At 68.6% G+C, this 55,092-nt stretch carries 56 protein-coding genes, 1 tRNA gene, 1 other RNA gene and 1 riboswitch (2 of these 59 running past the window's edge); of the genes, 41 read left to right on the top strand and 17 right to left on the bottom strand.

Annotated features, from left to right (window positions below):
• The 5 genes from lnt to ACJMKZ_RS15510 form a co-directional block, all read left to right on the top strand.
• A protein-coding gene (lnt, locus tag ACJMKZ_RS15530) for an apolipoprotein N-acyltransferase (RefSeq protein ID WP_405234112.1) crosses the window boundary here: on the top strand, positions 1-613 show its final stretch. The gene continues 881 nt to the left of window position 1, outside the view; only the last 613 of its 1,494 coding nucleotides appear in the window; its start codon lies off the left edge, out of view; its stop codon occupies positions 611-613.
• Positions 614-685: 72 nt separating this feature from the next.
• Positions 686-3,139, top strand: a complete 2,454-nt coding sequence (gene leuS, locus ACJMKZ_RS15525) for a leucine--tRNA ligase (RefSeq protein ID WP_405234111.1) — start codon at positions 686-688, stop codon at positions 3,137-3,139.
• Positions 3,126-3,638: an LPS-assembly lipoprotein LptE gene (locus ACJMKZ_RS15520; RefSeq protein WP_405234110.1), complete on the top strand. Its 513-nt coding sequence runs from the start codon at positions 3,126-3,128 to the stop codon at positions 3,636-3,638. Before leuS ends, ACJMKZ_RS15520 begins: the two co-directional genes overlap by 14 nt.
• Positions 3,639-3,640: 2 nt before the next feature.
• Positions 3,641-4,132 (top strand): hypothetical protein, encoded by a 492-nt coding sequence (locus ACJMKZ_RS15515; protein WP_405234109.1) that lies wholly within the window; start codon positions 3,641-3,643, stop codon positions 4,130-4,132.
• 111 nt (positions 4,133-4,243) lie between these two features.
• Positions 4,244-4,930 (top strand): hypothetical protein, encoded by a 687-nt coding sequence (locus tag ACJMKZ_RS15510; RefSeq protein ID WP_405234108.1) that lies wholly within the window; start codon positions 4,244-4,246, stop codon positions 4,928-4,930.
• A gap of 9 nt (positions 4,931-4,939) precedes the next feature.
• Here ACJMKZ_RS15510 and ACJMKZ_RS15505 read toward each other — a convergent pair whose 3' ends face one another.
• On the bottom strand, positions 4,940-7,036 hold the full coding sequence (locus ACJMKZ_RS15505; RefSeq protein WP_405234107.1) for a dipeptidyl-peptidase 5: 2,097 nt from the start codon (positions 7,034-7,036) through the stop codon (positions 4,940-4,942).
• A 4-nt stretch (positions 7,037-7,040) separates the two neighbouring features.
• The gene (hisI, locus tag ACJMKZ_RS15500) at positions 7,041-7,529 is read right to left on the bottom strand and encodes a phosphoribosyl-AMP cyclohydrolase (RefSeq protein ID WP_405234105.1); all 489 of its coding nucleotides are present in this window, start codon (positions 7,527-7,529) and stop codon (positions 7,041-7,043) included.
• Positions 7,530-7,679: 150 nt separating this feature from the next.
• Between hisI and cysS the strand changes: the two genes are divergently transcribed.
• From cysS to ACJMKZ_RS15480, 4 genes are read left to right on the top strand one after another with little or no spacing between them, the layout of a single operon-like run.
• Entirely contained in the window at positions 7,680-9,059 is a 1,380-nt protein-coding gene (gene cysS, locus ACJMKZ_RS15495; protein ID WP_405234104.1) for a cysteine--tRNA ligase, read from the top strand.
• A 5-nt stretch (positions 9,060-9,064) separates the two neighbouring features.
• A complete protein-coding gene (locus ACJMKZ_RS15490) occupies positions 9,065-9,493 on the top strand; it encodes a SufE family protein (protein ID WP_405234103.1) in 429 nt (142 codons plus the stop codon).
• Complete coding sequence (gene yidD / locus ACJMKZ_RS15485) at positions 9,493-9,756, top strand: membrane protein insertion efficiency factor YidD (protein ID WP_405234102.1); 264 nt, start codon at positions 9,493-9,495, stop codon at positions 9,754-9,756. Before ACJMKZ_RS15490 ends, yidD begins: the two co-directional genes overlap by 1 nt.
• The gene (locus tag ACJMKZ_RS15480) at positions 9,753-10,826 is read left to right on the top strand and encodes a hypothetical protein (RefSeq protein WP_405234101.1); all 1,074 of its coding nucleotides are present in this window, start codon (positions 9,753-9,755) and stop codon (positions 10,824-10,826) included. The genes yidD and ACJMKZ_RS15480 overlap by 4 nt, the downstream gene beginning before the upstream one ends.
• Before the next feature lie 30 nt (positions 10,827-10,856).
• Here the strand turns inward: ACJMKZ_RS15480 and ACJMKZ_RS15475 are convergent, their stop codons facing one another.
• A complete protein-coding gene (locus ACJMKZ_RS15475; protein WP_405234100.1) occupies positions 10,857-11,264 on the bottom strand; it encodes a MerC domain-containing protein in 408 nt (135 codons plus the stop codon).
• A 185-nt stretch (positions 11,265-11,449) separates the two neighbouring features.
• On the opposite strand from ACJMKZ_RS15475, the gene ACJMKZ_RS15470 reads away from it, so the two are divergent.
• The 11 genes from ACJMKZ_RS15470 (at position 11,450) to ACJMKZ_RS15420 (ending at position 22,564) form a co-directional block, all read left to right on the top strand.
• Positions 11,450-11,710, top strand: a complete 261-nt coding sequence (locus tag ACJMKZ_RS15470; RefSeq protein ID WP_405234099.1) for a Trm112 family protein — start codon at positions 11,450-11,452, stop codon at positions 11,708-11,710.
• Positions 11,711-11,783: 73 nt separating this feature from the next.
• Positions 11,784-12,809 (top strand): DNA polymerase III subunit delta, encoded by a 1,026-nt coding sequence (holA, locus tag ACJMKZ_RS15465; protein ID WP_405234098.1) that lies wholly within the window; start codon positions 11,784-11,786, stop codon positions 12,807-12,809.
• Between the two features lie 34 nt (positions 12,810-12,843).
• Entirely contained in the window at positions 12,844-13,506 is a 663-nt protein-coding gene (gene nadD / locus ACJMKZ_RS15460) for a nicotinate-nucleotide adenylyltransferase (RefSeq protein ID WP_405234097.1), read from the top strand.
• A gap of 40 nt (positions 13,507-13,546) precedes the next feature.
• Positions 13,547-13,903 (top strand): ribosome silencing factor, encoded by a 357-nt coding sequence (rsfS, locus tag ACJMKZ_RS15455; protein WP_405234096.1) that lies wholly within the window; start codon positions 13,547-13,549, stop codon positions 13,901-13,903.
• Positions 13,904-13,912: 9 nt separating this feature from the next.
• Positions 13,913-14,383, top strand: coding sequence for a 23S rRNA (pseudouridine(1915)-N(3))-methyltransferase RlmH (rlmH, locus tag ACJMKZ_RS15450; protein WP_405234095.1), 471 nt, complete (start codon positions 13,913-13,915; stop codon positions 14,381-14,383).
• An 18-nt stretch (positions 14,384-14,401) separates the two neighbouring features.
• Positions 14,402-15,034: a Maf family protein gene (locus tag ACJMKZ_RS15445; protein ID WP_405234094.1), complete on the top strand. Its 633-nt coding sequence runs from the start codon at positions 14,402-14,404 to the stop codon at positions 15,032-15,034.
• Entirely contained in the window at positions 15,027-16,526 is a 1,500-nt protein-coding gene (gene rng / locus ACJMKZ_RS15440) for a ribonuclease G (protein ID WP_405234093.1), read from the top strand. The genes ACJMKZ_RS15445 and rng overlap by 8 nt, the downstream gene beginning before the upstream one ends.
• Before the next feature lie 10 nt (positions 16,527-16,536).
• Positions 16,537-20,382 carry a YhdP family protein gene (locus tag ACJMKZ_RS15435; protein WP_405234092.1) on the top strand — a complete coding sequence of 1,282 codons (3,846 nt, stop codon included), beginning with the start codon at positions 16,537-16,539 and terminating at the stop codon, positions 20,380-20,382.
• 82 nt (positions 20,383-20,464) lie between these two features.
• Positions 20,465-21,910: a metalloprotease TldD gene (gene tldD, locus ACJMKZ_RS15430; protein WP_405234091.1), complete on the top strand. Its 1,446-nt coding sequence runs from the start codon at positions 20,465-20,467 to the stop codon at positions 21,908-21,910.
• A 117-nt stretch (positions 21,911-22,027) separates the two neighbouring features.
• Entirely contained in the window at positions 22,028-22,198 is a 171-nt protein-coding gene (locus tag ACJMKZ_RS15425; protein ID WP_405234090.1) for a hypothetical protein, read from the top strand.
• Positions 22,199-22,339: 141 nt separating this feature from the next.
• Positions 22,340-22,564, top strand: a complete 225-nt coding sequence (locus ACJMKZ_RS15420) for a hypothetical protein (RefSeq protein WP_405234089.1) — start codon at positions 22,340-22,342, stop codon at positions 22,562-22,564.
• 3 nt (positions 22,565-22,567) lie between these two features.
• Here the strand turns inward: ACJMKZ_RS15420 and ACJMKZ_RS15415 are convergent, their stop codons facing one another.
• The 3 genes from ACJMKZ_RS15415 to purE form a co-directional block, all read right to left on the bottom strand.
• Positions 22,568-23,872 (bottom strand): AAA family ATPase, encoded by a 1,305-nt coding sequence (locus tag ACJMKZ_RS15415; RefSeq protein WP_405234088.1) that lies wholly within the window; start codon positions 23,870-23,872, stop codon positions 22,568-22,570.
• 69 nt (positions 23,873-23,941) lie between these two features.
• Entirely contained in the window at positions 23,942-25,048 is a 1,107-nt protein-coding gene (locus tag ACJMKZ_RS15410; RefSeq protein ID WP_405234087.1) for a 5-(carboxyamino)imidazole ribonucleotide synthase, read from the bottom strand.
• Between the two features lie 5 nt (positions 25,049-25,053).
• Positions 25,054-25,560, bottom strand: a complete 507-nt coding sequence (purE, locus tag ACJMKZ_RS15405; RefSeq protein WP_405234086.1) for a 5-(carboxyamino)imidazole ribonucleotide mutase — start codon at positions 25,558-25,560, stop codon at positions 25,054-25,056.
• A gap of 174 nt (positions 25,561-25,734) precedes the next feature.
• Here purE and pmbA point away from each other — a divergent pair, with 174 nt between their 5' ends.
• A complete protein-coding gene (gene pmbA, locus ACJMKZ_RS15400) occupies positions 25,735-27,081 on the top strand; it encodes a metalloprotease PmbA (protein ID WP_405234085.1) in 1,347 nt (448 codons plus the stop codon).
• 36 nt (positions 27,082-27,117) lie between these two features.
• Here pmbA and ACJMKZ_RS15395 read toward each other — a convergent pair whose 3' ends face one another.
• Positions 27,118-28,452, bottom strand: coding sequence for a YhjD/YihY/BrkB family envelope integrity protein (locus ACJMKZ_RS15395; protein WP_405234084.1), 1,335 nt, complete (start codon positions 28,450-28,452; stop codon positions 27,118-27,120).
• Positions 28,453-28,540: 88 nt separating this feature from the next.
• On the opposite strand from ACJMKZ_RS15395, the gene ACJMKZ_RS15390 reads away from it, so the two are divergent.
• Entirely contained in the window at positions 28,541-29,404 is an 864-nt protein-coding gene (locus ACJMKZ_RS15390) for a cobalamin-binding protein (protein WP_405234083.1), read from the top strand.
• Here ACJMKZ_RS15390 and ACJMKZ_RS15385 read toward each other — a convergent pair.
• Entirely contained in the window at positions 29,401-30,318 is a 918-nt protein-coding gene (locus tag ACJMKZ_RS15385) for a phosphoribosylaminoimidazolesuccinocarboxamide synthase (protein ID WP_405234082.1), read from the bottom strand. The two genes, ACJMKZ_RS15390 and ACJMKZ_RS15385, sit on opposite strands and share 4 nt — an antisense overlap.
• 133 nt (positions 30,319-30,451) lie before the next feature.
• On the opposite strand from ACJMKZ_RS15385, the gene djlA reads away from it, so the two are divergent.
• Together djlA and rpe are read left to right on the top strand one after the other, a co-directional pair.
• Complete coding sequence (gene djlA, locus ACJMKZ_RS15380) at positions 30,452-31,237, top strand: co-chaperone DjlA (protein WP_405234081.1); 786 nt, start codon at positions 30,452-30,454, stop codon at positions 31,235-31,237.
• Positions 31,238-31,307: 70 nt separating this feature from the next.
• Complete coding sequence (rpe, locus tag ACJMKZ_RS15375) at positions 31,308-31,985, top strand: ribulose-phosphate 3-epimerase (RefSeq protein WP_405234178.1); 678 nt, start codon at positions 31,308-31,310, stop codon at positions 31,983-31,985.
• Between the two features lie 18 nt (positions 31,986-32,003).
• On the opposite strand, the gene crp is transcribed toward rpe, so the two are convergent.
• Positions 32,004-32,651 carry a cAMP-activated global transcriptional regulator CRP gene (gene crp, locus ACJMKZ_RS15370; protein ID WP_405223615.1) on the bottom strand — a complete coding sequence of 216 codons (648 nt, stop codon included), beginning with the start codon at positions 32,649-32,651 and terminating at the stop codon, positions 32,004-32,006.
• Between the two features lie 78 nt (positions 32,652-32,729).
• The gene (gene coq7 / locus ACJMKZ_RS15365) at positions 32,730-33,371 is read right to left on the bottom strand and encodes a 2-polyprenyl-3-methyl-6-methoxy-1,4-benzoquinone monooxygenase (protein WP_405234080.1); all 642 of its coding nucleotides are present in this window, start codon (positions 33,369-33,371) and stop codon (positions 32,730-32,732) included.
• Between the two features lie 173 nt (positions 33,372-33,544).
• Between coq7 and ACJMKZ_RS15360 the strand changes: the two genes are divergently transcribed.
• The 4 genes from ACJMKZ_RS15360 (at position 33,545) to ACJMKZ_RS15345 (ending at position 35,383) form a co-directional block, all read left to right on the top strand.
• Complete coding sequence (locus ACJMKZ_RS15360) at positions 33,545-34,258, top strand: DUF481 domain-containing protein (protein WP_405234079.1); 714 nt, start codon at positions 33,545-33,547, stop codon at positions 34,256-34,258.
• A 183-nt stretch (positions 34,259-34,441) separates the two neighbouring features.
• Positions 34,442-34,870 (top strand): 50S ribosomal protein L13, encoded by a 429-nt coding sequence (gene rplM, locus ACJMKZ_RS15355; RefSeq protein WP_405234078.1) that lies wholly within the window; start codon positions 34,442-34,444, stop codon positions 34,868-34,870.
• Between the two features lie 23 nt (positions 34,871-34,893).
• Positions 34,894-35,286 carry a 30S ribosomal protein S9 gene (rpsI, locus tag ACJMKZ_RS15350; protein ID WP_405234077.1) on the top strand — a complete coding sequence of 131 codons (393 nt, stop codon included), beginning with the start codon at positions 34,894-34,896 and terminating at the stop codon, positions 35,284-35,286.
• A gap of 23 nt (positions 35,287-35,309) precedes the next feature.
• Positions 35,310-35,383, top strand: a tRNA-Gln gene (locus ACJMKZ_RS15345).
• 226 nt (positions 35,384-35,609) lie between these two features.
• On the opposite strand, the gene rpiA is transcribed toward ACJMKZ_RS15345, so the two are convergent.
• The 6 genes from rpiA to ACJMKZ_RS15315 form a co-directional block, all read right to left on the bottom strand.
• Positions 35,610-36,269, bottom strand: a complete 660-nt coding sequence (gene rpiA, locus ACJMKZ_RS15340) for a ribose-5-phosphate isomerase RpiA (RefSeq protein WP_405234076.1) — start codon at positions 36,267-36,269, stop codon at positions 35,610-35,612.
• 230 nt (positions 36,270-36,499) lie between these two features.
• The gene (locus ACJMKZ_RS15335; protein WP_405234074.1) at positions 36,500-36,982 is read right to left on the bottom strand and encodes a hypothetical protein; all 483 of its coding nucleotides are present in this window, start codon (positions 36,980-36,982) and stop codon (positions 36,500-36,502) included.
• A 170-nt stretch (positions 36,983-37,152) separates the two neighbouring features.
• Positions 37,153-37,740, bottom strand: coding sequence for a 5-formyltetrahydrofolate cyclo-ligase (locus ACJMKZ_RS15330; RefSeq protein ID WP_405234073.1), 588 nt, complete (start codon positions 37,738-37,740; stop codon positions 37,153-37,155).
• A gap of 28 nt (positions 37,741-37,768) precedes the next feature.
• Positions 37,769-37,955: non-coding RNA, 6S RNA (gene ssrS / locus ACJMKZ_RS15325), on the bottom strand.
• A 37-nt stretch (positions 37,956-37,992) separates the two neighbouring features.
• On the bottom strand, positions 37,993-38,307 hold the full coding sequence (locus ACJMKZ_RS15320) for a cell division protein ZapA (RefSeq protein WP_405234072.1): 315 nt from the start codon (positions 38,305-38,307) through the stop codon (positions 37,993-37,995).
• 38 nt (positions 38,308-38,345) lie between these two features.
• Entirely contained in the window at positions 38,346-38,576 is a 231-nt protein-coding gene (locus ACJMKZ_RS15315) for a TIGR02449 family protein (RefSeq protein ID WP_405223599.1), read from the bottom strand.
• Positions 38,577-38,729: 153 nt separating this feature from the next.
• On the opposite strand from ACJMKZ_RS15315, the gene ACJMKZ_RS15310 reads away from it, so the two are divergent.
• From ACJMKZ_RS15310 to ACJMKZ_RS15285, 6 genes are all read left to right on the top strand, one after another.
• Complete coding sequence (locus tag ACJMKZ_RS15310) at positions 38,730-39,317, top strand: UPF0149 family protein (protein WP_405234071.1); 588 nt, start codon at positions 38,730-38,732, stop codon at positions 39,315-39,317.
• Positions 39,318-39,396: 79 nt separating this feature from the next.
• Positions 39,397-40,701 carry a Xaa-Pro aminopeptidase gene (pepP, locus tag ACJMKZ_RS15305; protein WP_405234070.1) on the top strand — a complete coding sequence of 435 codons (1,305 nt, stop codon included), beginning with the start codon at positions 39,397-39,399 and terminating at the stop codon, positions 40,699-40,701.
• Positions 40,702-40,705: 4 nt separating this feature from the next.
• Positions 40,706-41,935: a 2-octaprenyl-6-methoxyphenyl hydroxylase gene (gene ubiH, locus ACJMKZ_RS15300; RefSeq protein WP_405234069.1), complete on the top strand. Its 1,230-nt coding sequence runs from the start codon at positions 40,706-40,708 to the stop codon at positions 41,933-41,935.
• Positions 41,932-43,143: a UbiH/UbiF/VisC/COQ6 family ubiquinone biosynthesis hydroxylase gene (locus ACJMKZ_RS15295; RefSeq protein ID WP_405234068.1), complete on the top strand. Its 1,212-nt coding sequence runs from the start codon at positions 41,932-41,934 to the stop codon at positions 43,141-43,143. The genes ubiH and ACJMKZ_RS15295 overlap by 4 nt, the downstream gene beginning before the upstream one ends.
• Before the next feature lie 16 nt (positions 43,144-43,159).
• Positions 43,160-44,680, top strand: coding sequence for a UUP1 family membrane protein (locus ACJMKZ_RS15290; protein ID WP_405234067.1), 1,521 nt, complete (start codon positions 43,160-43,162; stop codon positions 44,678-44,680).
• The gene (locus ACJMKZ_RS15285; protein WP_405234066.1) at positions 44,677-45,651 is read left to right on the top strand and encodes an alpha-L-glutamate ligase-like protein; all 975 of its coding nucleotides are present in this window, start codon (positions 44,677-44,679) and stop codon (positions 45,649-45,651) included. Before ACJMKZ_RS15290 ends, ACJMKZ_RS15285 begins: the two co-directional genes overlap by 4 nt.
• Positions 45,652-45,713: 62 nt before the next feature.
• Here ACJMKZ_RS15285 and phhA read toward each other — a convergent pair whose 3' ends face one another.
• Positions 45,714-46,517, bottom strand: a complete 804-nt coding sequence (gene phhA, locus ACJMKZ_RS15280; RefSeq protein ID WP_405234065.1) for a phenylalanine 4-monooxygenase — start codon at positions 46,515-46,517, stop codon at positions 45,714-45,716.
• 132 nt (positions 46,518-46,649) lie between these two features.
• On the opposite strand from phhA, the gene ACJMKZ_RS15275 reads away from it, so the two are divergent.
• The 7 genes from ACJMKZ_RS15275 to ACJMKZ_RS15245 all read left to right on the top strand — a co-directional run.
• On the top strand, positions 46,650-47,102 hold the full coding sequence (locus ACJMKZ_RS15275; protein WP_405234064.1) for an Lrp/AsnC family transcriptional regulator: 453 nt from the start codon (positions 46,650-46,652) through the stop codon (positions 47,100-47,102).
• A gap of 56 nt (positions 47,103-47,158) precedes the next feature.
• Positions 47,159-47,249, top strand: a riboswitch (glycine riboswitch).
• Between the two features lie 145 nt (positions 47,250-47,394).
• Positions 47,395-48,480: a glycine cleavage system aminomethyltransferase GcvT gene (gene gcvT, locus ACJMKZ_RS15270; RefSeq protein ID WP_405234063.1), complete on the top strand. Its 1,086-nt coding sequence runs from the start codon at positions 47,395-47,397 to the stop codon at positions 48,478-48,480.
• Between the two features lie 55 nt (positions 48,481-48,535).
• Positions 48,536-48,931 (top strand): glycine cleavage system protein GcvH, encoded by a 396-nt coding sequence (gcvH, locus tag ACJMKZ_RS15265; RefSeq protein ID WP_405234062.1) that lies wholly within the window; start codon positions 48,536-48,538, stop codon positions 48,929-48,931.
• A 15-nt stretch (positions 48,932-48,946) separates the two neighbouring features.
• Positions 48,947-50,329, top strand: a complete 1,383-nt coding sequence (gene gcvPA / locus ACJMKZ_RS15260) for an aminomethyl-transferring glycine dehydrogenase subunit GcvPA (RefSeq protein WP_405234061.1) — start codon at positions 48,947-48,949, stop codon at positions 50,327-50,329.
• 3 nt (positions 50,330-50,332) lie between these two features.
• On the top strand, positions 50,333-50,842 hold the full coding sequence (gene tpx, locus ACJMKZ_RS15255) for a thiol peroxidase (RefSeq protein ID WP_405234060.1): 510 nt from the start codon (positions 50,333-50,335) through the stop codon (positions 50,840-50,842).
• 19 nt (positions 50,843-50,861) lie between these two features.
• Positions 50,862-52,337: an aminomethyl-transferring glycine dehydrogenase subunit GcvPB gene (gcvPB, locus tag ACJMKZ_RS15250; RefSeq protein ID WP_405234059.1), complete on the top strand. Its 1,476-nt coding sequence runs from the start codon at positions 50,862-50,864 to the stop codon at positions 52,335-52,337.
• A 121-nt stretch (positions 52,338-52,458) separates the two neighbouring features.
• On the top strand, positions 52,459-55,092 hold the 5' portion of the coding sequence (locus tag ACJMKZ_RS15245; RefSeq protein ID WP_405234058.1) for a trypsin-like peptidase domain-containing protein. It continues 171 nt past the right edge of the window; 2,634 of the gene's 2,805 nt are visible here — the first part of the coding sequence; it begins with the start codon at positions 52,459-52,461; its stop codon lies beyond the right edge, outside the window.

Genomic DNA, 55,092 nt, shown 5'->3' with positions numbered 1-55,092 from the left:
GCTCGGCATCATGGACTATGACGAGCAGCTGGGCGGCTACAGCAACAGCGTCCTGTTGCTGGGGCCCGGCGAAGGGATATACCGCAAGCGCCACCTGGTGCCTTTCGGCGAATACTTCCCGGTGCCCGACTTCATCCGTGAGTGGATGCGGCTGATGAGCCTGCCTTACACCGACACGGCGGCCGGGCCGGAGCGCCCGGAACTGCTGCAGGCGGCCGGCGAGAAGGTGGCCCTGACCATCTGCTACGAGGACGCCTTCGGCGCCGAGCAGCTCTATGCGCTGCCCGAGGCGACGCTGCTGGTGAACGTGAGCAACGACGCGTGGTTCGGCGATTCCATCGCGCCCCATCAGCACCTCCAGATCGCCCGACTGCGCAGCCTGGAGGCCGGCCGCTGGCAGCTGCGCGCCACCAACACGGGCATCACCGCGTTCATCGACCCGCGCGGCCGCATCCACTCGCGCTCGCCCCAGTTCGAGACGGCGGTGCTGCGGGCGCGGGTGCAGCCCCGCACCGGGCTCACGCCTTATGCCGCCGCGGGCAACTGGCCGGTGGTGGGCCTGTGCCTCGCGCTGCTCGCCGCGGCCGCGTGGCCTGCGCTGCGGCGCCGCTGACGGCGGTACCGGCCGCCGGATGCCTCATGTATCCTTGCCGGTCCTGAACGGGTTGGCTGAAGACGGCAGACGATGGACAGCAATTACAGGCCGGAGGCGATAGAGCCGGCCGCCCAGCGCTACTGGGAAGAGCAGCGGTGTTTCGAGGTGGACGAGGATCCCGGCCGGGAGAAGTTCTACTGCCTCACCATGTTCCCGTATCCCAGCGGACGCCTGCACATGGGCCACGTCCGCGTCTTCACCATCTCAGACGTGATTGCCCGCTACCAGCGCATGCAGGGGCGCCACGTGCTGCAGCCGATGGGCTGGGACGCCTTCGGCATGCCCGCCGAGAACGCGGCCATCAAGAACGAGGTGCCGCCGGCGGATTGGACCTACCGGAACATCGACTACATGCGCGGTCAGATGAAGCGGCTCGGCTACGCCTACGACTGGCGCCGCGAGATCACCACCTGCCGGCCCGAGTACTACCGCTGGGAGCAGTGGCTGTTCACGAAACTGTTCGAGAAGGGCCTGGTGTACCGCAGGAACTCGGTGGTGAACTGGGATCCGGTGGATCAGACCGTGCTCGCCAACGAACAGGTCATCGACGGCCGGGGCTGGCGTTCCGGCGCGCTGGTGGAGCGCCGGGAGATCCCCCAGTGGTTCATGAAGATCACCGCCTACGCCGACGAACTGCTGGAGTCGCTGGACGAACTGGATGGCTGGCCGGAGCCGGTGAAGGTGATGCAGCGCAACTGGATCGGGCGGTCCGAGGGCGTGGAGATCGCCTTCCGCGTACCGGGCGAGGAGACGCCACTGACGGTCTACACCACCCGCCCGGATACGCTGATGGGCGTCACCTACATGGCGGTGGCGGCGGAGCACCCGCTCGCGGTGAAGGCCGCCGAGGGTGAAGCGAAGCTGCAGGCATTCCTGGCCGAATGCCGCTCCACCCATGCCGCCGAGGCGGCCATGGAGACCATGGAGAAAAAGGGCATGCCGCTCGGCATCTCCGCCATCCATCCCTTCACCGGCGAGGAAGTGCCGCTGTGGGTCGCGAACTTCGTGCTGATGGGCTACGGCACCGGTGCGGTGATGGCCGTGCCCGCCCACGACCAGCGCGACTGGGATTTCGCCCGCAAGCACGGGCTGCCTATCCGCCAGGTGATCCGCCCGGCCGACGGCTCGGAGGCGGATATGGATGAGGGCGCCTTCACCGAATACGGCATCGTGATGAACTCCGGCGACTATGACGGCATGGACTTCCGTCAGGCCTTCGACGCCATTGCGGACCGGCTCGAGGCCGAGGGCATCGGCCGACGCACGGTGAATTACCGGCTGCGGGACTGGGGCGTCTCCCGCCAGCGTTACTGGGGCACGCCGATACCGATCATCTACTGCGGTGAGTGCGGCGCCGTGCCCGTGCCGGAACAGGATCTGCCGGTGGTGCTGCCGGAGGACGTGACCATCACCGGCGCGGGCTCGCCGCTGAAGGACATGCCGGAGTTCGTCGAGGCCGAGTGCCCGAAGTGCGGGGCTGCCGCCCGCCGGGAGACGGACACCTTCGACACCTTCGTGGAGTCCTCCTGGTATTTCTCCCGCTACACCTGTCCGGACGCAGACTCCATGCTGGACCAGCGCGAGGCCTACTGGATGCCGGTGGACCAGTACACCGGCGGCATCGAGCACGCCATCCTGCATCTGCTCTACGCGCGTTTCTTCCAGAAGCTGATGCGCGACTGCGGCCTGTCCGGCGCCGACGAGCCGTTCACCAATCTGCTCACCCAGGGGATGGTGCTCAAGGACGGCGTGAAGATGTCGAAGTCGGCCGGCAACACCGTGGACCCCCAGGAACTGCTGGAGCGCTACGGCGCCGACACCGTGCGGCTGTTCATGATGTTCACCGCCCCGCCCGACCAGGCGCTGGAGTGGTCGGACTCCGGCGTGGCCGGCGCCAACCGCTTCCTGAAGCGGCTGTGGAAAACGGTGTACGAGCACCTCCATGCCGGCCCGGTCGAGGCCGGCGGCGATGCTGGCGATGAGGCCTGCGAGGCGGCGACCGCGCTGCGCCGCAAGCTGCACGAGACCATCGCGAAGGTGAGCGACGACATCGGCCGGCGCTACACCTTCAACACCGCGGTGGCGGCCGTGATGGAGTTGCTGAACGCCATCAACCGTACCGAGGGCGACGAACCGGCGCTGCGGACGGTGCGCCAGGAGGCGCTGGAAGCCATCGTGCTGATGCTCTCGCCCATCGTGCCCCACGTCACCCACGATCTCTGGCAGGCGCTCGGCCACGAATCGGCGCTGGTGGACCAGCCCTGGCCCGCGGTGGACGAGTCCGCGCTGACCCAGGACACCATCGAGGTGGTAGTGCAGGTCAACGGACGTCTGCGTGCGCGCGTCAGCGTGCCAGCGGATGCCGACAAGGACGCCGTCGTCGAGCGCGCGATGGCGGACGAGAACGTACGCCGCCACACCGAGGGCAAGACCGTACGCAAGACCATCTACGTGCCGGGCAAGCTGGTCAATGTGGTGGTCTGAGCGGCTCCTCGCCCGGTTGCGCGCCCGGTTGCCGGCGCTGCTGCCAATCCTCGTGCTGGCCGGCTGCGGCTTCCAGCTGCAGGGCAGCGAGAGCCTGCCACCGGAGATCGCGCGCACCTATATCAGCTCGGCCGATCGCTACACCGCCTTCCACCGCGCGCTGGGAACCGCCCTGGAGGCGCGTGGCGTGGAGGTGACGGACGACCCGGCCAAGGCATCCGCGGTGCTCGACATCTCCCGGGACGAGACCGGTCAGCGGGTCCTGTCGGTGTCCGCACGCAACGTCCCGCGGGAGTTCGAGATCTACTACACCGTGGAGTATTCGGTGCGGACGTCCGAGGGCACGGTGCTCGAGCCCCAGCGCATCACGCTCACCCAGGACTACACCTGGGAGGAGACGCAGGTGCTCGGCAAGCGGCGCGAAGAGGAGATGCTGCGTGACGCCCTGATCCGCGACCTCGTGCGTCAGGTGGTGCGCCAGCTCGCCAGCATCGACTGAACATGCTCCGCTGTGCCGACTTCGCGGACGCGGCCATCCGCGCCCTGTTCGCGCCCTACCGACTCCGCGCCGAGCGTGTAGCGGATGGCAGCGCCATACCGGGCAGCTACTGGGGCGAACCGGAGGCCGGGCTCGTGGGTCGCACGCTCTGCTACCGGGGCGACACCCCGGTGCACTCGCTGCTACACGAGGGGGCGCACTACGTCTGCCTGTCGCCTGCGCGCCGCGCCGGCCTGCACACGGATGCCGGCGGCGACGACCTCGAGGAATGCGCGGTCTGCTATCTCCAGGTGCTGCTCGCGGATGCGCTGCCCGGCGTCGACCGCGACCGCCTGTTCGCCGACATGGACGCCTGGGGCTACAGCTTCCGACTCGGCAGCGCGGGTGCCTGGTTCCGCCAGGACGCCGCGGATGCGCTGGCCTGGCTGCGGCGCGAAGGCCTGGTGGACGGACGCGGACGGCCACGGGCGGTGCTGCGCGGGGCTGCGGCCTGAGGGCGGGCCAGAGATGACCCAGGCGCGCCAAGAGCGGCCCGACGGAAGAATCCTGGCTGCGGGGGAGCGTGTCTCCTATAGTGGTCGGCCCGTCACGGCAGGGCCTGCACCATGACCGTATTCCTGCGCTACGCGGCCTACGCCCTCGCCACGGGCGGCCTGGTGGGTCTGCTCGTCCTGCTCGAGGTCGAGTTCCCGGGCAGCCTCGGCCTGCAGGTATTCCGTGGTCCGTCCGATGCGCTCGGCACCAGCGAGTACTCCCTGGTCGAGTCCCTGCAGCTCGTGCTGATCGTGGTCAGCGGGCTCGTCTTCGGGGCCGTCGCCTGGTGGCACCGCGGCCAGCGGCCGGTCGCGATCGGTTTTGCCGCCCTGGCGCTGGCCTGCCTGGTGCGCGAACTCGACTACTTTCTGGATCTCTGGTTCGCCGACAATCTCTGGCAGGTGCTGCTCGCCGTCGTGGTGGCGCTCGGCGGTGCCTATCTGCTGCGCCACCGGCGCCGCTACGCCGTCGGCTGGGCGCGGCTGTGGCCGTCGCCGGCGGCCACGCTCCTGTTCGCCGGCGCGGTGGTGCTGTTCCTGTTCTCCAACCTGATCGGACACGAGGCCTTCTGGCGCGTGCTGCAGGGCGATGACTACCGGCGCATCGCCAAGCTGGCGATGGAGGAGATGACGGAACTGGCCGGCTACGCGCTGTGCTTCAGCGGGGCCATCGAGTACTACCTGGAGGCGCGTCAGCTGGAGGGCGCCGGCCCGGCGGCTGCCGGCGATCGTCTCTCGCGGCTGCTGGGAAGGCCCTGAACGGCGCTCTCAGCGGGCGAGATAGCGCTCGAGCCAGTCCAGCACCTGCCGGTGCCACTGCACGCTGTTCGCGGGCTTCAGCACCCAGTGGTTTTCGTCCGGGTACCACAGCAGGCGGCTCTCGACGCCCTGGCGCTGCAGTGCCGCGAACGTGGCCAGCGCCTGCGTGCCGGGTACCCGGTAATCCAGGGCGCCGTGGACCACGAGCATGGGGGTGCGCCAGTTCGTCACGTAGTGCACCGGGTTGTGGTTCTCGTACGTGGTGGGACCGGCGTAATACGGGCCGCCGAATTCGTGTTCGGGGAACCAGAGTTCCTCGGTGCTGAAATACATCATGCGCAGGTCGAACAGCCCGTCGTGATTCACCAGGCAGCGGAACCGCTCCGGCCAGTTGCCCGCGATCCAGTTGATCATGTAGCCGCCGTAGGAGGCACCCAGCGCGCACGCGCGCCGGCCGTCCAGCCAGGGGTAGGCGGTCACTGCCGCCTCCAGGCCGCGCTGCAGGTCGGTGAGGGGCTTGCCGCCCCAGTCGCCGTTGATGGAATCGGTGAACGCCTGACCGTAGCCGGTGGAGCCGTGGAAATCGATGAATACGGCACCGTAGCCCGCCGCGGCATAGACCTGCGGATTCCAGCGGTAGTGGAACTGGTCCGCGAAGCTGCCCTGGGGGCCCCCGTGGATCAGGAAGGCGATCGGATATTGCGCGTCGGGGTCGCGGTCGACCGGTTCCATCACATAGCCGTACACCGTCTCCTCGTTCCAGCCCGGGAAGCTGAACTGCTCGAACTCCGCCATGCGGATATCGGCGAGGTGTTCGTCGTTGACGGCCGTGATCCTCTCCAGCGCCAGGGTCTCCAGGTCGAGCCGGTGCAGGTCGGCCGGTGCGCGAAGGGAATGCTTCACGAACACGACGGATTCCGGCCCGACGCTGATGCTGCCCGCCGTGCCGGCCGCGGTCAGCGGCAGCACGCTGCCGCTCTCGATGTCGATGCGGAACAGCAGCCGCCGGCCCCGGTCCTGGGCCACCGCGTAGATTTCCCGTCCGTCCGTCGAGAACGCGATCTCACTCGGCGAGCGGTCCCACTCCGGCGCCACCTGACGGGTGCGGCCGGAAGCCGTGTCCCGCATCATGATGCGCCGGCGGTCCGACTCGTAGCCCGCCGTCGCCATCGACAGCCAGGCCAGGCGTTCGCCGTCCGGCGAGAACACCGGATGGCCGTCCCGGCCCGGGTTCTCCTCGGTCAGGTTCTGCACCCGGCCGCCGCCGGCGGCGACGGCGTAGAGGTCATAGTCCGTCGACCAGGCCTCCTGGCGGCCTTCGGGTTTGGCCGTGAACACCAGGCCCCGGCCGTCGGGGGAGAAGACATAGTCGGCGACGCCGCCGAAGGGCCGGGACGGGATTTCCGCCAGCAGCCCCGCCGACGCCAGCCGGGGCGGCGCGTCGCCGGCCAGGCCGTCCTCGCCGAGGGCCGCCGTGAACAGACGCGAGACCGTGCCGTCCTCCCAGCGGTCCCAGTGGCGGACCATGAGCCGGTCGTAGACGCGGCCGGTCTCCGGGCTCTCGGCGCGCGCGGCCAGTCGCTCCGCCGTGCACGCGAGGTCCGCCTCGCAGTCCGGCAGGACGGCGGCGGTAAAGGCGAGCGCGGCGCCGTCGGGGGACAGGCGGAAGGTCGATACCGGCACGGCATAGTCGGTGACCTGTAGCGGTTCGCCGAAATCGAGCGGCATCATCCAGACTTGCCGGGAGCCGCTGCGGGCGGACAGGAAATACAGCCGCTCGCCGTCCGGACTCCACTCCGGTGACGTGTCGTTCTCCGGGTCATTGGTGAGCCGTCGTGGCGCGGCGCCTGCGTGCAGCGGCAGCAGCCAGACATCCGTACGCCCGCGGTCGGCCTCCCGGTCGGTCTCCCGCAGCGTGTAGGCCACGGCGCTGCGATCCGGTGCCACCGCCGGTTCCGACAGACGTTTCAATTCGACCAGGTCGTCGGCGGTGAGCCCCCTCGAGCCGGCTGCCGCGGCCGGACCGCCGGTCAGCATGGCGGCCACGGTGGCCATGCCGATGAGGCCGATGAGGCAGGCGGGGCGGCGTGTAGCGGAGAAGGCCACGGCCTCAGAGCACGGTCGGGTTCGGCGCGTCGCCGTAGACCGCTTCGGGGTCGAACACCTTCTCGGTCTCGGTGAACTCGAGCTCCATCCGGCCGCCGACGGCGTCCGACCCCAGCGGGACCTTGCGGTAGAAGCAGGAGCGGTAACCGACGTGGCAGCTGGCGCCACTGCCGGCGACGTCGACGCGCAGCCAGACGCAGTCCTGGTCGTCGTCGATCAGCATCTCGCGCACGTGCTGCACGAGTCCGCTGGTGGCGCCCTTGTGCCACATCACCTGGCGGCTGCGGCTGAAGTAGTGCGCCTCGGCGGTCTCGATGGTGCGCGCGAGTGCCTCGGCATTCATATAGCCCTGCATCAGCAACTCGCCGGTTTCGTAATCGGTGGTCACCACCGGGATCAGCCCGTGCTCGTCGAAGCGGGGCGCGAGTTCGTTACCTTCCTCCACCTGCTCGACGCTGCGGCGGGTCTCGAACCTGACAGTGGGTTCGGCCATGTGTGCTCCTGGGCGATGGGTCGAAAACCCGCCATTATAGGCGATCGACAGCCGGTCCAGTATTGCTATCATGGTCCGCTGACTCGGAATCTTCCGTTGTTTTCTGCCGACAAGGTTTTCCTGGAGAATCTCAGAGAATCTCGCAGCGCCATGACGATACAACTCCACGACACCATGCGAGGGGAGAAAGTCCCCTTCGAGCCCCGCGATCCGGAGCGTGTGACCATGTACGTCTGCGGGCCCACCGTGTACAACTTCGCGCACATCGGCAATGCACGCCCGGCGGTCGTGTTCGACGTGCTGGCGCGCCTGCTGCGCCGTCGCTACCGGCTGATCTACGCCCGCAACATCACCGACGTGGACGACAAGATCAACCAGGCCGCGAAGGACACGGGCCAGCCGATCTCCGCCATCACCGAGCGCTTTGCGGACGCCTATCACGAGGACATGGCGGCCCTCGGCGTGCTGCCGCCGGACATCGAGCCCCGGGCCACCGCGCACATCCCGCAGATGATCGCGATGATCCGGTCGCTGATGGACGCGGGCTATGCCTACGAGGCGGAGGGACACGTGCTCTTCGACGTGGACGCGTACGAGCAATACGGCGCGCTGTCCCGGCGCAACCTGCGCGAGATGATCGCCGGCGCCCGGGTGGAAGTGGCGCCGTACAAGAGGGCGGCTGCGGATTTCGTGCTCTGGAAACCCTCCGGCGAGGATCTGCCCGGCTGGGACAGCCCGTGGGGCCGGGGCCGGCCTGGCTGGCATCTGGAATGCTCAGCGATGTCCGAGACCCATCTCGGCGAGACGATCGACATCCACGGCGGCGGCCAGGACCTGATGTTCCCCCATCACGAGAACGAGATCGCCCAGAGCACCTGTGCCCACGGCGGCCGGCAGTTCGCGTGCTACTGGGTGCACAACGGTTTCCTGAACGTCGAGCACGAGAAGATGTCCAAGTCTCTCGGGAACGTGCTGCTGGTGCGCGATCTGCTGGAGCGCTGGCCGGGCGAGGCGGTGCGGGTGGCGCTGCTGTCCGCGCATTACCGCCAGCCGCTGGACTGGACGGAGGAGCTGATCACCGAGTCCCGCCGCAAACTCGACCGCCTGTACGGCGCCCTGCGCGCTGCGGCGCCGACCGCGGAAGAGGTGGCCGCCGCCGAACCGGCGGCTGACTTTCTCGAGGCGTTGGAGGACGACCTGAATACGCCCCGGGCCATGGCGGCGCTGTTCGACATGGCCCGGCGGGTGAACAAGGCCGGGGACGAGGCCGGGCGCCGCCGCCTCGGCGCCGTGCTGGCCGCGAGCGGAGACGTGATGGGCCTGCTGCAGGAGGACCCGGAGGCCTGGTTCGCCGGCGGCGGCGACGAGCTGCCCGATGCGGAGGCGATCGAGGCACTGCTCGAGCAGCGCCAGACGGCCCGCAAGGCCCGGGACTTCGCGGAGGCGGACCGCATCCGCGACGAGCTGGAGGCGCGGGGCATCGTGATCGAGGACGGACCGGACGGCACGCGCTGGCGTGTGGCGAGCTGAGGGCTATGAGCGAGATCGAACAGGCGGAGCAGGAACTCATCGAGGAATTCGGTTTCTTCGATAACTGGATGGACCGCTACCAGTACCTGATCGAACTGGGCCGGCGGCTACCCGATTTCCCGTCCCACGAGATGACGGAGGAGAACAAGCTGCAGGGCTGCCAGTCGCAGGTGTGGCTGGTGTCCTCGTCGGAGGACGGCCGCATGCATTACCGGGCCACCAGCGACGCCGCCATCGTCAAGGGGCTCATCGCGGTGGTGCTGCGGGTCTACGACGACCGCCCGCCCGAAGACATCGTGGCGGCGGAGCCGTCTTTCATCGCGGCGCTGGGTTTCGACGAGCACCTCAGCCCCACCCGCAGCAACGGGCTGATGGCCATGCTGAAGTCCATCCGCGCGCGGGCGGCGGCGGAGTGCGCCGGCACGACGGCCTGATGGGCGCCCGGCTCCTGCGCGGCCTGCTCCTCGGCCTGATCCGCGGCTACCAGCTCCTGGTTTCCCCGTTCCTGGGCGCGAACTGCCGCTACCAGCCGACCTGTTCCGAATACGCCCGCGAGGCCATCGCCCGCCACGGCGCGCTGAAGGGCGGCGCGCTCGCGCTGCGCCGCATCGGCCGCTGTCATCCCTGGGGCGGCAGCGGCTACGACCCGGTGCCGGAGCCTGAGGACGCCGCCGGCGAACCCCAGCCGCGCCGATGACGGCGCGGGAGTTTTTCCGCGAACTCGTCTACCCCGTCTCCCACGGCGGCCTCGCCGTCGCCGTCGTCTGCTTCGCGGCGCTGGCACTGCTGGCGGTCAAGGCAGGCATGTTCGGCCTCTGGCTGGCGGTGCTGCTGAGCTTCGGCGGGGCCAAATACCTGGTGGCCGTGCTGCGGGCCAGGGCACTGGGCGAGGAGCCGCCGGTGGCGGAGGTCGATCTGTTCAATCCGGCCACGCGGCTGTGGATGCTCGGCGCCTGGGCGGCCATCACGATCGCGAGTTTCGGGGCGCTTCTGCTGCATGGTGCAGGTCACGGCGCGGCGGCGAAGTTCCTCCTCTATGCGGCCGCCTTCGTCTTCCCTGCGGCGGCATTGCGGCTCGCGGTGACCCAGTCGCCGCTGGAGATGCTGCGCCCGCTCGCGCTGGCCGACACGATCCGGAAGACGGGTGCCGCCTACGGCTGGATATTCGCCGCGGCTGCCGTAGCCGCGCTGGTGAACGGACTCGCCGCACGGTTGCCGGTGCCGCTACGATTCCTCGCGGCCGCCTACGAGTTGGTGCTCCTGTTCAGCCTGAGCGGCGCGGTGTTCTACTCCCGTCGCGATGCGCTCGATCTTCCGGTGCGGTGCGCGCCGGAGATCGACGCAGCCCGGCGCCGGCAGGCCGCGGCGCGCGAGCGCAGGGCCGTGCTGGACCACGCGTACGCCCACGTCAGCCGCGGCAATGGCCCGGCCGGCGTGGCGTACGTCCGCCATTGGCTGGAGCGCAACGGCGACGACCTGGAGGCCTGGCGATGGTTCTTCGAGGCGTTAGGCGAGTGGGAGTCGCCCCGCGCCCGGATAAACTTCGGCCGCGACTATATCGCCCGTCTGGGGCGCGCCGGCGCCTGGGAGGAGGCTCTGACCGTGCTGGGCGGCTGCCTCGCTCTCGACGGCAGCTTCCGCCCGCGCGACGACGACAGGAGGCCGCTGCTGGCCGCCGCAGAGCGCCACGGCCGGGCCGGGCTGGCGGCCGCGCTACGGGGCGAGGCGTACCCGGGGTCGGCGCAGGGCCCCTGGCCGAGTGCCTAGCTGCTGCTCGCTACTCGCCTGGCCACTCGCTCAGCTGTGCCGCGGCGCGGGCCGGCCGCACCACAACGCGTTCATCACGTGGGCCAGTCCGAGGACCACGGCGCCCGTCATGGTCAGGGCGGTGTCCGCCGCCGGGCCGTAGACGTGGTGCCCCAGTGTGGCGCCCAGCACGAGCAGGGTGAGCCCGGCGCCGCCCAGCCAGAGCACCGGGTTGCGGCGGTGCTCGCGGTAGCCTCTGGGCAGGGCGATGGCGCTCAGGGGTATCACGAGCGCCAGCATCGCGACGTGGGTCCAGCCGCCGTCGAACCCGAGCCCGACCACGGCCGGCGCCGCCACCGTCGCCAGTGACAGGGCGAGACAATGCAACAGGCAGAGCCCGGACAGCCCGACCGCCAGGCGATCGAGGCGCCGCCGATGTCGTGAGGGGGTGTTTTCCACGGGAACCTGGGGTTACGCTAGCGGGATGATCCGGCGCGTGCCGGTATTGAAAGATATAACATTACGTTTCTGGCGGCAATGGCGGCAGCCGAACCGCGGTCACTGCGACGCGACAGGCCCTCGGCAAGACCCTTGATAAGATCCTTGACGACATCACCTGCGGAAACCTGACGGAAGAACGTCCCGTGAAGCGAAAACTGCTGGAAATCCTCTGCTGCCCCGTGACCCACAAGTCCCTGCACCCGGCGACGCCGGACATGCTCGAACGCCTGAACGCGGCCGTTTCCGAGGGGCGTCTGCTGCGCCACGACGGCAGTCCGGTGGAACGGCGTCTGGAGGAAGCGCTGGTGACGGAGGACGACCGGATCGCCTATCCGGTCGAGGACGGTATCCCGGTGCTGCTGGAAGACGAGGCCATCGCGCTCGCCCAGCTGTCAACGCCCTGACCGGGTCGCCGCGGTTCCCTGCCCGCGCGCCGCGCATGTATGATCGGCGCAATCCCGAGCCCGAAATTCCAGAGTGAAAATCAGCGCCGACCAGCTCAAGGCCCACCTGCAAGAACGAATCCTGCCGCTTTACTTCGTGACCGGCGACGAGCCCCTGCTCGCGGCCGAGGCCCTGGACGCGATCCGCGCCCGGGCCCGGGAGCAGGGCTATGCCGAGCGCGAGGTCCTGACGGCCGAGCGCGGCTTCGACTGGAACCGGGTGCTGGCGGGCGGCGCCAGCCTGTCGCTGTTCGCCGAGAAGCGGATCCTGGAGCTGCACCTGCCCACCGGCAAGCCGGGCGATGCCGGGTCGCGGACCCTGGTCGAACTCACGCAATCCCTGCCGCCGGACACGCTGGTGCTGGTGTCCGCGCCCAAGCTCGAACGCTCGCAGCTGTCCTCCAAGTGGGTGAAGGCCCTGGACGGGGCGGGCGCGGTCGTGCAGGTCTGGCCCGTGGACGCACGCGCGCTGCCCGGCTGGATCGCCGTGCGGATGCGGGAGCTGGGCCTCGAGCCCACCCGCGATGCGGTGCGGCTGCTGGCCGACCGGGTCGAGGGCAATCTGCTCGCCGCCGCCCAGGAACTCGAAAAACTGCGCCTGGTGCATGGCGAGGGGCCGGTGGACGCGGATCAGGTCGAGGCCGCCGTCGCGGACAGCGCCCGCTTCAACATCTTCAAGCTGAGCGATGCCGCCGTCGCCGGTCACGCGGATCGGGCGTTGCGCATCCTCGGCTCGCTGCGCGCCGAAGGCGTCGAGCCGGTGCTGGTTTTGTGGGCGCTCACGCGGGAACTGCGCACCGCCGCGCTGGTTCGCGACGACCTCGAAGCGGGCGTCGCGCTGGCGCGCAGCCTGAAGCAGCGGGGCGTCTGGTCCAGCCGGGAGGACCTGCTGCGCGCCTGCGTGGGGCGGCACAGCCCGGCGAGCCTGCATGCGCTGATGCGCCGGGCGGCCCTCGCCGATCAGGTGGTCAAGGGGCGCGCGCCGGGACAACCCTGGCAGGAACTCGTGGCGCTGACGGCGGGCCTGGCGCGCGGGCCCCGGGTCCGGCGGGCTGCGTGAGGAGCCGGGCTACAGGCGGGGAGGGCGAGCGCCGATGAACCCCATGGGCGTATTCGGCGGGACCTTCGATCCCATCCACTACGGCCACCTGCGGACGGCCTTCGAGCTGCTGCAGGAACTGCGGCTGTCGGAGCTCAGGTTCATGCCCTGCGGCACGCCGCCGCATCGCGGCGAGCCCATCGCGGATGCCGCCCTGCGCGTGCGCATGGTGGAACTGGCGACGGAGGCCCAGCACGGCTTCGTCGTCGACGACAGGGAACTGCAGCGCGAAGGGCCGTCCTATTCGGTCGACACCCTGGCAGCCCTGCGTGCGGAATATCCCACCCGCTCGCTCTGTCTCATCGTCGGCATGGATGCGTTCCTGAGTCTGCCCCGCTGGTACCACTGGCGCGAGATTCTGCAGCTCGCCCACATCATCGTGGCCCACCGGCCCGGCTGGCGCGCGCCCGACATGGGACCGCTCGGCGAGCTGCTGGTCGACCGCGGCACGGGACGCATCGGCGATCTGCACGAGTCACGGGCCGGCAGCATCTATATCCATGCCGTGACCCAGCTCGAGATCTCCTCGTCGGACATCCGGGCGCTGGTCAGGGCGGGGCGCGATCCGCGTTTCCTGATGCCGGACGCGGTGCGGGACCTCATCGACGAGAGCGGCTGCTACCGGGCGGCGGCCGGGGACGAAGACGGCGGAGAATGAGCGGGAACGGTACGGATGACCAAGGACTACGGGAGACTGCATGAACAGTGAAGAGCTGCGCGATCTGGTCGTGGGGGCGCTGGAGGATCTGAAGGCGCGGGACGTCAAGGTGCTCGACGTGCGCCATCTCACGACCATCACCGATTACATGATCATCGCCAGCGGCACTTCGGACCGCCACGTCAGATCCGTCGCCGACCGCGTTATAGAGCGTGCCGGCGAGGCGGGAGTGAAGCCCTACGGCGTGGAGGGCGAGGAGAAGGGAGACTGGATCCTCGTCGACCTGCAGGACGCGCTGGTCCACGTCATGCAGCCCGAGACCCGGGACTTCTACAACCTGGAGAAGCTCTGGGACATCAGCGAGCCCCGGAACAGCGCGGCGTCGACAGAGCGCTGAGCGGCTTTCGTGCGCGTACGAGTCGTGGCCATCGGCGGCCGGCCCCGTTCCTGGGTTGCAGAGGCCTGGGAGCAGTACGCAAAGCGCCTGCCGCCCCAGTGGCGCCCGGAGCTGGTGGAAGTGGCGGGCGCCCGACGCTCGGCCCGGCAGCCCGACGCCGAGGTGAAGGCCGCCGAGGCGGACCGGGTCCGCGGGGTGCTGCGTCCGGACGAGCGGGTCGTCGCCCTGGACGAACGCGGCCTTGAACTCGACAGCGAAGCATTCGCCGCCCGGCTTTCCGGATGGCTCGCCGAGGGCCGGGACATCGCTTTCGTGATCGGTGGCGCCGACGGGCTGGACACGGACTTTCTCGCCGCGGCGGATTTCCGCTGGTCGCTCTCGCCGCTGACCCTGCCCCACGAGATGGTGCGCGCCGTGCTGGCCGAGCAGCTGTACCGCGCCTCCACCATCATCGCCGGCCACCCGTACCATCGGGCATGAATCGGGCATGAATCGGGCATGATGAGCGGCACGGATCCCGACAGCGGAGCGGTGGTGCTGGCATCGGCGTCGCCCCGGCGTCGGGAGCTGCTGGCCGCGTACGGCCTCGAACCGGTGGTGAGACCCGTGGACGTCGACGAAACCGCCCACCCCGGAGAAACGCCGCGGGACTACGTGGAGCGGCTGGCCGTCGCCAAGGCGGAGGCGGCGGCCGCGGACGCCCCGGGCGCCGTGGTGATCGGCGCCGATACCGCCGTGGCCCTCGACGGCGAGATCTACGGCAAGCCTGCCTCGGCGACGGACTTCCGGCGTATGATGGGCGCGCTGGGCGGGCGCGCCCACGAGGTCTACACGGGTGTCGCGGTCGTGCAGGGAGGCCGGACTGCGGTCCGCACGGCGGTGAGCCGGGTCCGGCTCAGGCAACTCGACGAGAGGGAGATGCGGCAGTACTGGGCCAGCGGCGAGCCCCGGGACAAGGCCGGCGGTTACGCCATCCAGGGCCTCGGTGCGCTGTTCGTGAGCGGACTCGAGGGCAGCTATTCCGGCGTGGTGGGACTGCCGCTGTATGAGACCGGGGAGCTGCTGGCCGCCGCGGGCGTCGACCTGCTGGCCCTGGCGATGCCGGACGGGGTGCGAGAGAGCGATGGGTGAAGAGATCCTGATCAACGTCACGCCGCGGGAAGTCCGCGCCGCCGTGCTCGAGAACGGCGTGCTGCAGGAGATCTTCATCGAGCGGGCCGCGCGGCGGGGCCTCATCAGCAATATCTATCGCGGCAAGGTCTCGCGGGTGCTGCCCGGCATGCAGGCCGCCTTCATCGATATCGGCCTCGAGCGCACCGCATTCCTGCACGCTTCCGACATCGTCGCACCCACGCCGGTGGAGGACGTCCCCGCCGGCGGCGGCAATGGCGCCGGCAATGGCGATCGCCCCCGCCAGGCGAACATCCGCGAGCTGGTCAGCGAAGGCGCCGAGATCGTGGTGCAGGTGCTGAAGGACCCCATCGGTACCAAGGGCGCACGGCTGTCCACCTTCGTCACGCTGCCGTCCCGCTTCCTCGTGCTCATGCCCCACGGCAGCGGCATCGGCATCTCCTCGCGCATCGAGGACGAGGCCGAGCGTGCCCGGCTGAAGAGCCTGATGGAGGCGATCATGCCGGAGGTACCCGAGCACGGCTATATCGTTCGCACGGCCGCCGAGGGGGCCGGCGTCGAGGCGCTGCGGGCCGACATGATCTTCCTGCAGCGCATGTGGGAAGTGATTCAGGAACAGTCGAGGTCGCAGCGCGGCATCGGGCTGATCCACGAGGACCTGCCGCTGCCCGTGCGCATCCTGCGCGACCTCGTCAGTGCCGACATCGAACGCATCCGCGTGGACAACGAGCGCACCTTCGAGAAGATGAAGGGCTTCACCCGGCGTTTCCTGCCGGATCTCGCGCCCATCGTCGAACTCTACGACGGGCGCCGGCCCATCTTCGACCTCTACGGCGTGGAGGAGGAGATCAGGAAGGCTCTGGACCGCACGGTGCCCCTGAAGTCAGGCGGTTACGTCATCATCGATCAGACCGAGGCGATGACCACGGTCGACGTGAACACCGGCGGCTACGTCGGCAGTCGCAACCTGGAAGAGACCATCTACCGTACCAATCTGGAAGCCGCGGTGACGATCGCGCGCCAGCTCAAGCTCCGCAACCTGGGCGGCATCATCATCATCGACTTCATCGACATGGAGGAGGTCGAGCACCGGGACCGGGTCATGCAGGTGCTGGAGCGTTCGCTGGCGGCCGACCATGCCCGCCACCAGATCACCCAGGTCTCGCCGCTGGGGCTCGTAGAGATGACACGCAAGCGCACCCGGGAGAGCCTGGAACATATCCTGTGCGAGGCTTGTCCAACGTGCGAGGGCCGGGGGCAGGTACGCACGGCGCAGACGGTCTGCTATGAGATCTTCCGCGAGATCCTGCGCCAGCACCGGCAGTTCAGTTTCGAGGGCCTGATGGTCCTCGCCCACCAGGACGTCATCGAATTGCTGCTGGACGAGGAATCGGCCGGCCTGGCGGAGCTGGAGGAGCTGACCGGCAAGCCCATCCGCCTGCAGACCGAATCGCTGTACGCCCAGGACCACTTCGACGTGGTGCTGCTCTGACCGGACGGAGATGAATCGCTACGCCGCAAGCGCGCTGAAGTTCTTCGCCTACACCGTCGCCGCGCTGGTGATCCTGCTGGCGGTGGGGGTGGGGCTGCTGCGCCTGATGCTGCCGGAGCTGCCCGAGTACCGGGAGGAGATTCGCGCGCGGGCCAGCGAAGCCATCGGCCTCGACGTGGAGTTCGAGCGCATCGACGCCCGCTGGCGGCTGAACGGGCCGGAGCTGATATTCACGGACGTCACGCTGATCGATCCCGGCACCGGCGATGCGGTGCTGGACGCCGACGAGGTGAGCGTCGGCGCGGCCATCCTGCGCGTGCTGAGGGAACGCCGCATCAGCGTCGGCCGGCTCGCGGTGACCGGCACGAGCGTGACCGTGGAGCGGCTCGGCGACGGCCGTTTCGCGGTCCAGGGCCGCACGGCCGAGACCTCCGAGGACGTCTCCGGCAGCGACCTGCCCAGGGACATCCGCATCGTGCTGGAGGACGTCGATTTCACCTACAGCGATCCCCGCGCCCGGGGCGGCCCGCTCGAGGCCCGGCTGACCAGCCTCGAGTGGAACCGTTCCGGCGAAGACCAGGAGTTGGAGGCCCGGCTCGAGCCCGGCAGCGAACTGGGCAGTGCGCTGCGCGTCCTCGCCACGCGCCGGGCAGGGCGGCAAGGCGATACGCCGGTCTGGGACGTGAATGTCGAAGCCAGCGAGCTGGACCTGGGCCGGCTGGCCTCCATCCTTCCCGAGCAGTGGCCGGCGCCGGCGGCCGGCATTGCCGACGTCGAGATCTGGTCCCGGTTTCGCAACGGGCTGCTGCGCAGGGCGGGGGCCACGCTGGCGGCGCGTGGGCTCGCGCCGGCGGCTGCCGCTGACGCGCCGCCACCGCCGCCCTACGACCTGAGCGCCCGGCTGGAGTGGGCGCTGAACGACGGCGGCTGGCTGGCGGCCGTGAACGATCTCAGGATCGAGCGCGGCGACACGCTGCGGCCGGACAGCTTCGTCCAGGTCTCGGCGGAGACCGACGGCGACTCGCGACTCACGGCACTCGAGATCCAGTCCGGCTTCCTCTCCATGGACGACATCCGGCCCTTCGCGGCCTGGCTGCCCGCCGCCGTGGCGCAGCCCTATGCCGATTACAAACCCAGCGGCGATCTCGTGTCGCTGCGTCTGCGCGTCGACGGCCTGCCCGAGGGGGCGCCGCTGACCTATTCGCTGGAGGCCGAACTGCGCGATGCCGGCGTCGCGCCGCACGACTCGATCCCCGGCGTCCGCGGCGTCTCGGGCAGCGTGCGGGCCGACGAGTCCAACGGCCGCCTGGTACTCGACAGCCGGGCACTGGTCCTGGAAGCACCGGAGGTTCTGGCGGCGCCGATCGACTTCACCCGGGCTGATGCCACGGTGGTCTGGCGCGGCACCGGCAGCGGACTCACCGTGCTGTGCGACCGGTTTATCCTGGAAGACGAATGGCTCGCCACGGAGAGCAGCTTCGAGCTGGATCTGCCCGGCGGCCCGGAGGCCTCATCGCCGCGGCTGGATTTCACCGGCGAGTGGCGGCTCACCGATCTCTCGCGCACGCCCCGCTATCTCCCCGTGCGGGTGATGCCGCGCCTCGCGGTGGAATGGGTGGAGAAGGCCCTCGTGGCGGGCCGGGCGGAGCGGGGTACGGTGCGGTTCGACGGCGCGCTCGCCGACTTTCCGTTCGACGACGGGGAGGGCGTGTTCCGCGCCCGGACCAGCATCCGCGATGCCGTCATGCGTTTCGCGCTGCAGTGGCCGGATATCGAGCAGCTCGACGGCGAAGTGGTTCTGGACGGGATGCGTCTCTCGAGCACGGAGAACTCCGCGGTCACGATGGGCGCCGCCATCGAGGATGTCTACGCCGCCATCGAGGACCTGCGCAAAGGCGTGCTGGAGGTGCGCGGCGCAGCCGCGGGTACCCTCGCGAACGTGGTGGATTACGCCGAGGCATCGCCTATCTCGGGGCTGTTCGGCGGCCGCCTCGCCGACGTGACCGCCGCGGGGCCCGCGAACGTGGATCTAGACTTCACCATCCCGGTGACCCGGATAGAGGACTACACGGTGGCGGCGGCCGTCAGCACGACGGACGGGCGGCTCTCCCTGGCCGGATTCCCGCATCCTCTCACGGCAGTCGCCGGCACGGCCCGCATCACTCGCTCCGGCGTCGAGGGACGGGATATCGAGGCCGACTTCCTCGGCAGCCCGGTGCAGATCGAGCTGACCTCGGCCGGCGAGGCCAGCAGCGACGTCGCGGCGATCGCATTGGCCGAGAGCCGCATCAGCGCGGAGGCGCTGGTGCAGGAGGCAGGTCTTCCACTGGCCGGCGATATCGCGGGTGAGACCGACTATCAGGCCACGGTACGCTTTCCGAAGGCAGGACTGGCGGACGGCCCGCCGGTCACGATCCGGGTGGAGTCCCGCCTGGAAGGGATGAGCGTGAGTCTGCCGGAACCCGTCGCGAAGACGGCGGAGGAGTCCTGGCCGTTCAGTTTCGAGATCGCGTTTACGGAACCGGGCCTGCTCGGGATCACCGGTTTCTACGGCCAGACGGCCAAGTGGATCGCCGAGGTCGGCCGGGAAGCCGACGGCTGGCGCCTCGGCCGCGGCAATATCCACCTGGGACCGGGCCTGCCGTCGCTGCCGACCGGATCAGGTCTTTACCTCACGGGCAGCCTCGAGCGGCTGCGGCTCGGCGACTGGCTGGACCGCGCCACGGCGGGAGAAGCCGCGCCAGGCGGGATGATCCGCGCCGCGGACGTGACCGTCGGCGATCTCTACGCCTTCGGCCAGCGCGCCCGCAACGTCGACCTGGAGATGGAGCGCAATCCCAGCGACTGGCTGGTGCAGGTGGAAGGACCGACGGCCGCGGGCTCGGTCATCGTCCCGGCCGACCTCGCCGGCGGGCGGCCGCTGGTGCTGGACATGGAGCGCCTGCACCTCGTCGAGGCCGACCCGGAAGCCGGCGATCCCGGCAGCCCGGCCCAGTATCCGCCGCTGGACGTACGCATCGCCGACTTCCGCCTCGGCGAGCGGGGTTTCGGCGCGGTGGCGGCCACTTTCCGCAAGACCGAGACCGGCATCGAGAGCGACGACCTCACTGCGAGTGCGGCGACCTTCGAGTTCACCGGCGGCGCCGGTTGGCGGGTGGACCTCACGGATCCGGCGGGTCAGCGTGCCGGCCTTTCCGGGCGCCTCGAGAGCACCGACGTGAAGGAGACGCTGAGCGCGCTCGGTTATTTCCCGGGCATCGATGCCGAGGAGGCCACCGTCACCCTGGACCTGTCGATCTCGGGTCCGCCGCGCAGCGAGTTTCTCGAGGAGCTGGACGGCGACGTCTCCATGCGTATCGTGAACGGCCAGCTGGACGAGGTGGATCCCGGCGCGGGCCGGGTGTTCGGATTGCTGTCGGTGGCGGCGCTGCCCCGCCGCCTGTCGCTGGACTTCCGTGACGTGTTCAACAAGGGCCTCGGCTTCGACAAGATCGAGGGTACGTTCCGGATCGTCAACGGCGATGCCTATACCTGCGACCTGACCCTGGAAGGCTCGGTGGCGGATATCGGCGTGGTCGGCCGTGCCGGGCTGGCCCAGCGCGACTACAACCAGACGGCGCTCGTCAGTGCCGACGTCGGCAGCAGCCTGCCCGCGGTCGGCGCCGTCGTCGGCGGTCCCCCGGCCGCGGCAGCGCTGCTGCTGTTCTCCCAGATCTTCAAGAAGCCCCTGCAGGAGCTCGGCCAGGCCTATTACCAGGTGAGCGGCGACTTCGACGATCCGACCATCGAGCGCACGGATGCGCGCCGTTTCGGGGCCACCAGCGAGCTGGCCGGTTGCCTGAACCAGGGCGAGTGAGCGCGGCCGTCTGATAGGATAGACGGCTACCGGAAACGACGGTGCCTGGGCGCGCGCCCAGGCCCGAACGGAGATTTTCGCTGTGACCGAAACGAACGCGCTGGAGACGGCGCAGACGGAACTGCTGGACCCCGCCGGCCTCGATGAGGGCCACCTGAGCCGGACGCTCGGCGCCATCATGCGGCGGTCCATCGATGCGGCCGACCTGTATTTCCAGAGCTCCCGTTTCGAGGGCTGGAGCCTCGAGGACGGCATCGTCCGCGAAGGCAGCTACAGCCAGGAGCAGGGCGTGGGCGTGCGCGCGATCTACGGCGACAAGACCGGTTTCGCGTATTCCGACGAACTGGTGCTGCCGGCGCTGGAACAGGCCGCCGATGCCGCGCGCGCCATCGCCGCGGGCGGCGGTGACGCGCGGGTGCAGGCCTGGAGCCGCAGCCAGCCGCCGGCGCTCTATTCCGCGGCCGATCCGGTGTCGAGCCTCGGCGACGAGGAGAAGACGGAACTCCTGCGCCGCGTCGACCGCGAGACCCGTGCGCTCGACAGCCGGGTGAAGGAGGTGGTGGTGAGCCTGGTCGCCTCCCACGATCTGGTGATGATCGTCGGCAGCGACGGCACGATGGGCGCCGATTCCCGCCCGCTGGTCCGCTGCAACGTCCACGTCATCGTGGAGCAGAACGGCCGCCGGGAGCAGGGCTACAGTGGCGGCGGCGGCCGTACGGACCTCACCTTCTTCCTGGAGAATGACCGGGTCATGGATTACGCCCGGGAGGCGGTGCGCCAGGCGCTGGTGCAGCTCGAGGCGGTGCCGGCGCCGGCCGGCAGCATGCCGGTGGTACTGGGGCCGGGCTGGCCGGGCGTGCTTCTGCACGAGGCCATCGGCCACGGCCTGGAGGGCGACTTCAATCGCAAGGGCACTTCCGCCTTCTCCGGGCGCATCGGCGAACAGGTCGCCTCCGAGCTCTGCACCATCGTCGACGACGGCACGCTGCCGGGGCGGCGGGGCTCGCTGACGATCGACGACGAGGGCACGCCGTCGTCCTGCACGGTGCTGATCGAGAACGGTCGGCTAAAAGGCTACATGCAGGACAAGATGAACGCGCGTCTGATGGGTGTCGCGCCGACCGGCAACGGGCGCCGCGAGTCCTTCGCCCATCTGCCCATGCCGCGCATGACCAATACCTACATGCTCGCGGGCCCGCACGATCCGGGCGAGATCATCGAGTCGGTGGAATACGGACTGTATGCACCCAGTTTCGGCGGCGGGCAGGTCGATATCACGTCGGGCAAGTTCGTGTTCTCCGCCAGCGAGGCCTACCTGATCGAGAAGGGCCGCATCGGCGCGCCGGTCAAGGGCGCCACCCTGATCGGCAACGGCCCGGACGTGCTGACCCGGGTGTCCATGGTGGGCAACGACCTCAAGCTGGACACGGGCGTCGGGGTCTGCGGCAAGGAGGGCCAGTCGGTGCCGGTCGGCGTCGGCCAGCCCACCCTGAAGGTCGACCGCATCACGGTGGGCGGCACGAGCTGAGCCAGCCGCCGCCGGCAGCCGGCCGGCCTCGCACCCCGCTCTGTGAAAGGCGTCACTGCAATACTTTGCGCGTCCGGCTAATCTCCGTGGCCACTGTCAGCAAAGGTGGCACTGATCATGGACTTCGAACGCACCTACACAGAATCCGAGCTGGATCCGGCCGCACTGGAATTCGCCAGAAGCCTGCGCGAGCGGCCCATGGACGCCCCGCGTGACATGGATATCGACGGTTTCGGCGAGTCCCTGGGCGCCCGGCTGCTGCGCCTGTTCCGCGGCGGCAAGGACTGAGACGCCGGCCCCGCGGTCACCTCAAACGCCGGCTCCCCCCGCATCCCGCGCTTGACGCGGTCCCCGCGCTGCATTAATTAGATGGGTCCGACCCGCACGGATGCCCGTCACCCGGGACCGTCGTCGAGCTCAGGGGGAGCGATGTGGCTTTCTAAACCGATCTACGAGGTGGTCCCGTACTTCTACCTGCTGGCCGGCTGCGTCGCACTGGCGGCGTCGCTCTACCTCGACTACTGGTACTGGCCGTCGATCTGCTTCGTGGTGGGCATGTTCTCGCTGCTGGGCGGCATCGTCGTGCTGCTGAAGCGTCGGGATCACCGGCAGCGGCGCATGGAGCGCGAGCGCGAGAGCGACGTACCCGAGTAGGGATCAGGTGGCGTAGAGGTCCTCGTCCTCTTCGTCCTCGTCTTCGTCGTCCGTCTCTTCGGCCAGCTCGTCCTCGTCAGGTTCCTCGTCCTCCTCGAGCTCCGCGTCGCGAAGGTCGGTGTAGACGAGTTCGTGCTTGCCGAGGACGATGACGTCGCCGTCTTCCAGGTTCTTCTTCTTGATGCGGTGTTTGCCCAGGAACACGCCGTTGGTGCTGTTGAGGTCCTCGAGCACGGATCGTTCCAGGTCGCTCACGATCTGGCAGTGGTGACGGCTCACGTACTTGCTGTCGATGCGGATCTCGTTGTCCGGCGTCCGCCCGATCACGGTGCGCCCGACTTCGAGGTTGTGGGTCTCCACCACCTTGCCCTGCATGCGCACGTCGATGCGCGCCAGCGTCATCTCGCCAGTATCCCGCGGGTCCAGTGAGGCGGGGCGCAGAATCTGTCCGGTATTGCCGGGTTCGGCATGCTCGGTGGGCTCGGCCGCCGGCGCCTCGACCTCCCAGGCCAGTTCCTCCAGCGCCGTCTCGATGATCTCCGGCGTGATGAGCTTCCGGTCCTCGGCGAAAGCGCACAGCATCGCCGTGTCGCAAAGCGTGTTGATCAGCCGGGGCACTCCGCCGGTGCGGCGGTAGATGAGGTCGAGGCAGTCCTCGGCGAAGATCTCCTCAGCGTCCGCGCCGGCCACCTTCAGTCGATGGCCGATGTACTCGCGCATCTCCCGGTTGGTGAGCGGGCCGAGGTGGAAGCGCAGGCGCACCCGCTGGGTCAGCTGTTTCAGCCGCGGCGACTCGATCTTGTCCTTCAGCTCCGGCTGGCCGGCCAGGATGATGCGCAGCACCTTCTCCTTGTGCGTCTCGATGCCCGACAGCAGCCGGATCTCCTCGAGCACCTTCGGGCTGAGATTCTGCGCCTCGTCGATGATCAGCACCACCTTCTTGCCGGCGCCGTACTGTTCGACGAGGAACATGTTCAGCATGTCCAGCAGTTCGGCCTTGCGGGCCTGGAACGGCTTGAAGCCGAACTCCGCCAGCACGGCCTGCAGGAACTGGCTCGGCGAGAGCTGGGTCTGCGACACCATGGCGTAGACCACGTCGTCGCCGAGCTCGTTCAGAAACGACTGGATGAGCGTGGTCTTGCCCGAGCCGATCTCGCCGGTGATCACCACGAACCCGTCGGCAAGCCAGATGGTCGACTCCATATACGCCTTGGCGCGAGCGTGCTGCTTGCTCCAGTAGACGAAGGCCGGGTCCGGCGTGAGGCGGAAGGGCTGTTCGGCGAGTTTGAAGTGCTCGAGATAAGACATGGTTTGCTGGTCGATCCTCCGGGCTTACCCCGGAACAACCTTAAACATTAACACCAAAACCCGGCGCTCTTACAGGGAATGGGTCTCGTTCCGGGCCGCGACCAGCGCCTCCAGCCGCGCCAGACACCGATCCCGCTCTTCCGCCGAGTCGGCGACGACCGTGACATGGCCGAGTTTCCTCCCGGGACGCGGGGACTTGCCGTAGTCGTGCAGGTGGGCGTCGGGCACTGCCAGGATGCCGGCGGGAGCCGGCACCGCGCCGATCAGGTTCAGCATGCCGGCATGGCCCCGCATGCGGCAGTCGCCGGCCGGCAGGCCGCAGATCGCCCGCAGATGGTTCTCGAACTGGCTGCAGGCGGCGCCCTCGATGGTCCAGTGGCCGGAATTGTGGACCCGCGGCGCGAACTCGTTGCCCAGCAGACGGCCCCCGGCCACGAAGAACTCGACCGCGATGGTGCCGCGATAGTCCAGGCGCTCGACCAGGGCGCGGAGATGGGTCTCAGCGAGGGCCTGCAACCCGCCGTCGGCCGAGGGGGCGCAAGAGGTGTGCAGGATGCCGTCCCGGTGGACGTTGCCGGTCAGGGAGTAGCAGGCGAGCGCACCGTCCGCGCCACGGCTGCCGATGACGGAGACCTCCCGGTCGAAGGCGACCAGCCGCTCGGCCAGCAGTGGCACGCCTGCCAGCGCCTCCCAGGCCGCCGGGATGTCGGCCTCGGTCAGGATACGGTGCTGGCCCTTGCCGTCGTAGCCGAGGCGCCGGGTCTTCACGATGAGAGGCAGGCCGATGGCACGGCACGCCGCCTCCAGGTCGTCGCGGCTGTCCACCGTCTGCCAGGGCGCCACCGGGATGCCGGCCGCCTCGAACGCAAGCTTCTCGTTGCGCCGGTCCTGGGCGGTGGCGAGGGCGGCGGGTGGCGGGTACACGGGCGTGTCGCCGGCCGCGGCGGCGAGGGAGTCCACGTCGACGTTCTCGAACTCATAAGTGACGACGTCGCAGCGCGCCGCGAGTTCGGCGATGGCGCCCTGCTCGTCGAAGGCGGCGTTGATGTGCTCGCCCACCGCAGCAGCGGGCGCCTCGGGCGAAGGGTCCAGGAACACGAATTCCAGCCCCAGTGGCAGGCCCGCCAGGCCGAGCATGCGGCCCAGCTGCCCCCCGCCCACCACTCCGACGCGCATGGCGGTCAGACTTCGGCCGGGTCGTCGGCAGCCGGGTCGGGACGCGCCAGCACCTTTTCGGTCTGCTGCCGACGGTAGTTCTCGAGCGCGCGCCGGATATCCTCGTCGCCGACGGCGAGGATGGCTGCCGCGAGCAGGGCGGCGTTGACCGCGCCGGCCTTGCCGATGGCGAGCGTGCCCACCGGGATGCCGGCGGGCATCTGCACGATGGAGAGCAGCGAGTCCATGCCCGAGAGTGCCTTCGACTGCACCGGCACGCCCAGCACCGGCAGCGGCGTCTTGGCGGCGGCCATGCCGGGCAGGTGGGCGGCGCCGCCGGCGCCGGCGATGATCACGCCGAGGCCCCGGCCGGACGCCGTCTCGCAGTACTCGAACAGCAGATCCGGGGTGCGGTGGGCGGAGACCACGCGGGTCTCGTGCGGGATGCCGAGCGCGTGCAGGGTCTCGCTCGCGTGGGCCATGGTGTCCCAGTCGGAGACAGAACCCATGATGATGCCGACCTTCACGTCCATGGCGGCATTCTACAGGGGCGGACGCGCCGGTTGTATGGTGGTGATGCCGCGGGCAGGGGCGCGGCACGCATGTGGCGAGCGGGCTGCCTCGTCACCGGCCCCGCACGCGTTTAGAATCCCCGGCACTGTCGTGGACTGTCGTTGACGACAGAGCCGGATCGCGAAGGAGCCCCCATGAGTCATACCCTGGAGATCAGCCCGGCGGAGGAGCGGCGCTTCGCCCACCTGGTGTCGCTGGCGCTGGAGACGGCGGCCCGGGCCGGCGCCGACGAATGCGAGGCGGCGGTCAGCCACGACCTCGGTCTCTCGGTGACCGCCCGCATGCGCGACATCGAGACGCTGGAGTACCAGAACGACCGCTCCTTCGGCGTCACCGTCTATTTCGATCGCCGCAAGGGCAGTGCGAGCACGTCCGACTTCCGCGCGGAAGCCATCACGGAGGCCGTGGAACGGGCCTGCTCCATCGCCCGGCGCACCGCCGAGGATCCCTGCGCGGGCCTCGCCGATCCCGCCAGACTTGCCGTGGATCCGCCCGACCTCGCGCTGGACCATGCCTGGGAGATCTCGCCGGAGGCGGCGCGGGAGATGGCCATACGCTGCGAGGGCGCGGCGCTCGACAGCGACCCGCGCATCAGCAATTCGGAGGGTGCCACCGTCGCGACCAGCCGGGGCGTCAGGGCCTACGGCAACAGCCACGGCTTCTTCGGTGCCTACCGGCGCAGCAGCCACAGCATCAGCTGTGCCGTGCTGGCCGGCGACGAGGGCGGCATGGAGCGCGACTACCACTACACCGCCGCACGGGACCCGTCGCGGCTCGAGGCGCTGGAGACCGTGGGCGCGAAGGCCGCGCAGCGCACCCTGCGGCGCCTGGGTGCCCGCCAGGTCACGACGGCGAAGGTCCCGGTGCTGTTCCCGCCGGAGCTTGCCCGGGGGTTCATCGGCCATGCCGTCGGCGCCATCAGCGGCGCGGCCCAGTACAGGCGCTCGTCGTTCCTCCTGGATGCCGCGGGCGAGACCCTCTTCCCCGACTTCCTGAACATCCTCGAACGCCCGCACATCCCCGGCGCCTTCGGCAGCGCACCCTTCGACCGCGAGGGGGTGGCCACCGCGGACCGGGAGCTGGTCTCCGCCGGCGTGCTGCAGGGCTACGTGCTGTCCAGCTACTCGGCCCGCCGGCTGGGCCTGGAGACGACGGGCAACGCAGGCGGCGTCCACAACCTGCTGGTGGAGGGCAATGCCGACGGCCTGGAGGCGCTGACCCGGCAGATGGGCCGGGGCCTGATCGTCTCGGAGCTGATGGGCCAGGGCGTGAACGCGGTCACCGGCGATTACAGCCGGGGCGCCGCCGGTTTCTGGGTGGAGGGCGGCGAGATCGCCTATCCGGTCAGCGAGATCACCATCGCCGGCAACCTGCGCGACCTGTACCGCAACATCGTCGCGGTGGGCCGGGACCAGGACTTGCGGGGCGTCATCCGCTGCGGCTCCGTGCTCGTCGCCGAGATGACCGTCGCCGGCAACTGAGCGCGTTCGGTCTCTGGACGCAGAGGCCGGGGACCGTCAGCCGGCCTGACGATCGCGGTCTTCGAGCTGATCGAGGAGGTCGCTGAGTGTTCGCTCGTCGACCACGGACTCCAGGGCTTCGTCGATCCGGTCACCCAGCTCCGCGATAGCGGGCGTCCACGACGGCGGCCGCCAGGAACCGGTGTCGCCGCCCTCGCGCACCGCGTCCAGGATGTCCCGCAGCCCGATGCGCGCAGGTTCCCGCGCCGGGACCAGACGCTCCTGCTCGGTGCTGGTGATGAGGCCCCCGTCTTCCAGACTCGTGACGACCTGGGAGATGACGATGCCCGGGATCGCCAGCTCCTTCGCCAGCTCGCGCACCGTCCGGCAACCGGACCCGCCGCGGAAGGCGGCCCCCACCAGATACATGACGTTCAGCGCCAGCCGCTCGCGCAGGCTGTTCGCGAGCCGGGTCTCCCGGTGGCCCAGGCGCAGGAAGCCCGGATTCTGGTTATAGAACGCGATCTGGGCGCCGAGCAGCAGGATGAGCCAGTTCAGATACAGCCACATGAGTGCGAGGATGGCGATGGCGAAACTGGCGTACACCACCTGGATGCGGCCGCCGGCGCCCACGAACACGCTGGCAAACACGGCGCTCGTGGTCGCCCACAGGATGCCGGCGGTCAGCCCGCCGACGAACGCTGCGCGGAACTTCACTCGGGTATTCGGGATCAGCTTGTACAGGACGGTCAGGGCCAGGATGGCGAGCAGATAGGGCGTGAGTTGGCCTGCCGCGACGATCGCCGTGCCGAAGGGCTCCACCTCCAACAGCCTCTCGGTGAGCGCGTTGTTGCGGATGGAGGCGATGATGCCGAGGGCAACGACCAAAACCACCGGGCCCATCAGAAGGACGCTGAAATATTCCGTGAATCGCCGCGTTATGCTGCGCGGGTTGCTGACATGCCAGACGTAGTTCACGCTCTCCTCGATCTTCTGCACCATCGAGAAGGCGGTGTAGATGAAGAACGCAAGACTGACGCCGCCCAGTACGCCCCCGTCGACGTCGTTAACGAGGTTCATCAGGGTGGTGACGATCCGCTCCCCCTGGCTGCCGAGCGGCGCGAGGAACTCGGTCAGCTGGGGCTCCAGTTCCCGGTGGATGCCGAATCCCTTCAGCACCGAGAAGCTGAAGGCGAGCAGCGGCACGATGGAGAGCAGGGTGGTGTAGACCAGGCTCATGGCCCGCATCGTCAGCTGTCCGCTCATCAGGTCGCGGACGATGGCCCAGACATAGCGCAGGAAAGCGATGCCGAAGGCCGGCACGGGCGGGAGGCCGGCGAACTGCGGGCTCCAGAGGAATCGCTGCAGGTAACGGATCAGGGAATCCAGCATGGGTGCGGTGTCGCCTTCTTTGGCACGGGCCGTCGCCGATTGTACATTAGCCCCCCTGCGCCAGAGTCTGCGGCATGAATGGAGACGAATGGATACGAATGGGCACGAGCGACACGGGCGGACGAAGGGCCTGCGCATGAACGACTATCCCAACCGCATCATCTGCATGACCGAGGAGACCACCGAGACGCTGTATGCGCTCGGCGAGGAGGACCGCATCGTCGGCATCTCCGGATTCACGGTGCGGCCGCCGCGCGCGCGGCGCGAGAAACCGAAGGTCTCCGCATTCACCAGCGCGAAGATCGACCGCATCATGGCGCTCGAACCCGACCTGGTGCTTGGCTTCTCCGACCTGCAGGCCGACATCGCGGCGGAGCTGATCCGGCGCGGCGTGCCGGTGCACGTGTTCAATCACCGCTCGGTGGCGGAGATCCTGCAGATGATCCGGGTGCTCGGCGGCATGGTCGGCTGTGAATCCCGGGCCCGGTCCTATGCCGCGGAACTGGAGGCGGGTCTGGAGTCCATCCGCGCCGGCGCCGCCGCGCTTGAACACCGACCCCGCGTCTACTTCGAGGAATGGGACGAGCCCCGTATCACCGGCATACGCTGGGTGGCCGAGCTGATCCGCATTGCCGGCGGCGAGGACTGCTTCCCGGCGATGGCCGACGAGCCGCTGGCGAAGGATCGTATCTTCGCCGACGATGCCCCCATCATCGACGCGGCCCCTGACATCGTGATCGGGTCCTGGTGCGGCAAGAAGTTCCGCCCCGAGCGGGTGGCGGAGCGCCCGGGCTGGGACGCGGTGCCCGCCGTGCGCCGCGGCGACCTCTACGAGGTGAAGTCGGCGCAGATCCTGCAGCCGGGTCCGGCGGCGCTGACCGACGGCGTGCGCGAGATCGCCGCCATCATCCGCGGCTGGTCGGAGCGCCGCTGCGTCCAGGGTGCGTCCTAGGCCTGCTGCGACCCGCTCTCGCCGGTGAGCAGTTCCAGCGCGCGGAGATACTTGTCCCGCGTGCGGGCGATGACCTCCGCCGGCAGGCACGGGCCGGGTGCGCGCTTGTCCCAGTCCAGGGTATCGAGGTAGTCGCGGACATACTGCTTGTCGAAACTCGGCGGGCTTGCACCGGTGCGCCAGGATGCCGCAGGCCAGAATCGGGACGAGTCGGGTGTGAGCACCTCGTCGATCAGATACAGGATACCGTTCTCGTCCACGCCGAACTCGAATTTCGTGTCGGCGATGATTATGCCCCGCTGCCGGGCGTAGTCCGCGCATTCGGTGTAGATGCGCAGGGACAGCTCGCGCACCTGCATCGCCCGCTCCCGTCCGATGATCTCCGTCAGCGTGTCGAAGCTGATGTTCTCGTCGTGATCGCCGGCGGCGGCTTTGGTGGCCGGCGTGAACAGAGCCTCGTCGAGCCGCGCGGCCTGGGGCAGGCCCGGCGGCAGCGCGATGCCGCACACGGCGCCGGTCGCCCGGTAGTCGCGCCAGCCGGAGCCGATCAGGTAGCCGCGGACCACCGCCTCCATCGGCAGGGGCTGCAGCCGCCGCACGACCATGCTGCGATCGCTGAGCAGCGCACGCTCGGCGGGATCGGCGATGACGGCCTCGAGCGGGAGGTCGCTCAGATGATTCGGGACGATACCCTCCGTGTGCGCGAACCAGAACCGGGAGATGCGGGTGAGGATGGCGCCCTTGCCCGGGATCGGATCCGGCAGCACGACGTCGTAGGCCGACAGGCGGTCGGTGGCGACGATCAGCAGGTGGTCTTCGTCCACCGCCCACAGGTCGCGGACCTTGCCGCGGCCGATCAGCTCCAGCCCCGTCACGCTGGATTCGAATACGACGTCGCTGCTCTGCTCGGCCATGAGCGCTTTCCCGCGGTAAAGCGGCGATGATGGCCCGGCGGCGCGACGCGGGCAACCGCTCCGCCCGGCCCAGTGCAACGGCGTCGGCAATCGGGGTAGCATCCCCGCTTATGCAAGGGTACGGACGGCGTCGTTGAACTGGTGGGGCAAGCTCGCAGGCGGCCTGCTGGGTCTCGCTACGGGCCGGCCCCTGTTCGCCCTGCTCGGAGTAGTGCTGGGCCACCAGTTCGACCGGGGCTATGCGAAATGGCGGGCATCCCGGGCCGGGCCGACCCGGCTGCCCGCCGAGTTTCTGCGTATCACCTTCGAGACCATGGGCCACCTGGCCAAGGCCGACGGGCGGGTGAGCGAAGCCGAGATCGGGGCCGCGCGCCGGATCATGCACGAACTCGGGCTGTCGGCCGAGGACACCCGCTCCGCCGTCGAATGGTTCAATCAGGGCAAGCGTCCGGATTATCCGTTGCGCGGCCGCCTGCAGCGTCTGGCGGCGCTGGCCGGCCGCGGTGACGAACTCGGCCGCGCATTTCTGCGTCTGCAGCTGCGCGTCGCCCTTGCCGACGGACGCATGCACCAGCGCGAGCGCGCCATGCTGTGGACCATGGCGGGGGAGTTCGGCATCGGCCGTGTGGAGTTCGCCCAGATGGAGGCCGTGCTGCGGGCCCAGCGCGGTTTCGCCCGTTCGGAACGGGGCCGTGCAGAGAGGAAGCTCGTCGACCAGGCCTACGAGGTCCTGGGCGTGCCGGAGTCCGCCAGCGATACGGACATCAAACAGGCCTACCGTCGCCTGATGAATCGCTACCACCCGGACAAACTGGCCTCGAAGGATCTCAGCCCGGAGGACCTGGCGGGCGCGCAGCAGCGCACCCGGGAGATCCGCAACGCCTACGAGTCGCTGAAGGCCCGGCGCGGTTTCAGGTAGGGCGGGCCGGGTATACACGGCGCGCGCGCTTGGCTACAGTGCCGTGCCACACAACACCGGAGACAGCGTCGTGCAGCCCGTGATCGCTCCTTCCATCCTGTCGGCGGACTTCGCCCGGCTCGGCGAAGAGGTGGACGCCGTGCTCGCGGCCGGCGCCGGTATGGTCCACTTCGACGTGATGGACAACCATTACGTGCCGAATCTGACCGTGGGCCCGCTGGTCTGCGAGGCCCTGCGCAATTATGGCGTGACGGCGCCCATCGACGTCCACCTGATGGTGGAACCCGTGGATCGCCTGATCCCCGATTTCGCGGCGGCCGGTGCGAGCTACATCACCTTCCATCCGGAGGCCTCGCGTCACGTGGACCGCAGTCTCGCGCTGATCCGCGAGCAGGGCGTCGGCGCCGGGCTGGTGTTCAATCCGGCCACGCCACTCTCGTGGCTCGAGCACGTGATGGACAAGCTGGACATGATCCTGATCATGTCGGTGAACCCCGGTTTCGGCGGGCAGAAGTTCATCCCGGAGGCGCTGACGAAATTGCGCGCCGTGCGCCGGCTCATCGATGAATCGGGCAGGGAGATCCGGCTGGAAGTCGACGGCGGCGTGAAGGTGGACAATATCAGCGAGGTGGCGGCCGCCGGTGCCGATACGTTCGTGGCGGGCTCGGCGATATTCGGCAGCGAGGACTACGCCGCGACCATCCGCGCCATGAAAGAGAATATAGCGAAGGCCCGGAAGGCGGACTGAACCGCCGCCGGCGGACGGCTAGCGTTTCGGCCGGGCGCCGTAGACGACGATGGTCTTGCCGTTGGCAGAGACCAGGCCCTGCTCCTCCAGCACTTTCAGGACCCGGCCGGCCATCTCGCGGGAGCAGCCCACCAGACGGGAGAGTTCCTGGCGGCTGACCTTTATCTGCATGCCGTCGGGATGTGTCATGGCATCCGGCTCGTTGCACAGATCCATGATGGCGTGAGCGACGCGGCCGGTGACGTCCACGAAGGCCAGATCACCGAGCTTGCGGTTGGTGCGATCCAGCCGACTGGCCAGCTGGGTCGCCAGCTCGAAGACCAGGCCCGGGCTCTCGCTGGCGATCTGGCGGAAGCGGGGGTAGGTCATCTCCGCGATCTCGCTCTCGGTGCGGGTGCGCACCCACGCACTGCGCGTCGGCTGTTCGTAGAAGAGGCCCATCTCGCCGAAGAACTGCCCCTTGTTGAGGTAGGCCAGCACCATCTCGTTGCCGTCCTCGTCCTCGATCATGACCTCGACCGAGCCGTCGACGATGTAGTAGAGGATGTCGGGGAGGTCGCCGGCGTGGATCATCACCGTCTTCGACGGGATGGTGCGCACGCGGCAGTAGCTGAGGAACCGGTTGATGGCCGGTACGTCGCTCAGATTCTTCGCTGTCGTTGGCATTCGAGCCCCCTCGCTGGATCCAACAGCTATTTTGTGACAGACGCTCAACAAGGGCAAGCCGGGGGCCCCGGCACATCGCTAGAACCAGTAGGCGGTCCGGGTCATCACCTTCGCCGTGGCCCGCATCAGTCCGCGCACCGGGGCGGGCAGGCGGCTGCCGCCGGACTCCGTGGCGGCGGCGCCGTGCACCGCCTCTTCCTCTGCCATCTGCTGCAGGATGGCCCGGCTGCGTTCGTCCTCGACCGGCAGCCGGTCCAGGTGTCCGTTCAGGTGTTCGACCACCTGCCGCTCGGTCTCCGCGATGAAACCGAGGCTCCAGCGGTCGCCGGCCAGTCCGCTCAGCGCGCCGATGGTCCAGGCGCCGGCATACCAGAACGGCGCCAGCCGGCTGGGTGCCGCGTCCAGCTCCTGCAGCCGCTGCGCGCACCAGCGCAGGTGATCCGTCTCTTCCTCGGCCGCCTGGTGCATCTCCTCGGCCACGGCCGGGTCCCGCGCGACGACCGCATGCCCCTGATACAGGCCCTGCGCGGCGACCTCGCCCGAGTGGTTCACCCGCATCAGCCCCGCCACGTGGCGCGCCTCGGCAGGAGAGAGCGTCGCCTTCGGCCGGTCCGCCCCCGGATTGGGGCGGCTGCCGCCCGGCGGTGCGAACAGGGTTCGCAGCGCATTGTCGGCGCTCGCGATAAAGCGGTCTGCAAGGCTCTGGTCGCGGTTGCTCACGGCCGGATTATAGCAAGCGGCGGGGCGCGTTCCCGCCCGTGTCCGGCTTCGTCGAGCCCTTCGAATCAGGAGTGCATTTTTGTTCCGTTTGGCCTAGCATTCGCCTCCGCAGACCCGGGGCGCCGCCACAGCCGGCTCCCCCGGCGCACGACGAATCAACAGGAGCGAGGACGATGAGACGGGCAGTTTGGATCCTGGCACCGCTGGTGCTGGTGGCGGCCGGCAGTGCCTTCGCCGCCGAGGACGAGGGCCCCTGGGATGGCAAGGTCACCCTGGGTTATCTGGCGACCAGCGGCAATTCGGACAGCCTGAGCGTCAATGCCGGGGCGGAAGTGGGTTATACCACCGGCCGCTGGCATCACGTTGCGGAGGCCTCCGCGGTGGGTGCCCAGCAGGAGGAGGAGACGACCGCGGAAGCCTACAAGGCCGTGTGGAAGTCGGAATACAGCTTCAGCGAGACGGACTACGTCTTCGGCCGCGTCCGCTGGCAGAAGGACAAGTTCAGCGGCTACGATCAGCAGATCACGGAGTCCGTCGGCTACGGCCGCCGCATCCTCCACAGCGACCGTCACACGCTGAACGCCGAGGTGGGCGCCGGTGCCCGGCAGTCGGACCTGCGCGACGGCACCTCCGAGGAGGAGATGATTCTGCGCGGGGCGCTGGACTACACCTGGCAGATCAGCGAGACGGCGGAATTCGGCCAGAACTTCAGCGTCGAGTCGGGCTCGGAGAACACCTTCATGGAGTCCGTCAGCGAGATCAAGGCCAGCCTGGTGGGCGGTCTGGCGCTGGTGGCCTCCTATACCATTCGCCGCAATACCACGGTTCCCGCGGGCAGCGAGAAGACCGATACCTTCACGGCCCTGTCGCTGGAGTACGCTTTCTAGGGCGTCCGGGCCGGCGGCGGCGTTGCATCGCCCCGCCGTGGAGGCTATAATTTCGCGCTTTTCGTCGTCCGCACGAGCATTTTTCCTGCCGCGCCGACGGCTCGCGGCTCCCCCTGGGGGCCGGATTTCAACAGAAACCGGGCACTTTTGAGTTCCGGTCACTTTATATTCGAGTAACAGTCGATGAAGACCTTCTCTGCAAAACCGGCCGAAGTCCGCCGCGACTGGTATGTCGTGGATGCCACGGGCAAGACACTGGGCCGCCTCGCCACCGAGGTCGCGCGCCGGTTGCGTGGCAAGCACAAGCCGGAATACACGCCCCACGTGGATACCGGCGACTACCTCATTATCATAAACGCCGAAAAGGTGCGGGTGACCGGCAACAAGCTGAAAGACAAGATGTACCATCACCACACCGGCTACATCGGGAACCTGAAGTCCCGCTCTCTCGAGCAGATGCTGGACAAGGCGCCCGAGCGGGTCATCCAGTCGGCGGTGAAGGGCATGCTGCCCCGCAACCGGCTCGGCCGGCAGATGCTGGGCAAGCTGAAGGTCTATGCCGGCCCGGAGCATCAGCACAGCGCACAGCAGCCGATCGAGCTCGATATCTGAGCCGTCGGCACGGGGAATAGAACATGAGTGACATGCAGTTTTACGGTACCGGTCGACGCAAGACCTCCACGGCCCGGGTGTTCCTGAAGCCCGGCGAGGGCAAGATCACGGTCAACAAGCGTCCGCTGGATCAGTTCTTCGGGCGCGAGACGGCCCGGATGATCGTCCGTCAGCCGCTCGAGCTGACCAAGCTCGACGATCGCTTCGACGTGGACGTGACCGTGATCGGCGGCGGTACCACCGGCCAGGCCGGCGCCATCCGCCATGGCCTGACGCGGGCGCTGATGGAGTATGACGAGTCTCTGCGCAGCGGCCTCCGCAAGGCCGGATACGTGACGCGTGACGCGCGTGAAGTGGAGCGCAAGAAGGTCGGCCTGCGCAAGGCCCGCCGCGCCACCCAGTTCTCGAAGCGTTGATCGCGGCCGCGCGACAGGGTTATTGGGGGATCGTCTAGCGGTAGGACATCGGACTCTGACTCCGAGAACCCAGGTTCGAATCCTGGTCCCCCAGCCAAATACGAGAGGGCCCCGCCAGGGGCCCTTTTGTTTTTGGTGGGGACTTCGCGGATGAGGACCTTTGTTCGAACCGAGGCCCGCCTGCGGGCCGACAGACGGCGAGCGTAGCGAGCCGCCCGGAGGGCGAGGGCCGCAAGGCCCGAGTCAATCCTGGTCCCCCAGCCAAATACGAGAGGGCCCCGCCAGGGGCCCTTTTGTTTTTGGTGCCAGTCTTTTTTGGGCGCTCAGCGCTGCATCGTGCGCACGCCGTCGCGCCCTGCAACCAGCAGCACGTCGGCGGGTCGATGTGCGAACAGGCCCGCTGTTACGACGCCCGGCAGCTGATTGAAGCGCGTCTCCATCTCCACCGGATTGGCGATGGAGAGGTTGTGCACGTCGATGATGTGGTTGCCGTTGTCGGTCACGAAGTTCTCGCGCCAGATCGGCTGTCCGCGATAGCGGATGATCTGCCGTGCGATATAGGCCTGCGCCATCGGGATTACCTCGATGGGCAGCGGGAAACCGCCGAGCATGCCGACGAGTTTCGAGTCGTCGATGATGCATACGAACTTGCGCGAGGCAGCGGCGAGCACCTTCTCGCGCGTGAGCGCCCCGCCACCGCCTTTGGTCAGGTGGAAGTGTTTGGTGGCCTCGTCCGCGCCGTCGATGTAGAGGTCCAGATCGCCGACGCTGTTCAGTTCACTGACCTCGATGCCTTTGGCTTGCAGGCGCCGAGTCGTCTCGCTGGAACTCGACACGACACTGGTGAGGCGATCGGCTAGTTCCGGCAGGAACTCGATCAGTTCGTTGACCGTGGAGCCCGTGCCGACGCCGAGGGCGGTCCCCATCTCTATGTACTCAAGCGCCGCACGGGCGGCCTGGCGTTTCTTCTCTGTCTGGTCCATTGCGGTTCCCGGCTCTGTTTCGTTGTCCGTGACATCGGCACTGGGGCGGCCGTCTTCTGCCGGCCTCTTGTACCACCGGCCCCGGTCACCGCGCCATCCCCGTGCCCCAACGGAATGTGCCCGCCGGAGCGGGCACATTCCTCAAGTCGGGATTCCGTCGCCGCACTGCTCCCTGCGGAGAGTGTCAGCGACCGGTAAGGCTCTGGGCTACTTACCGATTCCCACTGCGCTCAGCGCTTCCGGCTAGCCTTCTTCTTGCTAGCCTTCTTTCTGCTGGCCTTCTTCTTCGAGGCCTTCTTTTTAGAGGCCTTCTTCTTGGTCTTCTTCTTCACGGTCCGCTTTTTCTTGGCAGCCTTCTTCTTGGTTGCCTTCTTTTTAGCGGCCTTTTTCTTGGCCGCCTTCTTCTTGGTCTTCTTCTTCACGGTCCGCTTTTTCTTGGCGGCCTTTTTCTTGGTCGCTTTCTTTTTAGTGGCCTTCTTCTTGGTCGCCTTTTTCTTGGCGGCTTTCTTCTTGGCGGCTTTCTTCTTCGTTGCTTTCTTCTTGGTCGCCTTCTTCTTCACGGTGCGCTTTTTCTTCGCTGCCGTCTTACGCGCAGTGGTCTTCTTCTTCGACACCTTCTTCCTTGCCGGTGCCTTACGCGCAGTCGTCTTGCGCTTCGACGCTGTCTTCTTCTTTCGCGTCGTCTTCTTTTTCGATCTAGCTGTAGTAGCCATATGTCATCTCCGTGTCGGGGTACCCGGCGTTGAGTATATACATAAACACTGAAAATTCCAGCAAGTTTCCAGACACGCGCACTGTTGCATGAACAGCATTGCGGTAACGATGAAGTTGTTCGTCGCTGCCATCGATGCGATGTGATCGATGCGACGTGATCGATACGACGTCAGTGTCGGAAGCGATGCATGCCGTTCTCGGTTGCGGCTGCGAACAGCGGAATGTCCCATGCGGCGGCGGGTATGGCGGCGACTCGCTGACACGAGAAAGCTGCACCGACGAGTTTCGGATGCAGCCAGTGTCTGCGATGACGCAGGAAGGCAAAGCACCGGTCGTAGTATCCGGCGCCCATGCCGATGCGGTTCCCGGCATCGTCGAACGCGGCGAGCGGTGCGACGACGAGGTCGAGTTGCCGCGCAGGGATTGCGTCGAATGCGCCTTCGGGTTCCCAGATGCCGTAACGGTTGCGTACGAGAGACGCGTCCCGCGACAGGCGGACGAAGTGCATGCGCCCGGTCGCGCCGACCACGGGTACGTGGACCATGCGGCCAGTAGCGAACGCCTCCACGAAGAGGTCGCTCACATCGACTTCGGCAGCCGCGGCAAAGTACAGACCGATACGCCGTGCGGCATGCCAGAGCGGGCTGTGCGAGAGATGGCGGCAGATGGCGGCGGAATGATGCTCACGCGCCGCGTGATCGAGCGCGAGGCGGGCCCGCTGTCCGGCTTGCCTGTGTCTTGCACGCTCCGCCTGCATCGGCGCCCTGTCCTGAGGGAAAGAGGTGGCACCTCCCGCCTGTGCCGTCACCAGCCGTCGCTCTCGAACCAGAGCGTAAGGTGGGGTCGGCCGAGACAACGCAGGCTTTCCGCCGTATCGCGGATCTGCGCAATGTTGCCTTCAGGCTTTTGACCCCGACGTTGATAGTTAGGGTCGAAAGGCTTCCCAGCCGATGTCGAACACTGCAGGAGGTGCCGTAACTGTTCTATGACCGCCCGCGGCGGCCCGGGTTCAGAAGTCGAACTGCCGGCTGTCGCCCAGCACAGCCTCCACTCTGTCGGACAGCGCCCTGATACGTCCGGCCACGTTACCCTCGAGCGCCTCGTCGCGGGCACGCGCCTTGATCAGTTCGTTCGCCATGTTCAGCGCTGCCATGACGGCGATCCGATCCGTACCGACAACCTTGCCGCTGTCACGGATCTCTTTCATCTTCGAGTTGAGCAACTCTGCGCTGTCCAGCAGATCCGATTTCTCGTTAGCCGGACACGATACCTGGTATTCCTTCTCCAGGATACGCACGCTCACGTGGGCATACATGTCGTCCATCGTCGTTTATCCGTTGCCGCCGTGTTCCGGGCGCGGCGTCAGGCGCCGTGCTCCATGGATTTCAGCCGGCCGATCATGGCCTCGACGCGTGCACGCACCTGCTCGTTTTTCTGCAGCAGGCTCGCGCGCTCTTCGATGAGCGTGTCCTGCCGGTGGCGGAGCGAGCGGTTCTCCTCGCGGAGCTGATTGCAGACCGCCACGAGCTCGTCCAGACGTTTCTCCAGACGCTTCAGTTCGTGCGCGAACGCCTGATGTACCTGATCGCTCATGGGAGCAATATAGTAGTGAGCGGGAATCCGGTCAATTGACGGTGTCCCGTATTGGAGGTGCCGCGGCAGTGTTAGGATGTCGCCTGGGCTGCGCGCGGCCGGCCGGAGTCCCGTGTCGTCGGAGCACTCCTCGGACAAGAAAGCCGGACCACTATGTCGGACCACCCCAACCCCATACACACGAGACTACAGGAGACCCTTTCTGCGGCCGGGGCGACCTGTGACGTGCCGGAGGCCCACGGCACGCTGTGCAGCCTCGTATGCCTGCATGGCAGCCGTGCCGGCCCGCGCTGGATAGCGAGCCTGTTCGGGAACGAGCCGGTGCCGGCGGATGCTCGCCGGGCGCTGCTGGACATCGCGAGCGAGACCGCGGCGGAACTCGAAGACCCTTCCTTCCGCTTCGCGCCCCTCCTGCCGGCCGACAGGGCGCCGATGGGCGAGCGAGCGGGCGCCATGGCGCACTGGGCCCAGGGGTTCCTCCACGGTTTCGGGGAGGCGGGCAGCCGGCCGGCACTGGCGGAGCGGCTCGGACAGGAGCCCCTCGCCGAGCTCCTTTCCGACCTCAGCGAGATCACGCGGGCGACGGCCGACGAGGCGGAAGTCGCAGAGGAAGGCATGGATGCCGACGAGGAGGCCTGGGCCGAGCTGGTCGAGTATCTTCGCGTGGCCGTCCAGCTTTTCTTCCTGGAGCTGGCGGCCATTCGGGGCGACCGGCACGAGGCGCCTTCCGGGCTCCAGTAGCAGCCGGCGCGCATCCCGCTCCGGTACAATGCGCACTCACGCCCCGCGGGGCGCCGACCCGGCCGACCGACAGGACCTTATGAATCCGAAAGAATTCGCCAGACGCCGCCGACAGCTGATGCGCATGATGGGCCGCGACTCCATTGCCATCCTCCCTGCCGCACCCCTGCGCCATCGCAGCCGCGACGTGGAGTTCGGCTACCGCCAGGACAGCGACTTCTATTATCTCACCGGTTTCGCCGAGCCCGAAGCCGTCGCCGTGCTGGCGCCGGAGCGCGAGCAAGGCGAATTCGTGCTGTTCTGCCGCGAGCGCGACGCCGAACGCGAGCAGTGGGACGGGCATCGTTCCGGCACCGAGGGGGCGGTCGAGACCTATGGAGCCGACGACGCCTTCCCGGTGGCCGATATCGACGACATCCTGCCCGGCCTCATGGAGTCGAAACCGCGGGTGTTCTACACCATGGGCATCTACCAGGAATTCGACCACCGGGTGACCGAGTGGGTGAACACGCTACGCCGCACCGTGAAGATGGGCGGCCATACGCCGCAGGAGTTCGTGGCGCTGGATCACCTGCTGCACGACATGCGCCTGTACAAGAGCCGCGCGGAGATCGCCGCCATGCGCAAGGCGGCGAAGATCGCCGTGGACGCGCACAAACGGGCGATGCAGGTGACGCGACCGGGCATGCAGGAATACGAAGTGGAAGCCGAGTTCCTGCACGAGTTCCGCCGGCGCCGGGCCGAGCCGTCCTATCCGCCGATCGTGGGCGGGGGCGCGAATGCGTGCATCCTCCATTACACGGACAATGCGGCCGAACTCGCCGACGGCGATCTGCTGCTGATCGATGCCGGCTGCGAGTACGACTATTACGCCTCGGACGTCACGCGCACGTTCCCGGTGAACGGGCGCTTCACGCCGGAGCAGCGCGCGGTCTACGAGATCGTGCTGGAGGCGCAGCTCGCCGCCATCGAAAAGACCCGCGCCGGCAATCACTGGAACGATCCCCATGATGCGGCGGTGCGGGTGATCACCAGGGGGCTGAAGAAGCTGAAGCTCCTGGACGGCAGCCTGCCGCGGCTGATGAAGGACGAGGCTTACAAGCCGTTCTTCATGCACCGTACCGGTCACTGGATCGGTATGGACGTGCACGACGTCGGCGACTACAAGGTGGGCGACGAATGGCGGGTGCTGGAGCCGGGCATGGTCACCACCGTGGAGCCGGGCATCTACATACCCGCGAAGCGCGGCATACCGAAACGCTATGCAGGCATCGGCGTGCGCATCGAGGACGACGTGGCCGTGACCCGGGACGACCCGGACGTGCTGTCGAAGGGTCTGGCGAAGGATCCGGACGAGGTCGAGGCGCTCATGGCGTCGGGATGAGAGCATGACCGAGCGATACGACATCATCATCGCGGGCGGCGGCATGGTCGGCGCCAGCCTCGCGCGGGCGCTCGCGCCGCTCGGTCTGCGCTTGGCCGTCGTCGAGCCGGTGGAGCCGGGGGCGGCGTCCCAGCCGAGCTTCGACGACCGTTCTACGGCGCTGTCGCGTGCCAGCCAGCGGGCCTTCACCGCCATGGGACTGTGGCCTGCCATCGCGGCGACGGCGACGCCCATCCGCGCCATCCATGTTTCGGATCGCGGCAGCTTCGGTTTCTGCCGCATCGAGGCGAAAGAGCAGGGCGTGGAAGCTCTGGGCTACGTCGTCGTGAACCGGGTGCTGGGACAGACCCTGCTCGCGAGCCTGGCGGAGGAGGGCGGACCGCGACTCTATCGCCCCGCGCGGATCACCGCGGTGGCGCAAACCGGCGAGTCGGTGACCGCCACCGTGGCCTGGGAGGACGGCGGGCGCGAGGAACGGCTGGAGGCGGCCCTGCTGGTCGCAGCCGACGGGGCACGATCGGCGGTGCGTACCGCCGTCGGCATCGGCATGCGGGAGCGTCCCTACCGCCAGGTGGCCATCACCGGTAATCTGGCAACGTCCCGCCCCCACGACAACATCGCCTACGAACGCTTCACGAAGGACGGTCCGGTGGCGCTGCTGCCGTTCAGCGAGGGCCGCAGCGCGTTCGTCTGGACACTGCCGCCCGCGGAGGCGGAGCGGATGACGGCACTGGACGACGAGGCGTTCCTGGCGGAGTTCCAGGCCGTCTTCGGCTGGCGTCTCGGCCGTCTGAGCCGGGTGGGCCGCCGGGTGGCCTATCCGCTCTCGCTCACCCGCGCGGAGCGCTTGCATGCGGGCCGGGTCGTCGCCATCGGTAACGCGGCGCACGGGCTGCATCCGGTGGCGGGGCAGGGCTACAACCTGGGCATGCGGGACGTGGCGGCGCTGGCCGACCTGGTTGCAGAGGCCGTGGCGGAGGGCGAGGACCCGGGCAGCCCCGCACTGCTCGCGCGCTATGCGGACTGGCGCCGCGGCGATCAGCGCAAGGTGGTGGGTTTCACCGACGGCCTGGTGCGGCTGTTCGGTAGCGAGCGCGAGACGGCCCGCGCCGCCCGCGGCATCGGCATGCTCGGCCTCGATATCATCCCCGGCGCCAAGCGGGCGTTCGCGCGCCACACGATGGGACTGGCCGGGCGCCTGCCGCGCCTGTCCCGAGGAGTGCCGCTCAGGTGAGGCCGGAGGTCGAAGTCGCCATCGTCGGAGCGGGCATGGTCGGTCTCGCGCTGGCCGCCCTGCTGCGCCGGGAAGACGAGTCCCTCCGTCTCGCGGTGATTGACGCCGGCGCCCCGCCGGCCTTCGACGAGAGTGCCGACGTCGGCCTGCGCGTCTCTGCCGTCTCGCCCGGCTCCGCCGCGCTGCTGGCGCGCTGCGGCGCATGGGAGGCGGTGGAGCGAACCCGCATGGGGACCTACGGTGCGATGTGCGTCTGGGATGCCCGCGGCAGCGCGGACGGCGGCGAGGCCGTGCGCTTCGGCGCCGACGAACTCGGCCTGCCGGAACTCGGGCACATCGTCGAGAACGAGCTGATCCGGGACGCTCTCTACGGCGCACTGGGCCGCGAGAATGCCACCCTCCACTGGCATTTCGGCGCCCGTGTCGAGGGAGTCGAGGCGAATGAGCGCGCGGCCAGGCTCGTCCTGGCCGACGGCGGCCGCGTGGACGCCGCACTGGTCGTGGGTGCGGACGGTGCCCGTTCCGCCGTGCGCGCGCTAGGGGGACTGCCGGTGCGCAGCCGGCGTTATCCCCAGGATGCCCTCGTGACCCACGTGCGGCCCGAGCGGGACCACCGCCGGACCGCGTGGCAGCGCTTCCTGCCGTCCGGGCCCGTGGCGCTGCTGCCGCTGGGCGACGGGCGCTGTTCGGTCGTCTGGTCCACCGATACCGCGGAGTGCGAGAGGCTGATGGCCCTCGACGACGTGCAGCTGGGTGAGCGCCTGACCGACGCCACGGACGGCGTACTCGGCACCCTCACGGTGGCCGGCCCGAGGGGCAGCTTCCCGCTCGCCGCCTCGTACGCTCCCGACTACGTCGGCCACCGGCTGGTCCTGGCCGGCGACGCCGCGCACTCGGTGCATCCGCTGGCCGGTCAGGGCGTGAATCTCGGTTTCAGCGACGCCGGCGAACTGGCGCGCTGCATCACGGCGGCCCGGCGCGGCGGCGAGGATCCCGGCGACCGGCCCGTGCTGCGGCGCTACGAGCGGGCGCGCAAGGGCGAGAACATGCGCACCCTGATGTTCCTCGATGCGCTGCAGCGCTTCTTCGGTGTGGAGTCGCCGGCCGTGGCGAGGATCCGCATGGACGGTATGCGCCTGTTCAATCGCATCGGCCCGCTGAAGCGCATGGCCGTGCGCCACGCGACGGGACTGGCGGAGACGGCCTGACGGCCGCGCGGGCGACATGGGCAGACGCTATCTCATCGTCATCGCCGCGCTGCTCACAGCGGCGGGGCTGTCGATGTTCGCCTACAAGTGGCAGGTGCTGGGCCTGCCGGTCACCGAGGACCAGCAGACCACGGTGTGGACCGTCGAGGCGGCGGTCAGCTTCATCGGCGGCCCGGGCTCCATCAAGGCCACGCTGCAGCTGCCGACGCTGACGCCGGGCTACACGCTGCTCACGGAGAATTCTGTATCGAAGGGCTACGGATTCAGCGTCAACTTCGACAGCGGCGGCCGCGAGGCGCAGTGGGCGATCCGCCGTGCCGACGGCCCGCAAACGCTCTATTACCGGGCCGTACTGTACGAGGATCCGTCCAGCCGGCAGTCCGACACGACGCCGCCGTTCCCGCCGCCGCCCACGCTGGAGGAGCCCTTCAATACGGCCATGCAGGTGCTGGTGGACGAGGTGCGCGAACAGTCGGCGGACCCGGCATCGTTCACCGCCGAGTTGCTGCATCGCCTGAACGATCCTTCGCCGGGGCAGAACGTCGAGCTGCTGCTCAGCCTGTCCGAGACCCGCGCCGGGTTCGTCTCGACGGTCACGAAGATACTCGCGGCGGCGCGGATTCCCGCGCGCATGATGCGCGGCATCATGCTGACCGGCCAGAGCCGTCAGGCCGAGATCATCCCCTGGCTGGAGATCCACGACGGATTTCGCTGGGTCAACTTCGATCCCCGTACGGGCGAGGAAGGCCTGCCGGACGACTACCTGGTCTGGTGGCGCGGTACCCAGCAGCTGGCGACCGTGCAGGGCGGCAGCGGGCTCGAAGTGAACCTGGCCATGCAGCAGAACCAGCTGGACACCCTGGAGGTGGCAGGCCAGCGGGCCGAGCAGCGCCGCTCCCGGCTGGTGGAGTTCTCGCTGTTCAGCCTGCCGATCCGGACCCAGGCCGTGTACGCCGTGCTGCTGATGATCCCGATCGGCGCGCTCGTCATGGTATTGATGCGCAACTTTGTCGGTGTGCAGACCTTCGGCACGTTCATGCCGGTGCTGATCGCGCTTGCCTTCCGCGAAACCCGGCTGATCTGGGGCATCGTCCTGTTCACGTTGCTGGTCTCGCTCGGGCTCTCGATCCGCTTCCTGCTGGAGCGCCTCAGGCTGTTGCTCGTGCCCAGGCTGACGGCCGTGCTGATCGTCGTGGTGCTGCTGATGCTCCTGATCAGCATCGTGTTTCACAAGCTCGGCCTGGAGACGGGGCTGTCTGTGGCGCTGTTCCCAATGGTGATCATCGCGATGACCATCGAGCGGATGTCCGTGATCTGGGAGGAGCGGGGGCCGCGGGATGCCATCAATGCGGGGCTCGGCAGCCTGGTGGTGGCGGCGCTGGCCTATCTGGCGATGGGAATCGACTGGCTGCAGCACATGGTCTTCACTTTCCCGGAGCTGTTGCTGATCGTGCTGGCTCTCGTGCTGCTCGCCGGCCGCTATACCGGCTACCGGCTGGTGGAGCTGGCGCGCTTCCGCGGGGTGCTGGAGCGATGAGCTTCCGGCTGTTCGATCCCCGCGCCAGGATTCGCGCGCTCCGCGCGGCCGGGGTCCTCGGCCTGAACCAGCGCAACGCCCGGTTCATCATGGAGCACAACCAGCGCCGCTTTTATCCGCGCGTTGACGACAAAGTGCTCACGAAGACGCTCGCCATCGAGGCGGGCATGGCCGTGCCCGAGCTCTACGGCATCATCGACAACCAGGGGGATACGGGCCGCGTCCCCGAGATCGTGGGCGAGCACCAAAGCTTCGTGGTAAAGCCGGCTCACGGTAGCGGCGGCGACGGCATCATCGTGGTGTCGGGCCGGCGGCGCGACCGTTATCGGCTGGTGGACGGACAGATCTGGGACGGCGACACACTCGATTTCCACATCTCGAACATCGTCGGCGGTCAGTACAGCCTGACCGGCGAGCCGGACACGGCGCTGATCGAGTACTGCGTGCAGTTCGATCCGCTGTTCGAGCAGGTCAGTTTCCAGGGCGTGCCGGACATCCGGGTGATCACCTACCGGGGCTATCCGGCGATGGCCATGGTGCGTCTGCCCACCAAGGCGTCACACGGCAAGGCAAACCTGCACCAGGGTGCCGTCGGCGCGGGTATCGACATGGCCGGGGGCGTCACGCTGGACGGTGTCAGAGGCAACGAGATCGTGGAGGAGCATCCGGATACCTATCACCCTATTGCCGGCCTCAGGATTCCCGAGTGGGATTTCATCCTGACTTCGGCAGCAAGGGCCATCGACGTGACCGGCCTTGGCTACGTTGGTGTCGACATGGTGCTCGACCGGGATCTCGGCCCGCTGATCCTGGAGATGAACGCGCGCCCCGGACTCAACATCCAGCTGGCCAACCGGGCAGGCCTGCGGCCCCGGCTGGAGACGGTGGACCGGGACTATGATGCGGCGGCGACGCCGGCGCAGCGGGCGGCGTTCGCCCGGGAACGATTCCCGGCGCACGCGGCCATGTAGGAGGGCCTTCAGGCCCGATCCATTAGACGAATCGGGCCTGAAGGCCCTCCTACATTTTTTGTTTAGGCGCTCTTGGCTTCCGGCAGCGGCGGGAATTTCGGCGGACGGTCGCCCAGTCTGCGTGCCTCGCGGATCATCGCCGGCAGGTCGCTCCGGGCCAGGTCGAACAGCTGGTCGAAGCTCTCCAGTACGAAGTACAGCGGCTGGTAGATGTCGATGCGGTAGGGGGTGCGCAGCGCCTCGATCGGATCGAAGGGCACGCGCTCCGGCTCGTCGCTTTCGACCGCGTAGCGGGTTTCGCCCGGCGAGGAGCAGATGCCCGCGCCGTAGCTGCGAATGCCTTCGTCGGTCTCGATCAGGCCGAACTCCACGGTGAACCAGTAGAGCCGCGCCAGCATCTCCCTCTCGGCGTCGCTCGCTGCGAGGCCGGCCTTGCCGTAAGCCTCCGTGAAGGCGGCGAACCGGCTGTCCGTGAGGTGTGGCGTATGGCCGAAGATCTCGTGGAAGATGTCGGGCTCTTCCAGGTAGTCCAGTTCCTCGGGCGCGCGGATGAACGAGGCGGCCGGGAACATCCGGTTCGCCAGCAGTGAGAAGAACTCGTCCAGCGGTATGAGCGCCGGCACCGGCTTGACGCCCCAGCCGGTACATTCGCGCAGCACGGTCGAGACCTCCGGACACTGGGGCACCCGGTCCTCGGGCAATCCCAGCACGTCCAGCGCCTCGACGAACGCGCGGCAGGCCCGCCCCGGCAGTACCTGCTTCTGGCGGGTGATCAGTTCACGCCAGACGGCATTCTCCGCCTCCGTGTACTGGATCAGGCCGTCGGCGTCCGGTGTCTTCGCGGTATAGGTGATTCCTTTGCCCATGATTCTGCCGTTGCTTGTACCTGAGAAAAGAATAACTCCCGAGAGGCGCAAATCAATTCCAAATTTGCATCCTGTGGCGCTGAAAGGGCAAGATTCTTCTTCTAAAGTGTCTATTTTAGGGAGAAATTACCTATGGACAGCTACGACCGCCGTATCCTCTCGGTGCTGCAGCGCGACGCCCGCATCTCCAACCAGCAGCTTGCGAAGGAGGTGGGACTGTCGCCGTCGCCGTGCTGGCGGCGGGTCAGGCGGCTGGAGGAATCCGGCGTCATCGAGCAATACGTGGCGCGTCTCTCACGCCAGGAGCTCGGCTTCCCGGTGCTCGCCTACGTGCAGATCTCGCTGGAGGATCACCATCCGGACACCATCCGCGAGTTCGACGAGATGATCCGCCGCTGCGACGAGGTGCAGGAGTGCTGCTCGATGAGCGGCCAGTACGACTACCTGATCAAAGTGGTCGCCCGGGACATGGAGGGCTACGAGGATTTCCTGAGCGGCAAGCTGCTGCGGCTCACCGGCGTGCAGACGGCCAACACCAGTTTCGTGCTGAAACAGAAGAAGTCCACCTCCGCCCTGCCGCTGTGACGAGGCGGCCGCTGGTCACCCGGTCGGCGGATACGTTATGATCCGAAGCCCGATCGACAGGCTCCGCGGGAGAGTATCCGGCACGACCGGATCGCCGAAGGCGCAACTCGCCCGGAAACGCTCAGGCATACGGACTGCGGACGCTGATTGGCTCTGGAGAGTGGCCGGTAACGGCCCACCGAAGGTGTGCGGCGGAAGGCCCATCGCGGGGCCCGCCCGATCTCTCAGGTAACCGGACAGAGGGGCGATGGACGACCACGTCCGTCGCGTTCCCGTCAACGGAGGAGCCAGCATGGGCAATCGCACACCTCTCTACCCCCTGCACGTCGATGCCGGCGCCCGCATCGTGGACTTCGGCGGTTGGGACATGCCGCTCGCCTACGGCTCCCAGCTCGCGGAGCATCGGGCCGTGCGGGAGTCGGCCGGCATGTTCGACGTCTCGCATATGACCGTCGTCGATCTCGCCGGCGACGGGGTCACGGATTTTCTGGCCCGCCTGCTGGCGAACGACATCGGCAAGATCGAGGGCACGAACCGGGCTCTCTATACCTGCATGCTGAACGAGGACGGCGGCGTGCTGGACGACCTGATCGCCTATCACCGCGGGCCGGGCGACTACCGCCTGGTGGTCAACGCCGCCACCCGTGAGAAGGACATCGCCTGGATGCGCCGGCAGGCCGAGGGCCACGCCGTCGGGATCACCGAGCGCGCGGACCTGGCCATGCTGGCCGTGCAGGGGCCGGAGGCACGGGAGAAAGCCGCCGCCCTGCTGCCTGGCGACCGGCGCGAGGCAGCTCTGGCCATGAAGCCCTTCACCGCCGGCGAGTACGGCGACTACTTCGTCGCCCGCACGGGTTATACGGGCGAGGACGGCTGGGAGATCATCGCCGCAGGAGACACGGTGGTCGCCGCCTGGCGGGCGCTGGCTGCGGCCGGGGTGCAGCCGTGCGGCCTCGGCGCGCGCGACACGCTGCGGCTGGAGGCCGGCCTCAACCTGTATGGCTCGGATATGGACGAGACGACGACGCCGCTGGAATCGAACCTCGCCTGGACCGTGGCCTTCGATCCGCCGGGGCGGGATTTCATCGGCCGGGCGGCGCTGGAGCGGCAGAAGGAAGCCGGCGTGCCGCGCCGTCTCGTGGGGCTCCTGCTGGAGGGCAGGGGCGTGCTGCGCAACCATCAGCCGGTGCTCGCCGGCGACGCGACGGTGGGCGAGATCACCAGCGGTGGTTTCGGGCCCACCGTCGGTGGATCCATCGCGCTCGCCCGCATCGATGCCGGGGCGGAGGAACCTCTGACGGTGGATATCCGCGGGCGGCACCTGCCCGTGCGCATCGTCAGGCCGCCGTTCGTGCGTAACGGCGAAGTGAAAGTCTGACAGCGCTATTCGGACAAGACGACATCCGGCGACATGCCGGCCAGGAGGAAGAGAGATGAGCGAAGTACCCGGCGACCTGAAATACACGAAAGACCACGAGTGGTTACGCCTCGAGGACGACGGCTCCGTGACCCTCGGCATCACGGATCACGCCCAGGAATCGCTCGGCGACCTGGTCTTCGTCGAACTGCCCGAGCAGGGCGACAGCGCCGGGACAGGCGACGGCATCGCGGTGGTGGAGTCGGTGAAGGCCGCATCGGATGTGTACGCGCCGTTCGAATGCACGGTGGACGAGGTCAACGGCACGCTCGCCGACGAGCCTGAGAAGGTGAACAGCGATCCGTACGGCGACGGCTGGATCGCGCGGCTCACGCCGGCCTCGCCGGCGGCGCTGGACGACCTGCTGGACGCCGAAGCCTACGAACAGCTGCTGGCCGAGGCCGAAGACTGAGCGAGGAACACGACCATGCCCTTCATCCCGCACACCGAAGAAGACATCCGCGCCATGCTCGACGCCATCGGCGTGGATTCCATCGGGCGGCTGTTCGAGGAGATCCCGGCCGAGCTGATCATCGACGACCTGCCCGGGGTGCCCGACGCGCTGGGTGAGATGGAGGTGACGCGGCTCATGCGCGAGCGCGCGGCGCGCGACGGCTCGCCGCTGTGCTTCATCGGCGCCGGCGCCTACGAGCACCACATCCCGGCCGCGGTCTGGCAGGTCACGACCCGCGGCGAGTTCTACAGCGCCTACACGCCGTACCAGGCGGAGGCGAGTCAGGGCACACTGCAGGTGATCTACGAGTACCAGACCATGATGGCCGGGCTGACGGGCATGGACGTCTCGAACGCCTCGCTGTACGACGGCGCCTCGGCGCTGGCCGAGGCGGCGCTGATGGCGGTGCGTGCCAACCGCAAGGCGAGGTCGCGCCGCGTGCTGCTGGCCGCGGGCGTGAACCCGGTCTATCGCAAGGTCGCCGAAGCCATCGCCGGCACCCAGGGGCTGGAGTTCGACTACCTGCCACTCGATCCCGCCACCGGCCTCACGCGCCTGGAGGCGCTGGCGGAGGCGGGCGAGCCGCCGGTCGCCGTGGTGATCCAGCAGCCCTCGTTCCTCGGCACCCTGGAGGACATGGACGCGCTGACGGATCGCGCCCGCGCGCTCGGCGCGCTGGTGATCGCGGTGGTGAACCCGACCTCGCTGGCGGTGCTGAAGCCGCCGGGCGAGTGGGGCCAGGAGGGAGCCGACATCGTCTGCGGCGAGGGCCAGCCCCTCGGCGTGCCGCTGTCCTCGGGCGGGCCGTACTTCGGTTTCATGGCTGCGCGCAAGAACTTCGTGCGGCAGATGCCGGGCCGCATCGTCGGGCGCACCGTAGACCTGGACGGCAAGCCGGGCTTCACGCTGACGCTGCAGGCGCGCGAGCAGCACATCCGCCGCTCCAAGGCCACCTCGAACATCTGTACCAACCAGGGGCTGATGGTCACGGCGGCCACCATCTATCTGTCGCTGCTCGGCGAGGAAGGCCTCGCCCGCGTGGCCACCGAGTGCCACGACCGCACGGTGGCGCTGCGCGATGCGCTCACCGCCGTGGACGGCGTGGAGCCGGCGTTCGACACGCCCTTCTTCCACGAGGCCGTGCTGCGGCTCGACCGGCCGGTGGCGCCGGTGCTGGAGGACCTCGCGGCCCGGGGCGTGCTCGGCGGCTACGACGTGAGCGCGGACTATCCGGAGCTCGGCGACGCCCTGCTGGTGTGTGCCACCGAGACCAAGACCGATGCCGACATCCGGCGCTATGCAACGGCGCTGGCCGAGGTTCTCGCCGGCGGCGAGGCCAGGCGCGCCGCGGGCTGAAGCATGGCTAGCGTCACCTTCCGCGGCAAGCAGTGGCACACGGCGGGCGATCTGCCCACCGTCGGCTCCCGCGCGCCGGACTTCCGGCTGGTGGACGGCGAGTTGCGCAACCTGCATCTCTCCCACTGGCAGGGGCAACGCAAGATCCTGAATATCTTCCCCAGCATCGACACGCCGGTGTGCGGGCAGTCCGTCAAGGTCTTCGACGGCCACGCCCGGGAGCACGAGGACATCGTGATGCTGATGATCTCGGTGGACACGCCGTTCGCCCAGCAGCGCTTCGCCCGGGAATGCGAGCTCGCGGGCGTCGAGACGCTCTCCGCCGTACGCTCCGAGGGTTTCGGCGAGCACTACGGTGTGCTGATCGAGGACGGCCCGCTCGCCGGCTTCTTCGCCCGCGCCGTGCTGGTGCTGGACGAGAACGACACGGTGGTGTATCGCCAGCTCGTCGACGACATCGGCGACGAGCCCGACTACGAGGCCGCGCTCAGGGCGCTCGGCCTCGACCAGTGAGACGAGGACAAGCAAGCAGATGACCGACAAGCTGATATTCGAACGCTCGCGGCCCGGACGCCGCGCCATGGCCCAGGCGCCGGCGGGCGAGAAGCTGCGCCCGGACCTGCCGGAGAAATACCTGCGCGCGACGCCGACGGCGCTGCCGGCGGTCTCGGAACTGGAGACGGTGCGTCACTACACCCGCCTGTCGCAGCAGAACTTCTCCATCGACACGCACTTCTACCCACTGGGTTCGTGCACGATGAAGTACAACCCGAAGGCGTGTAACACGCTGGCCATGCTGCCGGAGTTCCTCGGCCGTCATCCCTACGGCGACGTCTCCCACGGCCAGGGTTTCCTGGAGTGCATGTACGAACTGCAGGAGATGCTGAAGGCGGTCACCGGCATGAAAGCGGTGTCGCTGACGCCGATGGCGGGCGCCCAGGGCGAGTTCACCGGCGTCGCCATGATCCAGGCCTATCACCATGCCCGCGGCGACCACGAACGCAACGAGATCCTGGTGCCCGACGCGGCCCACGGCACCAACCCCGCCACCGCCACCATGTGCGGCTGCAAGGTGGTGGAGCTGCCCACGGACGACAGCGGCGACGTGGACCTGGACGCGCTGCGCGAGGCGGTGGGCCGCAGGACGGCGGGCATCATGCTGACCAACCCGTCGACGCTGGGCGTGTTCGAGCGCCACATCCTGGAGATCTCCCGTATCGTGCACGACGCGGGCGGACTCATGTACTACGACGGCGCCAACCTGAACGCGGTGCTCGGCAAGGTACGCCCCATCGACATGGGCTTCGACGTCATCCACATGAACCTGCACAAGACCTTCTCCACGCCGCACGGCGGCGGCGGGCCGGGGTCGGGCGCGGTGGGCGTCGGCGAGAAGCTCGCCCCCTACCTGCCCGTGCCGATCGTCGGGCGGGACGAGACGCCGGCCGGCGCCCGTTACCGCTGGCTCGACGAGAAGGACCTGCCGGACAGCATCGGCCGGCTGTCCGGCTTCATGGGCAACGCCGGCGTGCTGCTGCGGGCGTACGTCTACATGCGCATGGTCGGCCGTGACGGCATGCGCCGCATCGCGGAGTTCGCCACGCTGAACGCGAACTACCTGATGGCGCGCCTGCGCGACCAGGGCTTCGACCTGGCGTTCCCCGACCGCCGCGCCAGCCACGAGTTCATCGTCACGCTGAGGCGCCAGGCGAAGACGCTGCACGTCACCGCCATGGACTTCGCCAAGGCGCTGCTCGACCACGGCTACCACGCCCCCACCACCTATTTCCCGCTGCTGGTGCCCGAGTGCCTGCTGATCGAACCCACCGAGACCGAGTCGAAGGAGATGCTCGACGGCTTCGTCGCGGCGATGGTCGCCATCGCGGAGAGGGCTGGGAGCGATGCCGACTACGTGCACGGCGCCCCCTACACCACGCCGGTGCGGCGCCTGGACGACGTGAAGGCGGCCAAGGAGCTCGACCTGGTCTGGCGGCCGGACGCGGCCTGAGCGACATCCGCGCGCGGCCGTGCCGGCGGCCGCCCGTGCGGAACTTTGCGCGCCAGTACCGGACTCAGATGATTGCGATCTGCCACAATGCGGCGCTTTGCGAGCCGCCGCCGGGAGCCTCATGAAGCGTATCTCCGTCATCACACTGCTGGCCCTGCTCCTCGTCACGCCCGTCGCCGCGCCACTTGCCGCGGCCGAGCGCGAGGCCTGGACCGACACCCTGGACCGCATCTCCTCCGGCGTGGTCTCCATCCGCGTGGACGCCACCCGCGCCTTCGACACCGACTGGAATACCTCGACCCAGGCCACGGGCTTCGTGGTGGACGCGGAGCGGGGCCTGATCCTGACCAACCGGCACGTGGTGACGCCGGGGCCGGTGGTCGCCGAGGCAGTATTCCTGAACAACGAGGAGGTGCCGCTGACGCCGGTCTACCGCGACCCGGTGCACGACTTCGGCTTCTTCAGCTACGACCCGGAGGCGCTGCGCTTCATCGAACCCACGGAGCTGGAACTGTCGCCGGCCGGCGCGCGCACGGGCCGCGAGATCCGCGTGGTGGGCAACGACGCCGGCGAGCAGCTCTCGATCCTGGCGGGCACCATCGCGCGGCTGGACCGCCAGGCGCCGGAATACGGCCGCGGCAAGTACAACGACTTCAACACCTTCTACCTGCAGGCGGCGTCGGGCACCTCCGGCGGCTCGTCCGGCTCGCCGGTGGTCGACATCGACGGGCGCGTAGTTGCGCTGAACGCCGGGGCCAACTCGAGTGCCGCCTCCAGCTTCTTCCTGCCGCTGGACCGGGTGGAGCGGGCGCTGGATCTGATCCGCGCCGGCGAGCCGGTGACCCGCGGCACGCTGCAGACGGTATTCGTGCGCAAGCCCTACGACGAGTTGGTGCGGCTGGGGCTGGACGGCGAGACCGAGGCGGCGGCCCGCGCCGCTTACCCGGAGCAGACCGGCATGCTGACGGTGGCCGAGGTGCTGCCCGGCTCGCCCGCCGACGGCCTGCTGGAGGTGGGAGACATCCTGGTGCGCCTGAACGGCGACATCGTCACCGAGTTCGTGCCCGTGAGCGCGGTACTGGACGAGAGCGTGGGCGGGACCGTACGGCTGGAGCTTCGCCGCGGCGGCAGCGTCATCGAGCACGACGTGCCGGTGCAGGACCTGCACGGCATCACCCCCGACGAGTACATCGAGTTCGGCGACGCCGTGGTGCACCGTCTGTCCTACCAGCAGGCCCGGCACTACAACCGGCCGGTGGACGGCGTCTACGTGGCCAATCCTGGCTACGTGCTCAGCAACTCGGCCATCCCGCGGGCGGCGGTCATCACCGAGCTGGACTCGCAGCCGGTGAGCGACCTCGACGACCTGGAGGCGGTGCTGGCCGGCCTGGCCGACGGCGCGCGCACCTCCATCCGCTTCGTGAGCCTGGAGGACCCGCGCACGAGCCAGCTGCGCTCGCTGCGCATCGACCGTCGCTGGTTCCCGTCCCGGCGCTGCCATCGCAATGACGACACCGGTCTCTGGCCCTGCCGGGAGCTGGCGGAGGCGCCGCCGCCGGAGCCGCCGGCCGCGGCCAGCACCCGATTCCCGTCCCACGACGACCGCCGCGCGGATACGCTGGCGCCTTCGCTGGTGCTGGTGAACTTCGACCTGCCGTACACCATCTCCGGCGTCGCCGAGCGGCACTACTACGGCACCGGTCTGGTGGTGGATGCCGAGCGGGGACTGGTGGTGGTGGACCGCAACACGGTGCCGGTGGCGATGGGCGATGTGCACCTCACCTTCGCCGGCTCGCTCGAAGTGCCGGGTCGGGTGGAATACGTCCATCCCCTGCACAACCTGACCATCGTCTCCTACGATCCGGCGCTGATCGGCGACACGCCGGTCGAGACCGCCCGCTTCAACACCGACGCCGCGGAGCCCGGGGACCCGGTGTGGGTGGTGGGCCTGAAGCCGGACCATCGGCTGGTGCATCAGCAGACCCGCGTGGCGTCGGTGGACGCGCTGATCCTTCCGCTGTCGCGCACGCTTCGGTTCCGTGACACCAATATCGAGACCCTCTCGGTGGTGAACGCGCCGGAGCAGGTGGACGGCGTGCTGGCCGACGAGCGCGGCCGGGTCGTCTCGCTCTGGTCGAGCTTCGCCTACCAGGGCGGCGGCGAGACCAGCCAGGTGAACAAGGGCGTCCCGGCCGACCTGGTGCAGGAGTTCGTCGAGCTGGTCCGCTCCGGCGGCACGCTCTACTCGCTGGAGGCGGAGCTCGCCTACCTGCCGCTGGCGGCCGCCCGCAAGCTCGGGCTGCCGGAGGAGTGGGCGGCGCGGCTGGAGCGTCACCATCCGGAGCAGCGCCGCGCCCTGCAGGTAAAGCGGCTGGTTGCCGGCTCGCCGGCGGCGCGGCTGCTGCAGAACGGCGACATTCTCCTCAGCATCGACGGACAGGCGGTGAACACGTTCCGCGACGTCGAACGGGCCACCCAGAAGGAGTCGGTGGAGCTCGCCGTGTGGCGCCGTGGCAGCGTGCGCAATCTTGAGGTGGATACGGTGGCGCTCGACGGCACCGGCATCGACCGCGCCGTGATGTGGGCCGGCGCGCTGCTGCAGAAGCCGCACCGGGCCATGGCGGCCCAGCGGGGCATCGATCCCAGCGGCGTCTACGTGGCCTATTTCAGCTACGGCTCGCCGGCCACCCGCTACGGCCTGTGGGCCGGGCGGCGCATCGTCGAGGTGGACGGCCGTCCCACGCCCGACCTCGAC

It is taken from the genome of Lentisalinibacter salinarum (assembly GCF_040706555.1).
GTDB classification, from domain to species: Bacteria; Pseudomonadota; Gammaproteobacteria; order Steroidobacterales; family Woeseiaceae; genus Lentisalinibacter; species Lentisalinibacter salinarum.
This window is presented reverse-complemented; position numbering and strand designations above follow the sequence as displayed.

What these genes read in the sequence shown, in the direction of transcription:
- leuS (WP_405234111.1), top strand. Translation starts at nt 686, where the DNA reads ATGGACAGCAATTACAGGCCGGAGGCGATAGAGCCGGCCGCCCAGCGC.
- ACJMKZ_RS15520 (WP_405234110.1), top strand. Translation starts at nt 3,126, where the DNA reads ATGTGGTGGTCTGAGCGGCTCCTCGCCCGGTTGCGCGCCCGGTTGCCG.
- ACJMKZ_RS15515 (WP_405234109.1), top strand. Translation starts at nt 3,641, where the DNA reads ATGCTCCGCTGTGCCGACTTCGCGGACGCGGCCATCCGCGCCCTGTTC.
- ACJMKZ_RS15510 (WP_405234108.1), top strand. Translation starts at nt 4,244, where the DNA reads ATGACCGTATTCCTGCGCTACGCGGCCTACGCCCTCGCCACGGGCGGC.
- hisI (WP_405234105.1), bottom strand. Translation starts at nt 7,529, where the DNA reads ATGGCCGAACCCACTGTCAGGTTCGAGACCCGCCGCAGCGTCGAGCAG.
- cysS (WP_405234104.1), top strand. Translation starts at nt 7,680, where the DNA reads ATGACGATACAACTCCACGACACCATGCGAGGGGAGAAAGTCCCCTTC.
- ACJMKZ_RS15490 (WP_405234103.1), top strand. Translation starts at nt 9,065, where the DNA reads ATGAGCGAGATCGAACAGGCGGAGCAGGAACTCATCGAGGAATTCGGT.
- yidD (WP_405234102.1), top strand. Translation starts at nt 9,493, where the DNA reads ATGGGCGCCCGGCTCCTGCGCGGCCTGCTCCTCGGCCTGATCCGCGGC.
- ACJMKZ_RS15480 (WP_405234101.1), top strand. Translation starts at nt 9,753, where the DNA reads ATGACGGCGCGGGAGTTTTTCCGCGAACTCGTCTACCCCGTCTCCCAC.
- nadD (WP_405234097.1), top strand. Translation starts at nt 12,844, where the DNA reads ATGAACCCCATGGGCGTATTCGGCGGGACCTTCGATCCCATCCACTAC.
- rsfS (WP_405234096.1), top strand. Translation starts at nt 13,547, where the DNA reads ATGAACAGTGAAGAGCTGCGCGATCTGGTCGTGGGGGCGCTGGAGGAT.
- ACJMKZ_RS15445 (WP_405234094.1), top strand. Translation starts at nt 14,402, where the DNA reads ATGATGAGCGGCACGGATCCCGACAGCGGAGCGGTGGTGCTGGCATCG.
- rng (WP_405234093.1), top strand. Translation starts at nt 15,027, where the DNA reads ATGGGTGAAGAGATCCTGATCAACGTCACGCCGCGGGAAGTCCGCGCC.
- ACJMKZ_RS15435 (WP_405234092.1), top strand. Translation starts at nt 16,537, where the DNA reads ATGAATCGCTACGCCGCAAGCGCGCTGAAGTTCTTCGCCTACACCGTC.
- ACJMKZ_RS15425 (WP_405234090.1), top strand. Translation starts at nt 22,028, where the DNA reads ATGGACTTCGAACGCACCTACACAGAATCCGAGCTGGATCCGGCCGCA.
- ACJMKZ_RS15420 (WP_405234089.1), top strand. Translation starts at nt 22,340, where the DNA reads ATGTGGCTTTCTAAACCGATCTACGAGGTGGTCCCGTACTTCTACCTG.
- ACJMKZ_RS15415 (WP_405234088.1), bottom strand. Translation starts at nt 23,872, where the DNA reads ATGTCTTATCTCGAGCACTTCAAACTCGCCGAACAGCCCTTCCGCCTC.
- ACJMKZ_RS15410 (WP_405234087.1), bottom strand. Translation starts at nt 25,048, where the DNA reads ATGCGCGTCGGAGTGGTGGGCGGGGGGCAGCTGGGCCGCATGCTCGGC.
- purE (WP_405234086.1), bottom strand. Translation starts at nt 25,560, where the DNA reads ATGGACGTGAAGGTCGGCATCATCATGGGTTCTGTCTCCGACTGGGAC.
- pmbA (WP_405234085.1), top strand. Translation starts at nt 25,735, where the DNA reads ATGAGTCATACCCTGGAGATCAGCCCGGCGGAGGAGCGGCGCTTCGCC.
- ACJMKZ_RS15395 (WP_405234084.1), bottom strand. Translation starts at nt 28,452, where the DNA reads ATGCTGGATTCCCTGATCCGTTACCTGCAGCGATTCCTCTGGAGCCCG.
- ACJMKZ_RS15390 (WP_405234083.1), top strand. Translation starts at nt 28,541, where the DNA reads ATGGATACGAATGGGCACGAGCGACACGGGCGGACGAAGGGCCTGCGC.
- ACJMKZ_RS15385 (WP_405234082.1), bottom strand. Translation starts at nt 30,318, where the DNA reads ATGGCCGAGCAGAGCAGCGACGTCGTATTCGAATCCAGCGTGACGGGG.
- crp (WP_405223615.1), bottom strand. Translation starts at nt 32,651, where the DNA reads ATGCCAACGACAGCGAAGAATCTGAGCGACGTACCGGCCATCAACCGG.
- ACJMKZ_RS15360 (WP_405234079.1), top strand. Translation starts at nt 33,545, where the DNA reads ATGAGACGGGCAGTTTGGATCCTGGCACCGCTGGTGCTGGTGGCGGCC.
- rplM (WP_405234078.1), top strand. Translation starts at nt 34,442, where the DNA reads ATGAAGACCTTCTCTGCAAAACCGGCCGAAGTCCGCCGCGACTGGTAT.
- rpsI (WP_405234077.1), top strand. Translation starts at nt 34,894, where the DNA reads ATGAGTGACATGCAGTTTTACGGTACCGGTCGACGCAAGACCTCCACG.
- rpiA (WP_405234076.1), bottom strand. Translation starts at nt 36,269, where the DNA reads ATGGACCAGACAGAGAAGAAACGCCAGGCCGCCCGTGCGGCGCTTGAG.
- ACJMKZ_RS15335 (WP_405234074.1), bottom strand. Translation starts at nt 36,982, where the DNA reads ATGGCTACTACAGCTAGATCGAAAAAGAAGACGACGCGAAAGAAGAAG.
- ACJMKZ_RS15330 (WP_405234073.1), bottom strand. Translation starts at nt 37,740, where the DNA reads ATGCAGGCGGAGCGTGCAAGACACAGGCAAGCCGGACAGCGGGCCCGC.
- ACJMKZ_RS15320 (WP_405234072.1), bottom strand. Translation starts at nt 38,307, where the DNA reads ATGGACGACATGTATGCCCACGTGAGCGTGCGTATCCTGGAGAAGGAA.
- ACJMKZ_RS15315 (WP_405223599.1), bottom strand. Translation starts at nt 38,576, where the DNA reads ATGAGCGATCAGGTACATCAGGCGTTCGCGCACGAACTGAAGCGTCTG.
- ACJMKZ_RS15310 (WP_405234071.1), top strand. Translation starts at nt 38,730, where the DNA reads ATGTCGGACCACCCCAACCCCATACACACGAGACTACAGGAGACCCTT.
- pepP (WP_405234070.1), top strand. Translation starts at nt 39,397, where the DNA reads ATGAATCCGAAAGAATTCGCCAGACGCCGCCGACAGCTGATGCGCATG.
- ubiH (WP_405234069.1), top strand. Translation starts at nt 40,706, where the DNA reads ATGACCGAGCGATACGACATCATCATCGCGGGCGGCGGCATGGTCGGC.
- ACJMKZ_RS15290 (WP_405234067.1), top strand. Translation starts at nt 43,160, where the DNA reads ATGGGCAGACGCTATCTCATCGTCATCGCCGCGCTGCTCACAGCGGCG.
- ACJMKZ_RS15285 (WP_405234066.1), top strand. Translation starts at nt 44,677, where the DNA reads ATGAGCTTCCGGCTGTTCGATCCCCGCGCCAGGATTCGCGCGCTCCGC.
- phhA (WP_405234065.1), bottom strand. Translation starts at nt 46,517, where the DNA reads ATGGGCAAAGGAATCACCTATACCGCGAAGACACCGGACGCCGACGGC.
- ACJMKZ_RS15275 (WP_405234064.1), top strand. Translation starts at nt 46,650, where the DNA reads ATGGACAGCTACGACCGCCGTATCCTCTCGGTGCTGCAGCGCGACGCC.
- gcvT (WP_405234063.1), top strand. Translation starts at nt 47,395, where the DNA reads ATGGGCAATCGCACACCTCTCTACCCCCTGCACGTCGATGCCGGCGCC.
- gcvH (WP_405234062.1), top strand. Translation starts at nt 48,536, where the DNA reads ATGAGCGAAGTACCCGGCGACCTGAAATACACGAAAGACCACGAGTGG.
- gcvPA (WP_405234061.1), top strand. Translation starts at nt 48,947, where the DNA reads ATGCCCTTCATCCCGCACACCGAAGAAGACATCCGCGCCATGCTCGAC.
- tpx (WP_405234060.1), top strand. Translation starts at nt 50,333, where the DNA reads ATGGCTAGCGTCACCTTCCGCGGCAAGCAGTGGCACACGGCGGGCGAT.
- gcvPB (WP_405234059.1), top strand. Translation starts at nt 50,862, where the DNA reads ATGACCGACAAGCTGATATTCGAACGCTCGCGGCCCGGACGCCGCGCC.